The 57,671-nt window shown below is 41.9% G+C and carries 42 protein-coding genes (2 of these 42 only partly in view); 21 read left to right on the forward strand and 21 right to left on the reverse strand.

Translation table 11 applies throughout. The features are described 5' to 3' along the window. The 4 genes from aceE to ampD form a co-directional block, all read right to left on the reverse strand. A protein-coding gene (gene aceE, locus PHAL_RS0110020; protein ID WP_016708267.1) for a pyruvate dehydrogenase (acetyl-transferring), homodimeric type crosses the window boundary here: on the reverse strand, positions 1-1,723 show its 5' portion. It extends 944 nt beyond the left edge of the window; 1,723 of the gene's 2,667 nt are visible here — the first part of the coding sequence; it begins with the start codon at positions 1,721-1,723; its stop codon lies beyond the left edge, outside the window. Between the two features lie 116 nt (positions 1,724-1,839). Continuing rightward, positions 1,840-2,589, reverse strand: a complete 750-nt coding sequence (gene pdhR, locus PHAL_RS0110025) for a pyruvate dehydrogenase complex transcriptional repressor PdhR (protein ID WP_016708268.1) — start codon at positions 2,587-2,589, stop codon at positions 1,840-1,842. Between the two features lie 1,573 nt (positions 2,590-4,162). Further along, entirely contained in the window at positions 4,163-5,014 is an 852-nt protein-coding gene (ampE, locus tag PHAL_RS0110030) for a beta-lactamase regulator AmpE (protein WP_016708269.1), read from the reverse strand. A 7-nt stretch (positions 5,015-5,021) separates the two neighbouring features. Beyond that, entirely contained in the window at positions 5,022-5,588 is a 567-nt protein-coding gene (gene ampD, locus PHAL_RS0110035; protein WP_016708270.1) for a 1,6-anhydro-N-acetylmuramyl-L-alanine amidase AmpD, read from the reverse strand. 690 nt (positions 5,589-6,278) lie between these two features. On the opposite strand from ampD, the gene nadC reads away from it, so the two are divergent. The 3 genes from nadC (at position 6,279) to PHAL_RS0110055 (ending at position 8,546) form a co-directional block, all read left to right on the forward strand. Then, on the forward strand, positions 6,279-7,124 hold the full coding sequence (nadC, locus tag PHAL_RS0110045) for a carboxylating nicotinate-nucleotide diphosphorylase (RefSeq protein WP_016708272.1): 846 nt from the start codon (positions 6,279-6,281) through the stop codon (positions 7,122-7,124). A gap of 545 nt (positions 7,125-7,669) precedes the next feature. Beyond that, the gene (locus tag PHAL_RS0110050) at positions 7,670-8,098 is read left to right on the forward strand and encodes a pilin (RefSeq protein ID WP_016708273.1); all 429 of its coding nucleotides are present in this window, start codon (positions 7,670-7,672) and stop codon (positions 8,096-8,098) included. 16 nt (positions 8,099-8,114) lie between these two features. Further along, positions 8,115-8,546, forward strand: coding sequence for a pilin (locus tag PHAL_RS0110055; RefSeq protein WP_016708274.1), 432 nt, complete (start codon positions 8,115-8,117; stop codon positions 8,544-8,546). Here the strand turns inward: PHAL_RS0110055 and PHAL_RS0110060 are convergent. Beyond that, complete coding sequence (locus PHAL_RS0110060) at positions 8,527-9,135, reverse strand: hypothetical protein (RefSeq protein WP_016708275.1); 609 nt, start codon at positions 9,133-9,135, stop codon at positions 8,527-8,529. The two genes, PHAL_RS0110055 and PHAL_RS0110060, sit on opposite strands and share 20 nt — an antisense overlap. Before the next feature lie 153 nt (positions 9,136-9,288). Between PHAL_RS0110060 and PHAL_RS0110065 the strand changes: the two genes are divergently transcribed. From PHAL_RS0110065 to yacG, 5 genes are all read left to right on the forward strand, one after another. Next, complete coding sequence (locus tag PHAL_RS0110065) at positions 9,289-10,515, forward strand: type II secretion system F family protein (RefSeq protein ID WP_016708276.1); 1,227 nt, start codon at positions 9,289-9,291, stop codon at positions 10,513-10,515. Positions 10,516-11,078: 563 nt separating this feature from the next. Next, positions 11,079-11,978 (forward strand): prepilin peptidase, encoded by a 900-nt coding sequence (locus PHAL_RS0110070; RefSeq protein ID WP_016708277.1) that lies wholly within the window; start codon positions 11,079-11,081, stop codon positions 11,976-11,978. A 1-nt stretch (position 11,979) separates the two neighbouring features. Further along, positions 11,980-12,609 (forward strand): dephospho-CoA kinase, encoded by a 630-nt coding sequence (coaE, locus tag PHAL_RS0110075; protein WP_016708278.1) that lies wholly within the window; start codon positions 11,980-11,982, stop codon positions 12,607-12,609. Positions 12,610-12,800: 191 nt separating this feature from the next. After that, a complete protein-coding gene (gene pilB, locus PHAL_RS0110080) occupies positions 12,801-14,480 on the forward strand; it encodes a type IV-A pilus assembly ATPase PilB (protein WP_016708279.1) in 1,680 nt (559 codons plus the stop codon). A 60-nt stretch (positions 14,481-14,540) separates the two neighbouring features. After that, positions 14,541-14,771 carry a DNA gyrase inhibitor YacG gene (gene yacG, locus PHAL_RS0110085; protein ID WP_016708280.1) on the forward strand — a complete coding sequence of 77 codons (231 nt, stop codon included), beginning with the start codon at positions 14,541-14,543 and terminating at the stop codon, positions 14,769-14,771. Positions 14,772-15,286: 515 nt separating this feature from the next. Here the strand turns inward: yacG and PHAL_RS0110090 are convergent. The 5 genes from PHAL_RS0110090 to tkt form a co-directional block, all read right to left on the reverse strand. Beyond that, positions 15,287-16,519, reverse strand: a complete 1,233-nt coding sequence (locus tag PHAL_RS0110090) for an NRAMP family divalent metal transporter (protein ID WP_016708281.1) — start codon at positions 16,517-16,519, stop codon at positions 15,287-15,289. A gap of 134 nt (positions 16,520-16,653) precedes the next feature. After that, positions 16,654-17,010: a ribosome hibernation-promoting factor, HPF/YfiA family gene (gene hpf, locus PHAL_RS0110095; RefSeq protein ID WP_016708282.1), complete on the reverse strand. Its 357-nt coding sequence runs from the start codon at positions 17,008-17,010 to the stop codon at positions 16,654-16,656. 183 nt (positions 17,011-17,193) lie between these two features. Further along, positions 17,194-17,505 (reverse strand): pyrimidine/purine nucleoside phosphorylase, encoded by a 312-nt coding sequence (ppnP, locus tag PHAL_RS0110100; protein WP_016708283.1) that lies wholly within the window; start codon positions 17,503-17,505, stop codon positions 17,194-17,196. A gap of 269 nt (positions 17,506-17,774) precedes the next feature. Continuing rightward, on the reverse strand, positions 17,775-18,176 hold the full coding sequence (locus PHAL_RS0110105) for a PaaI family thioesterase (protein WP_016708284.1): 402 nt from the start codon (positions 18,174-18,176) through the stop codon (positions 17,775-17,777). Between the two features lie 436 nt (positions 18,177-18,612). Continuing rightward, a complete protein-coding gene (gene tkt, locus PHAL_RS0110115; RefSeq protein WP_016708286.1) occupies positions 18,613-20,604 on the reverse strand; it encodes a transketolase in 1,992 nt (663 codons plus the stop codon). A gap of 277 nt (positions 20,605-20,881) precedes the next feature. Here tkt and metK point away from each other — a divergent pair, with 277 nt between their 5' ends. Further along, the gene (metK, locus tag PHAL_RS0110120; protein WP_016708287.1) at positions 20,882-22,033 is read left to right on the forward strand and encodes a methionine adenosyltransferase; all 1,152 of its coding nucleotides are present in this window, start codon (positions 20,882-20,884) and stop codon (positions 22,031-22,033) included. 544 nt (positions 22,034-22,577) lie between these two features. On the opposite strand, the gene PHAL_RS0110125 is transcribed toward metK, so the two are convergent. The 4 genes from PHAL_RS0110125 to PHAL_RS0110140 all read right to left on the reverse strand — a co-directional run bounded on the left by PHAL_RS0110125 (position 22,578) and on the right by PHAL_RS0110140 (position 27,390). After that, the gene (locus PHAL_RS0110125; protein WP_016708288.1) at positions 22,578-22,985 is read right to left on the reverse strand and encodes a diacylglycerol kinase; all 408 of its coding nucleotides are present in this window, start codon (positions 22,983-22,985) and stop codon (positions 22,578-22,580) included. Positions 22,986-23,006: 21 nt separating this feature from the next. Next, positions 23,007-25,001: an LTA synthase family protein gene (locus PHAL_RS0110130; RefSeq protein ID WP_016708289.1), complete on the reverse strand. Its 1,995-nt coding sequence runs from the start codon at positions 24,999-25,001 to the stop codon at positions 23,007-23,009. A 174-nt stretch (positions 25,002-25,175) separates the two neighbouring features. Continuing rightward, on the reverse strand, positions 25,176-25,841 hold the full coding sequence (locus PHAL_RS0110135) for an START domain-containing protein (RefSeq protein ID WP_016708290.1): 666 nt from the start codon (positions 25,839-25,841) through the stop codon (positions 25,176-25,178). A 28-nt stretch (positions 25,842-25,869) separates the two neighbouring features. Beyond that, positions 25,870-27,390: a CYTH and CHAD domain-containing protein gene (locus PHAL_RS0110140; protein ID WP_016708291.1), complete on the reverse strand. Its 1,521-nt coding sequence runs from the start codon at positions 27,388-27,390 to the stop codon at positions 25,870-25,872. 214 nt (positions 27,391-27,604) lie between these two features. On the opposite strand from PHAL_RS0110140, the gene PHAL_RS0110145 reads away from it, so the two are divergent. Continuing rightward, a complete protein-coding gene (locus PHAL_RS0110145; RefSeq protein WP_016708292.1) occupies positions 27,605-28,204 on the forward strand; it encodes a TIGR04211 family SH3 domain-containing protein in 600 nt (199 codons plus the stop codon). A 246-nt stretch (positions 28,205-28,450) separates the two neighbouring features. On the opposite strand, the gene PHAL_RS0110150 is transcribed toward PHAL_RS0110145, so the two are convergent. Next, positions 28,451-28,933, reverse strand: a complete 483-nt coding sequence (locus PHAL_RS0110150; RefSeq protein WP_016708293.1) for a winged helix-turn-helix transcriptional regulator — start codon at positions 28,931-28,933, stop codon at positions 28,451-28,453. 170 nt (positions 28,934-29,103) lie between these two features. On the opposite strand from PHAL_RS0110150, the gene putA reads away from it, so the two are divergent. The 8 genes from putA to PHAL_RS0110190 all read left to right on the forward strand — a co-directional run bounded on the left by putA (position 29,104) and on the right by PHAL_RS0110190 (position 47,049). Continuing rightward, entirely contained in the window at positions 29,104-32,907 is a 3,804-nt protein-coding gene (gene putA / locus PHAL_RS0110155) for a bifunctional proline dehydrogenase/L-glutamate gamma-semialdehyde dehydrogenase PutA (RefSeq protein ID WP_016708294.1), read from the forward strand. 107 nt (positions 32,908-33,014) lie between these two features. Then, entirely contained in the window at positions 33,015-34,211 is a 1,197-nt protein-coding gene (locus PHAL_RS0110160) for an HD-GYP domain-containing protein (protein WP_016708295.1), read from the forward strand. A 94-nt stretch (positions 34,212-34,305) separates the two neighbouring features. Continuing rightward, on the forward strand, positions 34,306-36,846 hold the full coding sequence (locus PHAL_RS0110165; protein ID WP_016708296.1) for a TonB-dependent receptor: 2,541 nt from the start codon (positions 34,306-34,308) through the stop codon (positions 36,844-36,846). 83 nt (positions 36,847-36,929) lie between these two features. Then, positions 36,930-39,215: a beta-N-acetylhexosaminidase gene (locus PHAL_RS0110170; RefSeq protein WP_016708297.1), complete on the forward strand. Its 2,286-nt coding sequence runs from the start codon at positions 36,930-36,932 to the stop codon at positions 39,213-39,215. Between the two features lie 410 nt (positions 39,216-39,625). Further along, positions 39,626-42,370 (forward strand): family 20 glycosylhydrolase, encoded by a 2,745-nt coding sequence (locus PHAL_RS0110175; protein ID WP_016708298.1) that lies wholly within the window; start codon positions 39,626-39,628, stop codon positions 42,368-42,370. 77 nt (positions 42,371-42,447) lie between these two features. After that, a complete protein-coding gene (locus PHAL_RS0110180; RefSeq protein WP_016708299.1) occupies positions 42,448-43,026 on the forward strand; it encodes an RNA polymerase sigma factor in 579 nt (192 codons plus the stop codon). A 23-nt stretch (positions 43,027-43,049) separates the two neighbouring features. Beyond that, entirely contained in the window at positions 43,050-44,078 is a 1,029-nt protein-coding gene (locus PHAL_RS0110185) for a FecR family protein (RefSeq protein ID WP_016708300.1), read from the forward strand. Positions 44,079-44,364: 286 nt separating this feature from the next. Continuing rightward, positions 44,365-47,049 (forward strand): TonB-dependent receptor, encoded by a 2,685-nt coding sequence (locus PHAL_RS0110190; protein WP_016708301.1) that lies wholly within the window; start codon positions 44,365-44,367, stop codon positions 47,047-47,049. On the opposite strand, the gene PHAL_RS0110195 is transcribed toward PHAL_RS0110190, so the two are convergent. Both PHAL_RS0110195 and PHAL_RS0110200 read right to left on the reverse strand, forming a co-directional pair. Then, a complete protein-coding gene (locus PHAL_RS0110195) occupies positions 47,050-48,066 on the reverse strand; it encodes a general secretion pathway protein GspB (RefSeq protein WP_016708302.1) in 1,017 nt (338 codons plus the stop codon). It abuts the gene before it with no gap. 13 nt (positions 48,067-48,079) lie between these two features. Continuing rightward, a complete protein-coding gene (locus PHAL_RS0110200; RefSeq protein ID WP_016708303.1) occupies positions 48,080-48,997 on the reverse strand; it encodes an ExeA family protein in 918 nt (305 codons plus the stop codon). A 128-nt stretch (positions 48,998-49,125) separates the two neighbouring features. On the opposite strand from PHAL_RS0110200, the gene PHAL_RS22945 reads away from it, so the two are divergent. Then, the gene (locus PHAL_RS22945; protein WP_016708304.1) at positions 49,126-50,235 is read left to right on the forward strand and encodes a tRNA nucleotidyltransferase; all 1,110 of its coding nucleotides are present in this window, start codon (positions 49,126-49,128) and stop codon (positions 50,233-50,235) included. 6 nt (positions 50,236-50,241) lie between these two features. On the opposite strand, the gene PHAL_RS0110210 is transcribed toward PHAL_RS22945, so the two are convergent. The 4 genes from PHAL_RS0110210 to PHAL_RS0110225 form a co-directional block, all read right to left on the reverse strand. Continuing rightward, positions 50,242-50,754 (reverse strand): Lcl C-terminal domain-containing protein, encoded by a 513-nt coding sequence (locus PHAL_RS0110210; RefSeq protein WP_016708305.1) that lies wholly within the window; start codon positions 50,752-50,754, stop codon positions 50,242-50,244. Continuing rightward, on the reverse strand, positions 50,751-52,424 hold the full coding sequence (locus tag PHAL_RS0110215) for an Lcl C-terminal domain-containing protein (RefSeq protein WP_016708306.1): 1,674 nt from the start codon (positions 52,422-52,424) through the stop codon (positions 50,751-50,753). Before PHAL_RS0110215 ends, PHAL_RS0110210 begins: the two co-directional genes overlap by 4 nt. A 95-nt stretch (positions 52,425-52,519) precedes the next feature. Then, positions 52,520-52,852, reverse strand: coding sequence for a hypothetical protein (locus PHAL_RS0110220; protein WP_016708307.1), 333 nt, complete (start codon positions 52,850-52,852; stop codon positions 52,520-52,522). A gap of 16 nt (positions 52,853-52,868) precedes the next feature. Further along, the gene (locus tag PHAL_RS0110225) at positions 52,869-53,597 is read right to left on the reverse strand and encodes a DUF2982 domain-containing protein (protein ID WP_029216108.1); all 729 of its coding nucleotides are present in this window, start codon (positions 53,595-53,597) and stop codon (positions 52,869-52,871) included. A 245-nt stretch (positions 53,598-53,842) separates the two neighbouring features. Between PHAL_RS0110225 and PHAL_RS0110230 the strand changes: the two genes are divergently transcribed. Next, complete coding sequence (locus PHAL_RS0110230; RefSeq protein ID WP_016708309.1) at positions 53,843-54,895, forward strand: efflux RND transporter periplasmic adaptor subunit; 1,053 nt, start codon at positions 53,843-53,845, stop codon at positions 54,893-54,895. A 3-nt stretch (positions 54,896-54,898) separates the two neighbouring features. Next, positions 54,899-57,671, forward strand: partial view of an efflux RND transporter permease subunit gene (locus tag PHAL_RS0110235; RefSeq protein ID WP_016708310.1) — the 5' portion only. The gene runs 326 nt beyond the window's last position; the window shows 2,773 of its 3,099 coding nt (coding positions 1-2,773); the start codon lies at positions 54,899-54,901; its stop codon lies beyond the right edge, outside the window.

Raw genomic sequence — 57,671 nt, forward strand, 5'->3', positions numbered from 1 at the left:
CTAACTCATTGATACCTTCTTGCAATACTTGCCCTGATGTCGCTTCTTTATAGTAAGAAACAATGTCACGGTCTTGTGGTGTGTAGTTTTGGCCATGCGGGTTATAAATCCCGATTTGACGGAATAAACCTTCCATACCAAAGGTACGCGCTTCATCAGCAATAATTGGTACGATGTTTTTACCAATGCCTTTATCTTTTAATAAGATATTAAGTGCACGAACAAAGCCCATAGTGGTAGAGATATCACGCTTTTGCTCTTCCAATAATGGTTTAAATGCTTCAACTTCAGGTAATACTAACTTTTCAGTAAAGTTAGGGATACGTGTAGGTGTATAACCTTTTAATGCATCGCGACGTGCATGTAAGTATTTATACTCAGGTGAGCCTTCTTCAAGCTCTAGATAAGGAAGCTCTTTTAGCTGCTCTTCAGATACTAAATCATCTAAACCTAAACGTGAACGTAAATGAGCAACATGTGACATGTCCATTTTCTTCACTTGGTGCGCGATGTTTTTACCTTCAGCCGCTTCACCCATGCCGTAACCTTTTACTGTTTTAGCTAAGATCACAGTTGGACGGTCTTTCGTTTCTTCAGCCTTTTTAAATGCAGCGTATAGTTTTGATGGCTCATGACCACCACGCTTAAGGGCAAAGATTTCGTCATCTGTCATATCAGCAACCAGTGCGGCTGTTTCAGGGTAACGACCAAAGAAGTGCTCACGTACGTATGCGCCATCTTTCGCTTTATAAGTTTGGTAATCACCATCGATGGTTTCGTTCATCAATTGTAGTAGCTTACCCGTGGTATCTTTAGCAAGTAAGATATCCCAACCGCTACCCCAAACTACTTTAATTACGTTCCAGCCTGCACCTTTAAATAGACCTTCAAGTTCTTGAATGATCTTACCGTTACCCATTACTGGGCCATCTAGGCGTTGTAAGTTACAGTTGATTAGGTAACAAAGGTTGTCTAGCTTTTCACGAGCAGCAAATGAGATAGCGCCACGTGATTCTGGCTCATCCATTTCACCATCACCTAAAAACGCATAGACGCGTTGATTTTTGGTGTCTTTTAAGCCACGACCATCTAAGTATTTTAAGAAACGCGCTTGGTAAATAGACGCGATAGGACCAAGGCCCATAGATACTGTAGGGAACTGCCAGAATTCAGGCATTAACTTAGGGTGTGGGTATGATGGTAAACCATTGCCATCAACTTCTTGGCGGAAATTATCTAACTGGGCAGCAGATAAACGGCCTTCAACAAATGCACGCGCATAAATACCAGGCGAAATATGACCTTGGTAATAAACTAAGTCACCGCCGTCTACCTCGTTTGGCGCTTTAAAGAAGTGATTAAAGCACACTTCATAAAATGCCGCAGATGACTGGTAAGACGCCATATGGCCGCCTAAGTCGAGATCTTTTTTCGAAGCACGCAATACAATCATAATTGCGTTCCAACGAATAATAGAACGAATACGGCGTTCAAGGTTTACATCACCTGGGTAAGCAGGCTCTTGATCGACCGGGATCGTATTAACGTAGTTTGTGTTGATACCAGTTGGCATATCAACACCGTCTAAACGGGCTTGCTCTAATACTTGCTCAAGTAAAAACTGAGCACGTTCAACACCTTCTTCACGCACAACTGATTCAAGAGCTTGTAACCACTCTTGTGTTTCTAGCGCGTCTACGTCAATTTTATTGACTTCAGACATATGGAGGTTTCCTTATGTTTAAAATACGAATGTTCTTAATTAGCACTGTGGTAATAGTGTTGCCATATAAACAGTACTTGCTTAAATTATTTATCTTTTACTTAGTTTTTAATTACTTAATTTTGCTTTGTGCGTCTTAAACTACGTTCAATTCGCGAATGCTCTTTGCCGGCTTCCAATAATGCTTCTTCAATGAAAGCTAAGTGAGCATTACTGGCAAGTCGCGCTTGCTCCGGATTCCCTTCAATCACTGCATCCATTAATAAACGGCGGTGCTCAGCTAAGCGCTTACTAATATGTGGCTTCTCTAACAACACCGTTAAATTTTGTAATACATTTTGTTCAAGTAATGCCTGCATACCACGTACTAAGTGCAGTAACACCACATTATGTGATGCCTCTGCAACACTAAAGTGAAAGGCATTAATTGCTTTTGCTTTTTGTTGCAAATTATCATTCGCTAAAGCAATGCACTCAAAACTTTCTTTTACTTTATTAAAATCAGTACTCGTACCACGCAGCGCGGCATAATAAGCAGCAATACCTTCTAATGCATGACGAAATTCTAATAAATCAAACTGTGATTCAGGGTGCTTACTGATCAAATCAAAAAGCGGATCTGTTAACCCTTCTTCAAGTTGATTTTTTACATACGTCCCGCCACCTTGCCGACGCGTTACTAAGCCTTTTGCCTCTAACTTTTGAATCGCTTCACGCAATGAAGGTCGAGACACTTCAAATTGTTTTGCTAATTCCCGTTCTGGCGGCAGTTTCTCACCCGGTGCTAATGAGCCCTCAAGAATCATATTCTCAAGTTGCTGTAAAATAACATCCGATAGTTTTGCAGCTTTAATCTTTAAAGACATTAATCAACGTCCGCATTGTAGTGGGAATAAAACCTGATAAACTCAAGTTTGTGCCCATAGTCAAGACCAAAAGGTAAATTGGTCATACCAAATTTGAGCCATACGTTATCAAAAAGCAACTTTGCTGTCAATTTACCTAGATTATCTGTCGTAAATCCAGCCTAACGCATTTAGCACAAAGATTAAACAGTATGAGATACAGTCAGTGTTTGGAAAGGGTTTTAACAGAAAAAACAAATGGTCTGACCAGACAGTGGAGAGATGAGATTTTAGATTTTAGATTTTAACCATAACTTCCCTAACGCCCAGTAACTTCCTCAAACCTATTCTTATAATTACGTCTCTAAAGCGCAGCGACTCTTAACCTCTTTGTGAATAAATTTTAATTGCGCGGGGTAAACCCGCGCCTACGCATTAGTAGCAGCGAGTTTACCTCGCGACAATGAAGTTATTTTCGCGCTGGCAAGCCACTCGCCTACAAGTAATACCCACCGCGCTCCTGTAGGTCGTCATTTATGGCGACAAGAATATTTCACCACCGAGGACTAGAAGCGCTGCGCGCTACACCGAGAAGACAAAAATAAAATTAATCACTTAAAACCATTGTGCACAAAGGAAAAAACGCCACGGGCTTCGAGCTGCGGGCTTTAAGTTCACCTAGCAGCTAGTCACTTCCCTAGAACCTAGTTCCTATTTTCTATTTTCTATTTTCTATTTTCTATTTTCTATTTTCTATTTTCTATTTTCTTCTAAAGCGCAGCGCCTCATAGCCTCTTTGTGAATAAATTTTAATTGCGCGGGGTAAACCCGCGCCTACGTATTAGTAGCAGCGAGTTTACCTCGCGACAATGAAGTTATTTTCGCGCTGGCAAGCCACTCGCCTACAAGTAATACCCACCGCGCTCCTGTAGGTCGTCATTTATGGCGACAAGAATATTTCACCACCGAGGACTAGAAGCGCTGCGCGCTACACCGAGAAGACAAAAATAAAATTAATCACTTAAAACCATTGTGCACAAAGGAAAAAACGCCACGGGCTTCGAGCTGCGGGCTTTAAGTTCACCTAGCAGCTAGTCACTTCCCTAGAACCTATTTTCCTCTAAAGCGCAGCGACTCTTAACCTCTTTGTGAATAAATTTTAATTGCGCGGGGTAAACCCGCGCCTACGTGGTAGCAGCGAGTTTACCTCGCGACAATGGAATGGCATTCGCGGTGGCAAGTCACTCGCCTACAAGTAATACCCACCGCGCTCCTGTAGGTCGTCATTTATGGCGACAAGAATATTTCACCACCGAGGACTGGAGGCGCTGCGCGCTACACCGAGAAGACAAAAGTAAAATTAATCACTTAAAACCATTGTGCACAAAGGAAAAAACGCCACGGGCTTCGAGCTGCGGGCTTTAAGTTCACCTAGCAGCTAGTCACTTCCCTAGAACCTATTTTCCTCTAAAGCGCAGCGACTCTTAACCTCTTTGTGAATAAATTTTAATTGCGCGGGGTAAACCCGCGCCTACGTGGTAGCAGCGAGTTTACCTCGCGACAATCACTTCCCTAAAACCTAGCACCTGTTTCTTTACGCTAACCCGCCAAATAGGGTGAGCAAAGCAATGAGCACCAGATAAAATAAAACATTGCGTTTTACTAGCTTCATCATACAGGTTGCCTCATACGTGCAGCCAAAATGTTGTTGCTCAATTTGCTCTGCTGCAAGTGCGGTATTGGTTACCACTTTACGATTACTCACCGTAAAATCGAGTACATATTGCAACCAACACCCCGTGCCTTTATTAAAGTTACCTATTATCAAGTAACCAAAACTCGCAATTCGCGCTGGTAACCAATCAAGCCAAAATAATAAAGTATGAATTAATTTAAAACGGTTAGCGTACGCAACTTTATGATCATCGCGGACTAAATCTGCGTAAGTACGCACTAGCGCGTACAGCACCGCACCAGGTGCACCTAAAATAACAAACCAAAATATAACAGCACAATAAAAACGAAAATTAACCCACGCTAACGTTTGGCCAAATGTTTCACCACCTTTTTCGTCTTCGGTTTTCTTTTGTCCCATTTGCAATGCGTACAAGCTTGCTGCCTGTTGATCATCACGGGTTAATGCATTCAAATACGACTTATATAAAGCACGCTGTTTTGCACAACCAAAACACACTAGCAGTACTACAATATTTATAGCTAACTGCCACAGTACAAAATCAGACAAAGTGAAAATAACGGCAATAATCAATACTGGCAAAAACAACCAAATCATAAACCCAACTGGCGAATTAAATAAACCTTGCTCGCTAAGCTGTTTATTTGAACGTGTTAAATAACCTTGAGCGTAATAGCTTATTTGCCAATAGTCTGAGCGGGCACCTAAACGCTCTAAAATAAGAGCAATAATGATAGAAATTAAGATCATACTTTTTTCATTCCAAATTGGCGCTGGTTAAAGGTAGAGCAGCAAAATAATAGTTCCAATCAAAACTGTCCCCTGGGTCAGTTTTTCGCCCTGGTGCAATATGACAATGCCCTACAATACGCGAGCGCGTGATCGCGGGATATTTATTTATCAAAGCCTTAGTTAAGGATTGTAATGCATTATATTGATTTTGGGTATACGCCGTTGTGTCTGTGCCTTCAAGCTCAATACCAATACTAAAGTCATTACACTGGCTACGCTCTAAGAACTCAGAGCGCCCTGCATGCCAAGCTCGTTTACTAAATGGCACATATTGAACAATTTCACCCGTGCGCTTAATAAAGCAATGCGCGGATACTCGCAGCCCTTGCAAATCAGTAAAACTTGGGTGCGCTTGGCAATCTATGCAACCCATAAATAAATCATCAACAAACGGTGTGGCAAACTGCCCTGCAGGCAAAGAAATATTATGAATGACTAATAAAGAGATGTCTTCATCATTCGGGCGTTCATCAAAATGTGTACATGGCCGTTGAACCGCGGTATCAACGATTCCAAAAGAATTTATTTTCATAATGAGTCTGTAAACAAATGCATAATCAGATGCTAATAGATTTCCAAGCAGAATAACAGTAAAGCAATTAATGCACTTTTATTGTTCTGCACCGATAGCAGCGAGTTTATCTCGCGACTGTTCCTACATTTACATAGACAAACCAATTTCACCACCGAGAAGAGAAAGCCACGGGCTACGGGTAACGAGCTGCGGGCTTTAAGTTCACCTAGCAGCTAGTCACTTCCCTAAAACCTATTTTCCTCTAAAGCGCAGCGCCTCTTATCCTCTTTTGTGAATAAATTTTAATTGCGCGGGGTAAACCCGCGCCTACGCATTGGTAGCAGCGAGTTTACCTCGCGACAATGAAGTTATTTTCGCGGTGGCAAGCCACTCGCCTACAAGTAAAATCTGCTGTGTTTCTGTAGGTCGTCATTTATGGCGACTAACCAATTTCACCACCGAGATCAGGAGGCGCTTCGCGCTACACAGAGAAGACAAAAGATGAATCAATCACAGCAGTTGCACAATAAGAAGAACAAACACCACCGGCTTAGTGCTGGGGCTTCGAAAACACCCCAACACCTAATCACTGCCTAAAGCCAAGAACCTCTCGCCCTAGAACCTAATCAAACTTATACCTCCAGCCTTCTCTTTCACTTTCAAACCATGTAAAATTTTGCCAATTTCCTAATTATAATGAGCTTTATAATGTCTATCCCGCACAGCCTTTTAAGCCAACTGGTAAAACTTGCCCTTGATGAAGACCTTAATTACCAAAGCGCTGAACAAGGCGACATCACAGCACAATTAATTCCAGCAGACCAACAAGCCAAGGCTAAAGTGATCACCCGTGAAGACTGCATATTTTGTGGTAAAGACATTATTTTAGAAGTGTTCAAACAAGTTAACCCGAGCGTTACTGTTAACGTACTGGTTAATGATGGTGATGCAGTAAAAGCTAACGATACCCTATTTACAGCAATAGGTTCAGCACGCGCGATTTTAACTGCCGAGCGTACTGCGCTTAATTTTGTGCAAACCTTATCAGGCACAGCCACCACCACCGCACATTATGTAAAAGAACTCAGTGGCACCACAACGCAATTACTCGACACCCGTAAAACGATTCCAGGTTTACGCGCATTGCAAAAATACGCGGTAAAATGTGGTGGCGGCGCAAACCACCGGATTGGTTTATTTGATGCATTTTTAATAAAAGAAAACCACATCGCAGCGTGTGGCGGTATTGATAAAGCGGTAGCACAAGCAAAACTTAACCACCCAAATAAAGCGGTAGAAGTCGAAGTTGAATCACTTAATGAGCTAGATCAAGCCATTACCGCAGGTGCTGATATTATAATGCTTGATAACTTTAGCGTTGAACAAATTCAGCAAGCCGTTGTGCTTACGAACAAACGCGCTAAGCTTGAAGTGTCTGGCAATATGACGATAGAAACGCTTAAAGCGTATTCACAAGCTGGGGTTGACTTTATTTCCAGCGGGGCACTTACAAAAAATTTACAATCAATCGATTTATCTATGCGTTTTGAGTAATTATTCTCACACCTTAGAATTTTATATTTACCTAATCCGTTGACAATTTAAACAAAAAAGCATTAAATACGCCGAAAGGCTTATTGTGTAACAAATTGTTAAATTTAGTACCTAATGGACTAATAAACAGTGTTAACATAAGCCTCTAGGATGAATTAAACACCTCTTTAACCAATCCTAAAGAACTATTTTTTAGTGTTACTTTACTAAGTATCGCTTTTTTAGCTAGCGCCTTTAGTAAAATTAACAGCAACAAACATAACTATCGAGTGCAGAAAACGCTTTAATTTCGATAAAATGCAGCTAAAGCCCCTTTCAATAAGTAGTTTTAGTGCTAAAGTAGTTCTAACAGAGTAATTTTAATTGATACTAAAACCTAGCTGCTGTTTTAGTTAGGCGCTAATCTAAGTATTAGCTTAGGTATTAGTAATTTAATGATTTTAAAAAAACCGTAAGATAAAGTGATTACAGTAGCAATCGTGACAACCCACATTACTAACATAATTTCTTTAACTTACAAAAACACTATCCTTTAGGAGAGGAACATGGAAAAAATGACACAACAAAGTCAAAAGGGTTTTACCCTAATTGAATTAATGATTGTTATTGCAATCATCGGTATTTTGGCAGCGATTGCATTACCGCAATACCAAACTTACACTAAAAAAGCACGTTTTTCTGAGGTTGTACTTGCTGCATCTTCAGCCAAAGGTTTAGTAGACGTTTGTTTCCAAACACGTGGTGCAGGTGTTTTAGCAAATTGTGATTCAGCAGCAGAAATTGGTTTAACCGCTGGTGCGGCTGATGGTGCTCATGTTAAAGATGTTAAGATTGAAGAGAAAGCTATAATCACTGCAACAGGACAAAGTACCGTTGATGATGCGACTTATATTTTGACTCCTACAGTATCAACTAACGGTGGTACATTAACCTGGGGCCAAACAGGCGATTGTGTAGAAAAAGGCGTTTGCTAATTCTTACAAAATAAAAATGAAAAAACCATTTGGTTTCTCATTAATAGAGCTAATGATTACCATCGCCATTATGGGGATTTTGGTGTCATTAGCTCTTCCTGCCTATAACAACCACTATAAGCGTGCAAAATTCACCGAAGTAGTACTTGCAACTAATGCGTTGCAGCGCGCTGTTGAAGTGTGTTTTTATACTAAAGAAACACTTAATAATTGTGATTCATTCAGCAAAATCGGAGCTAGTAAATCGGATTATCTCGCCCCAAAGCTTATTGCTAATATTGATATTTCGAACACAGCAGGTAGTTATAAAATAACCTCAACTGCAAGCAGTGAAGCTTCATTATCAAATGCTGGTGATACTTACATTATGGTTGCGAGTATAAATGCAAATCAACTCCAATGGGATTTATCTTCCGCAAGTACTTGCATTAGCGAAGGGACTTGTTAAACGTAATTACACCACTTATTTTAGTTACATTAACAATGCCATTCTTTGTAATTACTCCGCAAATAGTTTTGCACTCAGTTTCAAAATCTGTTGGTTCAAAAAACTCATTCATTTCTATTGGTGGGATAGATTGATTAATCAACTTGTCATACAGCAGGCGGTCCTTAGTGCCGACATCAGGTTCGTTAAACAAATAAAAACCCTCGGATATATACCCTTCTCTCGCATCGCTTTTTGATATTGCAAAATAAGATGTTTGCCATTTAATAATATAAGCCAAACGTTGACTATTAATTTGCACAACCCCATAACTTAAAGAACTTAATTGCAAAAAAACAATTAGTGATAAATTAATGATATTTTCTTTTCTTGTTTTTACTGGCGATAACAGCCAAAAACACAGCATTGGCCCGAGAATTAAATCAATTGATAAAATAATTCCTGCAAGTCCAATTAAGTCAGTTAAATAGTGCCTGCCTGCATAAAACCATTGAGTATAAATATAAAAGCCAACAGCCGATAAAAAAACTAGCCCGAGTAAAAAATGTAAACCAGACCATTTTAATTTTTTAAGATAAATAGCATTCATTTTCACTATCCCAACATCCCCAAAAAAGAAGCAAATTGAATTTTACTTATTTAATCAGCTTAAGTTCATCGAATCAATTGTTTAAGCAGTTAAAGCTGGCTACTATAGAGTATAATAATTTTTTATTTCCTAAACGTAATTCGGAATAAAGCAATGGCTAAAGACACAGATAAAAAAGGACAGGACACCTTTGAATGGGTAGGTGTAAGCGCCCGTGGCAAACGTCTAGAAGGCGAAATGAATGGGATGAGTATTGCTTTAGTTAAAGCCCAGTTACGTAAGCAAGGGATCACGCCGTCTAAAGTAAAGCGCAAAGCCAAACCTTTGTTTGGTGCTCGGATGCAAAAAATTACGCCAAAAGATATTGCGCTTGTTACCCGACAAATCGCTACTATGTTGATGGCGGGTGTGCCGCTGATTCAATCAATCGAAATGATTGGCACGGGTGCTACCAATAAAAGCGTTGGCAAGCTAATGGAAACCATCGGCGATGAAGTAAAAGCCGGTGGCACTTTATCTGATGCGCTACGCAAACACCCGCGTTATTTTGATGACTTATATTGTGACTTAGTTGCCTCGGGCGAACAATCTGGTGCGCTGGATAAAATATTTGATCGTGTTGCCCTTTATAAAGAAAAATCCGAAGCGCTGAAATCAAAAATTAAAAAAGCCATGTTTTACCCTATTGCTGTATTAGTAGTGGCCTTAATTGTTACCTCCATCCTACTTATATTTGTGGTGCCGCAATTCCAAGATATTTTTAATGGTTTTGGTGCTGAACTGCCTGCATTTACCTTAATGGTGATTGGTATTTCTGAGTTTATGCAGGAATATTGGTGGATGATGCTCATCGCACTTGTCGGCTTTGGCTACGCGTATAAAGAAGCACTGCTAAAAAGCAAGAAGCTGCGTGATGCAAATGATAGAGCTATTTTAAGGCTCCCCGTTATTGGTATGATTTTAAATAAAGCGGCAGTAGCGCGTTATGCGCGTACCCTTTCGACCACCTTTGCGGCCGGTGTACCCTTGGTTGATGCGTTGGACTCTGCAGCGGGTGCTTCTGGTAACGCGGTTTATCGCTATGCTATTTTAGATATTAAAGCTGAAGTAAGCTCAGGTAATCAAATGAACTGGGCAATGCGTAACTCAAAAATATTCCCCGATATGGTGATTCAAATGGTGGCCATTGGTGAAGAGTCAGGCTCACTCGATGGCATGCTGGCCAAGGTCGCTAATATTTATGAGCAAGAAGTGGATGATGCGGTAGATGGCTTATCCAGCCTTTTAGAGCCGCTTATTATGGCGGTACTCGGCGTGTTAGTGGGTGGTTTGATCATTGCGATGTACTTACCAATATTCCAACTTGGGTCGGTTATATAAAAGCTGTAAGCTGTAAGCTGTAAGCTGTAAGCTGTAAGCTGTAAGCTGTAAGCTGTAAGCTGTAAGCTGTAAGCTGTAAGCTGTAAGCTGTAAGCTGTAATGTAGTAAGCTGTAAGCTGTAAGCTGTAAGCTGTAAGCAAAAATGTTCCCAATTTATATTAAGTAATGCAAGCCTTTTTATTTAAGTGATTAATTCAGAAAGAGGTTATAGGTGCTAGATGTCTTGCTTTTTGTGGGAACAGGCTTTAGCCGTGATTTTTAAGTTTGAGGTATATGTTAAAGCTCATCGGCGCTAAAGCGCTCCTACGATTGTAAAAGTATATAAAGTCGCGAGGAGAACTCCTGCTACCAATGCGTAGGCGCGGGTTTACCCCGCGCAATTAAAATTTATTCACAAAGAGGTTAAGCGGCGCTGCGCTTTAGAGAAGTAATAAAGGTTCTAGGGAAGTGATTAAGTCCTAGGTGTATTTATTCCACGGCTCGCAGCCCGTGGTTTTTTCTCATTTACTCTCATTCACTTCTCTTTGTGAAAATGGTTTTTAACTTAATTTTTTAGGTATGTAATGCACGAATTTTTTCTCGATATAGTTACAGTAATGCAAAGCCAGTTATGGTTTTATTTACTCACTGTTGGCTTAGTGAGCTTATGTGTTGGCAGTTTTTTAAACGTTGTTATTTATCGTTTGCCACTGATGATGCAACGCGAGTGGCAAACTGAGTGCCGTGTTTTACTCGCAGACGAACTAAAAAGTAATAAGTCAGCAAGTGCGCCAAAGCCGTTTAATTTAGTGACGCCTAACTCAACCTGTCCAAAATGCAAAACAGCCATTAAAGCATGGCAAAATATCCCAGTGATCAGTTGGTTATTACTAAAAGGCCGCTGCGCCAGCTGTAATAACCCAATATCAGTGCGCTACCCTATTATTGAAATGCTTACGGCAGTGTTAAGCCTAATAGTGGCTTATACCTTTGGCGCGACTGAACAAGCGCTGCTGTATATTTTGATTACTTGGGTATTAGTGGCACTGACATTTATAGATATTGATCACATGTTGCTGCCCGATCAACTCACATTACCATTAGTTTGGGTGGCACTGATTGCCGCAGTAATGGGTATTACTATTTCTCCAACTGATGCAATTATTGGTGCGGCATGTGGTTACCTCAGCTTGTGGAGTGTTTTTTGGCTATTTAAGCTAATAACCGGTAAAGAAGGCATGGGTTATGGCGATTTTAAATTGCTTGCTGTTTTCGGCGCACTACTTGGCTGGCAATCACTACTCACCATTATTTTACTATCGAGTGTGGTGGGCGCAATTATTGGTATCGCACTATTAAGTATTCAAGGCAAAGATAAAGCCACGCCTATTCCGTTTGGGCCTTATTTAGCCATAGCTGGTTGGGTAACCTTGTTATGGGGCTCACAAATCCAAGCGTTTTACTTTAATTGGTTAGGCTATTAATATGACTTCCCCATCACGTAAATCAATTGATAACTGGGTGCTCGGTTTAACAGGTGGTATTGGCTGCGGTAAAAGTGCGGTAAGTGCAATGTTTGAAGAGCTTGGTATTGCGGTCGTGGATGCTGATATTATTGCCCGCCAAGTTGTTGCTCCTGATAGTGCCGGATTAACTGCTATTCACGAACATTTTGGTGATGCAGTATTAAACGCCGACGGTAGTTTAAATCGGGCTCAATTGCGTAAAATAATTTTTGCTGATAACGCACAAAAAACTTGGCTTAATAGCCTACTGCACCCACTTATTCGTGAAAAAACGCTTAATGATTTAAGCACCGCTAACAGCCCTTATGTTGTACTTGTTGCCCCGCTATTGTTTGAAAATGGCCTTGAACAATTCTGTGATCGCACGTTGGTAATAGATGTACCTGTAGAAATACAAATTTCACGCACTATCGCCCGCGATAACATTGACCGACAACAAGCTCTGAGTATTATCGCCGCACAAATGTCTCGCGAAGATAAATTAACACGCGCAGATGATGTGGTTGATAATAATCAATCCTTGGCTCAAGTAGCCATTATGATACAACAATTGCATAAACAGTATTTAGCAATAGCCGAGAATAAGTAAACAGTCGCGAGCTAAACTCACTGGCCAGATATAGCCGCGGTTTTACCCCGCGCCATTAAACTAAATACCTAGATAAATAAAAACTTTTCAGCTTTTTGTTGTCAAATTACCTTAAATCGACAAGACTAATGTTATACCATTCTTTTTTCTGATAAATTGCTGGCTATGAAAGGATCTAACCAAGGTGCGCAATGAATATTAATTCACCATTACTTAGAAAGTTTATTACGCTTGGTCGTATTGACGCAGAAACAGTCAAACTAAAACAACGTGAGTATGCCTCAACAGCAGAGCTAATAGCAAAGTGCAGCGGTATTGATGGCCATGAACTTGCCGAGCAATGCATTGATTTATTCCGAGTACCTTATTTTGATTTACGTGATTTTGATGTAGAGCTGATCCCTAAAGAGTTAATTAAAGAAAAGCTGATCAAAGAACACCATATTCTGCCTTTGGTAAAAAAAGGCCGTAAGCTCTATATTGCAGCCTCTGATCCGACAGATTATGGTGCCTTTGAGAATTTTGAATTCAGTACTGGGCTCTCTTGTGAAGTTGTCGTGGTCGATTATCGTCAACTCGAAGCAAAAATAGAGCTGTTGCTTGATGCCTCAGGCAGCTTGCACTTAAGCGATGAAGAATTTAAAGAGTTTAGTGATCTCGATACTGAAAGCTCACACGAGCCGCAAAACAGCAATGACGATGAAAAAGACGATGCACCTATTATTGTCTACATTAATAAAATTTTAATGGATGCGATAAAAAAAGGCGCCTCCGATCTACACTTTGAACCCTATGAACACAAATACCGTGTACGTTTTCGTATCGATGGTATTTTACATGAGATGGCCAGCCCCCCTAACAGCCTTGCTACCCGCTTGTCAGCACGTATAAAAGTTATGGCGCGTTTAGACATTGCCGAAAAACGTAAGCCGCAAGATGGGCGTATTAAATTAAAAATTACCGAACGCAAAAGCATTGATTTTCGGGTAAGCACCCTGCCTACTTTATGGGGCGAGAAAATCGTAATGCGTATTCTTGACTCATCCAGTGCAATGCTAGGCATTGACGTACTTGGCTATGAACCTGAGCAGAAAAAGCTCTATATGGATGCGCTACAACAACCGCAAGGCATGATTTTAGTTACCGGGCCGACAGGCTCTGGTAAAACGGTATCACTTTATACGGGTTTAAATATTCTTAACCAACCAGAGCGTAATATTAGTACTGCGGAAGATCCGGTTGAAATAAACCTTGAAGGGATCAACCAAGTACAAATTAACCCACGCGCCGAGATGACCTTTGCAAACGCGCTAAAAGCCTTCTTACGTCAAGATCCTGATGTGGTAATGGTCGGTGAGATCCGTGATCTTGAAACCGCGGAAATCTCAATAAAAGCTGCGCAAACGGGTCACTTGGTAATGTCTACCTTGCATACCAACTCTGCACCAGAAACCCTAACGCGTTTACTTAACATGGGGGTGCCTGCGTATAACGTGGCCAGTTCGATTAGTTTGATCATCGCGCAGCGTTTAGCACGACGTTTATGCCCTAAATGTAAAACACCTGAAACACTGCCAAGTGAAGAGCTACTGCGCCAAGGCTTCACGCCTGAGCAAATAAGCGAACTGACTTTATTTGCTCCTAAGGGTTGCGATAGCTGTACTGAAGGCTATAAAGGCCGTGTTGGTATTTATGAGGTAATGCAAATTACTCCAGAAATAGCGCAGATCATTATGCGTGGTGGCAACTCGTTAGAAATTGCAGAGGTATCGTTAAAGTCAGGTTTTAATAATTTACGTTTATCGGGGCTTCGTAAAGCCGCAGATGGCTTAACTTCACTGGCCGAAATAAACCGCGTTACTAGTTTTTAAGAACGTAGATCCCTAAGATTTAGGCTATAGGGATCGCAAACAAATATATGAGAAAATGTTATGCCAACAGTTGTAAACTGCCCAACATGTAAAGCTCAGGTTGAGTGGTCAGAAAAAAGCCCACATCGCCCTTTTTGTTCAAAGCGCTGCCAATTAATTGATTTAGGCGAATGGTCGTTTGAAAACAACAAAATTTCCGCACCAATTACCTCCGCGGAAGATTTAAGCCAAGATATGATTGAAGATATTGAAGCCATGCTTGCCAAGAATGACGACGATTTTTTCAAGTAAGCAATTGAAAAATAGGAACTGGTTTTAGGTGTATTTATAGCCCGCAGCTCGTTACCCGTAGCCTGCTGCTTTGTTTCGTTTACCCTCATTTACTTCTCTTTGTGAAATAAGCTTTTGTAATTCGGGCTTTCGCCCGAAAAAAGAGTAAAACAGTCGCGAGGTAAACTCGCTGCTACATAACGTAGGCGCGGGTTTACCCCGCGCAATTAAACTAACGTTCTTTAAGTAATTTGTTCACAAAGAGGTTAACAGACGCTGCGCTTTAGAGGTAAATAGGAGCTAGGTTCTGGGGAAGTGACTAGCTGCTAAGGGTGTATTCGAAGCTCGTTACCCGTAGCCCGTGGCTTTCTCTTCTCTGTGTAGCGCATAGCGCCTCCTGCCCTCGGTGGTAAAATACTCTTGTCGCCATAAATGACGACCTACAGGGGTTATATTACTTGTAGGCGAGTGGCTTGCCACCGCGAAATAGTTTCAGTGTCGCGAGGTAAACTCGCTGCTACCCGCGCAAATGGCATTTACCCAAGCTGCCAAACTAAAAACACCAACGCAAAGCCAACTAAATAAATTAATCCTAGCCAACTCAAGCTGCGTATAATTTTAGAATGTTGAATACTTGGCTCTGAACGCACTAAGCTAAAATTCAACCATGCAAAAATAGGTGTCGTTATAAACGCTAAAGTCATAGCAAAAGTGAGCATTGGGCCCAGTGCTGATTTAAAAAATAAGATCACCGCCATTCCAGCAAATGCTTGTAAAATAAGCCACGTATTTAAACTGTGTTTACTTTGCTTAAACCCAAGCAATTTATGGGATTCATTCAATGTACGAGCATAACCATCAAGTACAGTAAGCGTGGTGCCAAACATACATAAAAATGCGATTACTGACACTAACGGCCGTGCCCACTCACCTATAGTCAAGGCATACATATCTATCAGTTGCTTAGCAAATGCAACGCCGCCAAGCTCTATTTGCGTACTTTGACCATATTGCACTAAAACACCAAGCGCAAAAAACACTAAGGCAAGCCCTGCCGTGAGCCAATAACCTAAATTAAAATCAAACAGCCCTTGGGCTTTAGTCACCGTTTGCTGACTTTGTTTTTCTTTTAGCCATAACGAACTAAGCGCTGATATTTCAATCGGTGCTGGCATCCAGCCCATTAACGCCACCATAAAGCCAAGCATGGCAAGTTCATAAGGTGATGGGCCAACGTAATCAACAGGCGCCATAGGGCCGTTACTAAATGCAATAGCAAGGGCAATTACCGTAGCGAGCGTTAATAGCCCCATAATCGCTTTGGCGACGTTATCGAGCGCTTTAAAGTGCCCGAGTAATAAAATGATTAAACATATCGCAAGTATCAACCAGCAGAGTAAAGTCACCGAAATACTAATGGGTAACGCGTAATGTAGTAAGCTGGCTGTTAATAATAGAACACCAGCGGTATTTACCACCGCAGCGATAATATTCAAACCAATAAAGCTATAAAAAAACCACGGCCCTTTACTTTGGTAGCCTTCAACCAAACTTTTTTTAGTCGCTAATGTGTATTCAATACCAAAACGAAAAAAAGGGTATTTAAGTACATTAACCACCACGATAAGCCAAAATAGTTGCCAACCAAAAATGGCGCCAGCTTGGGTTGATGCCACTAAATGTGACCCACCAATTGCCGCCGTGGCCATTAAAATACCGGGACCTAATGCGTTTAATCGAGTTTGCCAATTTGATACTGCTGATTGCATGTGTGTGCTTACTACATTGTTTTTATTAATAAGCAAGTTACAGCGTTTTAGTGTGGATTGAAAGTGAGAAAATTAGTGGAAGAAGAAACGGTTTGCTAGATCCTAGTTACCTAGAACCTAGCGCCTTTTATTTTTTAACGTAAATCCATTTCTTGAATAATTTCATGAGCAATTTCAGGTGTCGTGCTCACTGGTTTTTGGTGTAAATTGGCTTTAATTTGGCCTTTACGATGCTTTAATGCCGCATCGAGTTTTTTAGCCGCGTTTGCAATCGCTGGGTAAAGAACTTCGTTCTCGCCTTTAACTGATAAACGCGCGCCTTCATAAATAGTACTAATTTCTGCTTGGAGCTTGTGATGCTCTTTTGAAAGAATAATATCGAGTGCGATCAGAGATGGAAAATGGCTCGCAATTTTTGAAAATTTTTCGTTGATGTGCTCTCTAATAGAGTCAGTAACGTCAACATGGTGACCAGAAAGATTAATTTTCATAGGGTATCCTTTTTTATGTTACCTCATAACTAGTATTGGGGGCTATTTAGATTAACACAAGGCAGAAAAGCATAAATATGACATTTATTTGTTAGTAAAGCTGATTTAGATCATCCTCAGAGTATTAAATATGCAAAAGCCCACGCATGGCGGGCTTTGTAGCTTATTCACTTAATTTGTATATTAAGTATACGAACAGCAATAATCGGCAAAGTCTGCAACTTTAACTTGGAAAGTTACGTTAGCATCAACGTTAAACGACTCACCTGCTGACATTGTTTGCCACTCGCTCTCGCCAGGTAACAATACTTGCCACTGGCCGCCGTTAAGCTCCATTAATTCTTTTTTACTGGTTGCGAATTCAAATTCACCCGGCTGCATAAAGCCTAATGTTTTCGTGCTGCCATCGGCAAAAATTACCGTACGGCTTGAAACTTTACCATCAAAGTACACGTTTGCTGTTTTAACAACACTTACATTATCAAATTGAGACATCCTCACTCCTGTTTATATTTATAATTTAACTGCGTCCACATTGCCCTAAGCAGGCATATCATGCAAGTGTAGTGATGTGAAAAATACTCATGAGCTTCGGACTTCGGGCTTCGGGCTTCGGGCTTCGGGCTTCGGGCTTCGGGCTTCGGGCTTACATTGTAGGTCGTGCTTTAGCGCGTCAAGTGTTTAAGGGCTAAATAAATGGTTTAACTCTGGCTTTGTGTCATTATTGTATGGCCAAGCATAATGAGTAAGGCATACCCCACAGCTTAGATCTTGCTTATTGTCCCAAGCGCGACAGCAACGAGCTTTTCTTCACCATTTTCTTGAACGAAAACTTTACACTCACAAGTAGATTGACGTTTACCTGCATGCAATACATTTGCCTTTGCTAGCAAACGCTCGCCAATTGAAGGACGGACGTAATTTATTTTATACTCCGATGTGACACAGGCGCCCAGAACAGAGGCGCCAGCAAATGTTATGCAGTTATCAGCCATGTAACTAACCACACCACCATGAACAAAACCGTTATTTTGCTTTAGCTCTTCTTTAATTTCTAAACGTAACTCAGCATAACCTGCTTCGAACTTTTCAAGCTCCGCACCTAATAAATTACTAAATGATTGCTGCGCTAATATTTCCTTTCCAGTTTTTAATGTAACTTCCAATTGTTTACTCCTTTATTTGAACCTTGAAAATCGAATACTCAAAGAATGGTTGAAAACCCTTTGCTAAAATGAAACTAGTATTGTTGGTCGTTGTTGTGGTCAATATTTCTACTTTATATACTTTTAACAAATTAGCTAAGGTATTACTATCACTAAGCATTTGTTCAGCTTAAAGCGAAAGCGAAATCAAATAAACCTACTTAAACACCATAAAATCAGGAATGAAGCTCCAATAAAATCGGGGCTGAAGCACCCTCCTACGATTTTACTTGGCACAGCGCCTCAGCACTTTAACTGACAGCTGAAAGCTTATGGCTGACGGCTGACGGCTGACGGCTGACGGCTGACGGCTGACGGCTGAAAGCTAACATCTCTATACAAAAAAGCCCGCACTGCGTTTAACACAGTGCGGGCTTCTAAATTTTAATCGTTAAAGTTAAAACAATTCGTTTGCTTTGTTTACGATATTATCTACCGTGAAGCCAAAGTGCTCAAACAGCTCATTAGCTGGCGCTGATTCACCAAAGGTGGTCATGCCCACAACTGCGCCGTTTAGGCCAACGTACTTGTACCAGTAATCAGCAATACCTGCCTCTACTGCTACGCGGCGTGAAACTGCAGCCGGTAATACGCTTTCTTTGTAGGCAGCATCTTGTGCATCAAATACATCGGTTGATGGCATTGAGACAACACGTACTTTTTTACCTTGCTTACGAAGTTCAGCCGCTGAGTCTTGTGCTAACTGCACCTCAGAGCCTGTCGCGATAAAGATAAGCTCTGGCTCACCATCACAGCTAAGTACATAACCGCCTTTTTTCACATCGCTTAATTGCTGCGCTGAGCGAGTTTGTTGCTCAAGGCCTTGGCGAGTGAAGATAAGTGACGTTGGGCCATCTTTGCGTTCAATTGCTTGTTGCCATGCAATAGCAGATTCAACTTGGTCGCACGGGCGCCAGTTAACTAAGTTAGGCGTTAAACGCATGCTAGCAATTTGCTCTACTGGTTGGTGCGTTGGACCATCTTCACCTAAACCAATTGAATCGTGCGTATAAACAAAAATGCTTGGCACTTTCATCAACGCCGCCATACGTACTGCATTACGTGCGTATTCCATAAACATTAGGAACGTAGCACCGTAAGGTATAAAGCCTTTATGCAGTGCAATACCGTTCATGATGGCTGACATACCAAACTCACGTACACCGTAGTAGATGTAGTTACCGCTGGCATCGTTTGCTTCAAGACCTTTAGAGCCTTTCCAAATTGTTAAGTTAGAACCTGCTAAATCCGCAGAGCCGCCCATAAATTCAGGTAATAAAGGACCAAATGCATTTAATGCATCTTGTGATGCTTTACGTGAAGCTGGGTTTGCAGGGTTTGCATCAAGCTGTTCAATATACGCTTGTGATTTTTCTGCCCAATCAGCAGGTAATTCACCGCTGGTACGGCGTTTAAACTCGGCTGCTAATTCAGGATGTGCAGCTGCGTATGCGGCAAACTTTTCATCCCAGCTCGCTTCTAGTTGCTTACCTTTTTCTTTGCCATCCCACTGACTGTAAATATCAGCTGGGATGTCAAATGCTTCACCAGTCCAACCTAGGAACTCGCGTGCAGCTTTGATTTCGTCTTCACCTAGTGGTGCGCCGTGGCAATCATGGCTACCTGATTTGTTAGGAGAGCCATAACCAATCACTGTTTTACAACAAATTAGAGTTGGTTTATCAGTGATGCTACGTGCTTCTTCGATTGCTGCACGAATTGCATCTGAATCATGGCCATCAACGCCGCTTACCACATGCCAGCCGTAGGCTTTAAAGCGCGCTGGGGTATCGTCGCTAAACCAGCCTTCAACTTCACCATCAATTGAAATGCCGTTGTCATCCCAAAATGCCACTAATTTACCAAGGCCTAATGTGCCTGCAAGTGAACACGCTTCGTGAGAAATACCTTCCATAAGGCAACCATCACCTAAGAAAGCATACGTAAAGTGATCAACGATATCGTGACCTTCACGGTTAAACTGTGCTGCCAATGCTTTTTCAGCAATCGCCATACCTACCGCATTTGTGATCCCTTGACCAAGTGGACCCGTAGTGGTCTCAATACCTGGTGCATAACCATACTCTGGGTGACCTGGAGTTTTTGAATGCATTTGGCGGAAGTTTTTAATTTCCTCAATTGGCAAATCATAACCACTTAAGTGCAATAGAGAATAAATCAGCATTGAACCGTGGCCGTTTGAGAGTATAAATCGATCTCTGTCTACCCACTCTGGATTGGTTGGATTGTGGTTTAGATAGTCGCGCCATAATACTTCTGCGATATCCGCCATGCCCATAGGGGCTCCAGGGTGGCCTGATTTGGCCTGTTGTACTGCGTCCATTGATAAGACGCGAATAGCATTTGCAAGTTCTTTGCGAGACGGCATGAATTCTCCTACCTTTAACTGTATTTGCGCTGGTTGTTGTGTGTTTTTCAAGAACACCCATTCTTACTTATTGTAGGGGCTGTGTGCAATTAAAAACCCTGATTAAATTAGCTATTATGAAAATTTTTTAAGAACAAAAAGTTATTAGTAATTTTATTTAGACGTCTAGGCGTAAAAACACTATGCAACTATCGTTGTTTTCGATAAAATACGCCCCTTAATTTTTTAGCGCTCTTACCGACGTTTGTGAAGCGCAATATTTGTGAGCAGAAAGACAATGGCAAAACATTTATTTACTTCTGAATCAGTTTCTGAAGGTCATCCGGATAAAATCGCGGATCAAATCTCTGACGCGGTACTTGATGCCATCTTAGAGCAAGATTCTCATGCACGTGTTGCGTGTGAAACTTACGTGAAGACCGGTATGGTTATGGTTGGTGGTGAAATCACTACTAGCGCCTGGGTTGATATTGAAGAAATCACCCGTAAAACGGTACGTGAAATTGGTTACACACATTCAGACATGGGTTTTGATGCTGATTCGTGTGCAATCTTAAATACAATCGGTAAGCAGTCTCCAGACATCAACCAAGGTGTTGACCGTACTAGCCCTGAAGAACAAGGCGCTGGTGACCAAGGTTTAATGTTTGGTTATGCGTGTAACGAAACTAAAGTATTAATGCCTGCACCTATCACTTACTCTCACCGTTTAGTACAACGCCAAGCGCAAGTACGTAAAAGCGGCGAGCTTGAGTGGTTACGCCCAGATGCAAAATCACAGGTTACTTTTGCATATGAAAACGGCAAACCAGTCGGCATTGATGCAGTTGTTCTTTCTACTCAACACTGTGATTCAATCTCACAAAATGATCTAGTAGAAGCAGTGATGGAAACCATCATCAAGCCTGTATTACCTGCAGAGCTAATTTCTAAAGCAACTAAGTTCTTTATTAACCCAACGGGTCGTTTTGTTATCGGTGGCCCTATGGGTGACTGTGGTCTTACTGGTCGTAAAATCATCGTTGATACCTACGGCGGTATGGCTCGTCACGGTGGCGGTGCTTTCTCTGGTAAAGATCCATCAAAAGTTGACCGCTCAGCTGCATACGCTGCGCGTTACGTTGCGAAAAACGTGGTTGCTGCTGGTCTTGCTGATAAATGTGAGCTACAAGTATCTTACGCAATTGGTGTTGCGGAGCCTACGTCAATCAGTGTTGAAACGTTTGGTACAAGTAAATTAGAAGAAGGTCGTTTAATCGAACTTATTCGTGAACACTTTGACTTACGCCCTTACGGCCTAATTCAAATGCTTGATCTTGAGCGCCCAATTTATCAACCAACCGCTGCTTACGGGCACTTTGGTCGTGATGAATTCCCATGGGAACGCACAGACAAAGCAGACGCACTTCGCGCAGCAGCTGGCCTTTAATTCCAGCCTTTGTGTGAATGTAAAAAAAGCGCCAATCGGCGCTTTTTTTTATACCTGCTGATTATACTGTTATAAACTTTAGGTTATTTGTCGCGAGGTAAACTCGCTGCTAGATAACGTAGGCGCGAGTTTATCCCCGCAATTAAATTAATGTGCTTTAAGTAATTTATTCACAAAGAGATTATGAGGCGCTGTGATTTAGAGTAAAATAGGGGCTAGGTTTTAGGGAAGTGACTAGCTGCTAAGGGTGTATTCGAAGCTCGTTACCCTTAGCCCGTGGCTTTCTCTTTTCAATGCTGCGCCTCGGTGGTGAAATAGACTTGTCGCCATAAATGGCGACCTACACAGCAGATGTTACTTGTATGCGAGTTGCTTGCCACCGCGAAGGTAAAAGTTATTGTCGCGAGGTAAACTCGCTGCTACACGCGTAGCCGTGGGTTTATCCCCACATAACGTAGGCGCGAGTTTATCCCCGCAATTAAACCTAGATGCTAGCGTGTATTCTGAACCCGTCGCCCGAAGCCCGTAGCGCTTTACCTAACGCCTAACTTATCAATGTAAGTATTTTTTCATACCCAGCTACACCCCACACTATCATCAATATCAACAGCGCTAAACTAACCGCTGCTGAAGCAATATCTTTCGCACGTCCTGAAAGCACATGGTATTCAACGCCAACGCGATCTGTTAATGCTTCAATAGCTGAGTTGAGGAGTTCAACCACTAATAAAAATAAAAAGCTAACAACCAGCATTACCCAATGTTGCAGTGATTGCGCAAGCCAAAATGATAATGGGAGTAACACTAGCCCTAAAGCGAGCTCTGTGCGAAAAGCTGATTCTTCCTGAAAAGCCGCTTTAAACCCTTTAATTGAGCATTGAGTGGCTTTAAAAAGACGACCTAAGCCTATGCCATTTGGTTTATTAACTAGGTTAATGTTTGGTTTGTTCATGTTTAGTATCTTAACAGCTCATCAGAAATTATTTGTGCCTTGAGTTAGCAAATGCCACGCTTGCGCCATGTATTGATTATACGCATGCTCTGTTGCAGCATCGATCACTTTAAACGATTGTGTTTGCGTTGGCATTAGCTGTATTTTATCGAGCGAGTTTACAGCATAGTACTCATATAATGCATTTAAATCACCACGCCATAATTGCTTATTATTACGTACAGTTTGAAAACCAAAAACAGTCCGTTCAGCGGGCGCTGTTAATAGTGACTGTCCGACACTATAAAATTCCGTACTAGCTGGTGCTATTAAATTCAACAAGGTTGGCGCGATATCCATATGACTAGCTATTTGTTGAGAGTTCACCATATTTGAGTTCACTCCGTTGCCATAAATAATTAAAGGCACATGAGTCAATTCGTATAAATTAGGCCGAGGATGTAAATAGCGCCGGCTGTAATGGTCACCCGTAATAATAAATAACGCATCGGGGTAGCGTTGTTGCATATTACGTACAAATGCGCCTAACATTTTATCGCTATACCATAAGTGCCCAAGCACATAAGGATCAAGTACTTGTGTTTCTAATTCTTGAATTTCTGCAGGGTAATCAGCGGCAGTTTTAAACGGGTAATCATACTGATTTAGATCTAAGTTAAAAGGTCCATGATAACTGCCGCTCATGATCACATTAAAGCTTTTTGGCTGTGTTTTCGCAGCAACCAAATCAAATAACTGAGCATCATCAATCCCCCAAACCCCGGCACTCCCCTTACCGCCAGCATCTGTAGCAGAGTACACCTTATCGGCACCTTGAGAGAGGACATATTGGCCAACATTCTGCCATGACAATAAACCGCCATAAAAAAATTGACTGGTATAACCTAACTGTTCCAACTGATTGAATAATGACAATTTACTAGCTGGTTGCTGTGGCCCTATAAGGCTCATATTGACCCCTGCATAAGGGATCCCAGATAAAATACTCGATAACGAGTTCATAGTGCTACTGGCTGCTGGTAACACGTTATCTAAATAAATCCCCTTGCTAGCGAGGTTTTTTAGCTCGTTGGTTAAGTTAAGTGAAGCATATTTTTGTTGTAACGGCCATGAATCGTAACTTTCCATCACAATAAAAAATATTTGTGACGGGGCTGCCAACAGCGGCTCACTGCTGTGTTGCTTTAACTCTACTAACCCGTCTGGAGCAATTGTGGTATTACTTTTTAAGTATGGATTTTCACCGTCTAAGCCATGACTTTGTAGCTCATTATAATCCTTAATAGCATACACAAAACTGCGAAATGGATTTATAACTAAACTATTTACAAACGGATCAAGGGTAACGGCAGACCACTTTCGCGAAGCTGGGCGTGACTCGAACGAACCGCGAATAGCACAGACAAATAACACTATGATCAAAACAATTAAAAATGTTCGTTTCCACTTACAATCAGTAAAAATACGCTCTAAAAAACCATAAGGTTGCCGATCAATTAACTGGCATAACTTAAATGCAACCACTAACAATACTAATAAACTCAGGACACTGCCCCATGGCTGATATTGCTTTATTGCAGTTAAAGCAATTGCTTGCTGATCGTCATGTAGCCCTTCAAACATAAAGTAATTGAATTGACTGCCGTATTCAGCAATATATGTGATGCTGGTTATACAAAGTAAAATAGCAACCACAAAGAAAAGCTTGGCGGTCAATACACGCACCGCTCTGACCCAATGCCACAGTCGCAGTGGTTGTAAAATACAATTGAGTAGAAAAGGAATACTAAAGCAGACGCCACTGGCGGCGGAGTCAAATGCAAACCCCGTTTTTAAGGTATTTAAAATTGTATCAACATCTAATGGGGCAGTGATCCGGTTATGAAAATAAACCAAAAAGAACACCCGAAAGCTCATAAATAGCAAAACACCCATAAACCAAAGTGTCGCTATGCGCCAGCTTTCGTTAACAAATGCAAACCATCTGCTTGATTTAAATACCGATGATACCAACACCTTTGCTGTCCTTAAAATAGAATATTCCCAAAAAGGGAACGTTACCTATTTTAGTTACGCAAACAATGCTGACTTTGTAATATTTTGTAAAAAAGTTCAAACAAAACACTTAAATTACATAACGTTAACAAATCAACCCGATTCCTATTTTTACGTGTTGTTGGGTTATTTCTATTACTGCTGATGAGTACAGTCGCCAAGCTGTGTTATTTGCTCATTTGGTTGGAAAGTTTTATCAAGTAAACGTTGCTTTAACGCAAGTAAAGTGTGTAATGCACTTTTGAGCCCAATTTTATTACTGAGCCAATGAGGAAGCGCCCCGCCTGGGTCCGCGTATACAACATGACGAATAGTCAATTGCGTCAGCCCTTGATTACGAACTTCAGTTAATAACCAACTTGCCTTAAGGTCAGTGATGCGGATCACTTCCTCGCGCTTATCAAGGAAATCTGGAAAAGCAGCAATCGTTAACTCAGTTTGTGTGTCACTAACACGTCGGTAGCATGAGTAGCTCACCATATCGCGATCTGTAACCGGCCATGGTGAATCAAATTGGGTATAAACGATGTTTTCTGAGGGACTTAAACGCTTTAATACTTGTACATTAGCTACATTTTCAATCCATAAGGGAGCACTTTCGGTATCGCTTAGCAACGCCATAAAATCACTCGCTGTGACCCCTTCGATAGTAATCTCAGCCTGCACTTCAAAAATACCATTTGCATGTTTTTTATAGTGCACGCTCGCCCCATCATACTGCTTCCAAAGCTGCCACTGGGCAGGCTGTGCCCCAAGCTGGACGCTAAAAAGCAGCACTAATAATAGCATTTGCTGTCGCATACATACTCCCTTATGCGCTGAACAATCCTTATTGCCAATAAGGCGGTATTTTATATGACGCTAAACGACTTTGCTCCATTGCATTAACCAAGAACTCTGATTTTTTTTCTAGCCAGCTTTGGATTTTTGCAAGCTCTTCATCATCCTGCCCAGCGCATAGCTGTTTTAGGTACTCTAGTGTACTCAGCTCATACATACCGTGTGAAATATCTAACCACGGGATGCGAAACTCACTACGTTCATCTTTTTCAAATAACGCCCCTAAACAGTTACCACTGAGTAAGCTATTTTCAAGACGGGTACGTAAATCCAAATAATCTTTTGATGTTAATGTTTTTTGCTCTGGCAGCAATTGGTGAAGGTCTTGCCAGTCTTTTTCAAAGAGACGATTGGCGATCTCTGCAACCGGTTGCTCGGCAGCTTGAAATTGCACTTGCCCCCAACTTTTACGCCATTGCTTGTCCACCAGCCAAGTAGTTAAAGACAGTAGTAAACGGTTATAACGAGCACTATGGAACAAACTATTAATATCATCAATGCTCGGTTGTAGTTCTTTTAAGTCATTGATAACTTGAGTTAACTCTGGCGCACTATTTATTTTCTTATAGTAAGCATGGCGCTTAGAAGTGTAAGTTTTAAGTTGAATCGCATTTTCAACCCAGGCTAACTCACTGAGTAACCACTTAAGCTCTGTACGTAATGCCTCCGTGGTGCTTTTATCAACAATGTCATCAAACAACCAAAATGTATGGCGAATCAAACTAATGCCATCAGTTACACGTTTGAGGGTTTTTAAACTAGGTTTGTCAAAGTAGCATTGCTCGTGCTTTTGTACAAAACGAATACCAAAGTCAATGGCAGCTATGAGCGCTTGCTCCTGCGTCGCATTTTTAGGCAATGAAACAAAGCCTATTGATTTACTTGGCTTGAGCGGTTTATTGTCTGCTAAGCGATAGCCACGAGCCGCCTTAGAGTATAGACCTAATCGAATATTACTTTGGCTAACCAGTTTATCCGCTAAAGAAAACAATTCATCGCGGCTGCCTTCTATAAGTTCTATTTCTAGTTCACAGATAGGTTCCATCAAACCTGATGCTGAGACTTCACCTTTATCTTGTACAACTTCAATTTTGGCACCATTTTCTGTTTCAATCAGCCAAGTACGACGGATAAAGTTTGTACTAAAAATAGGATAAAGATTCGCAGCAATCGCGCTCACTTGCATACCATGAGGCCAGATACTAGCATCAAAGGCTGCAATATTTGGACGGTTACTCTCAAGTGGTAAGTTATATTCAGGTCGTTGATGTAACCCCCCTACAACGTCTCCTGCAAGCTTAATTGTCTGCTCGCATTGGTTATCCGCACAACGGGTTCGAAAACCAATATCAAGCGCTCTTAATTCACGACTTGGCGTGTCAAAGTACGCATTTTGCAAACTACGAGAAGGCTTGTTGGTAACGGTTTTTGCAAATTGAGTTATTAATGCGGGGATCAGTGGAATTACGGCGTCTGACACCAAAAACTTCAGTTCTATCTCAGTATCCATTAGGCTTGAGGATTACCTTTAAAATAAATGAGAGCTCAAAATAAACAAAGCTGCCCGACATTGCAAATTTTTTAGCTGATTTGAATCTATAAACAGTAGCAGTGATTACAATATCAACCTTGCTATTGGCGCGTTAAATCCATACTATCTCAAGACTTAACTATGAATAATACGATTGCTGTCCCACAGACGGTTACATTAACAGGGTAGATTGATGTTAAAACATTCTTTATTAACTTTGCTATTTGCAGCGGCCACATTTTTAAGCCACGCTGAAGAAACTAATTCAGCTAGCGATGCAAACACCGCATATATAGTCGATAACCTATATACATTTATGCATTCAGGTGCGAGTAAAAATTACCGTATTATTGGCTCTGTTGATGCTGGCACTAAGTTGACGCAATTATCAGCTGAAGAAAATGGCTTTATCAAAGTGCTTGATGACAAAGAACGTGAAGGTTGGGTTGAGGCTAAATTTGTAACTAAATCTGCAGGTATTCATCAACAGTATCGTACTCTAAGTGCTGAGATGACATCTATGCAAGAGCAACTGCGCCAAGCACAAATTGAATTACCGCAACTACAAGAGCAAAACCAGACATTAACTGATCAAAATACCGCGTTGTCGGAACAAATTACTAAATTAAAAAATACCTTAGACGCAGAGCGTACACAAAAACAACAAGCAGGCGCTAAAGAAAAACGTCAACTATTAACTTATGGTGGCGCGATTGCATTTATTGGTTTGTTCTTAGGTATTATTTTGACCATCGTATTATCACGTCGTAAACGCTACGACGGCTGGGCGTAATAAATAATCACGATATGTGATACACAAAAAGCACCTTTTGGTGCTTTTTTTGTGCGCGGGGTAAATCACGCCCCTGTAGGTCGTCATTTATGGCGACAATAGCTATTTTACCACTGAAGGCGCGCTGCACAGAGGAACTCAACTAAAAGCATCACTATCTCTTATTTCTTCTCGGTCTTCTCGGTGGTGAATTAATCATGCGCGGGGTAAACCCGCGCCTACGCATTGGTAGCTGTGAGTTTAAATTTAAGTATCCAGCCTCAAGCCTGTATCTTGTTTTATCTTTTCTATCACCATATAAGTATGGTGTGTACCAACTCCTGGTATATCAACTAAGTCCCCTAACACTTGGCGATATTCGTCCATGTCGCAAACACGAATTTTTAATAAATAATCATAACCACCTGCGACCATGTCACATTCAACCACTTGTTTAATTCTTAAAATATGTTCACGGAATACTTTAAACACAGCAGTATTTGAAGTCACTAGTGACACTTGTACGTGCGCGACTAAGCTCTGATTAAGCTTGGCTTCGCTAAGCTTAGCAAAGTAGCCTTCAATATAGCCTTCTTGCTCAAGTCGTTTTACTCGGTCAAGACAAGGGCTGGGGCTTAAATTAACCTGCTTTGCGAGGTTAACATTAGAAATTCTGCCGTTTTTTTGCAGAACGTCTAAAATTGCTAAATCAATGCGATCTAGCAGGCGTAATCTATTGGAACTTGTCATAACAGAATTTTATGCGGATAAGTTTAAGGTATGCCCTGTAAATTATCGTAAAACGCCAAATTTAACCAGCATATTCTGCTGGATTTTAATTAGAATGCACGCATTACAGACATGATAATCGAGTAGCTACTTTAGTTTAGCTACAAGACTCCACACATCAGAGGTTACTTATGTTATTCAACGGCGATTTGACAACAACGTGTCCAATTCGACAAAAAATCCGTGACTTTTACCGCATTGATGAGAATGCCGTAATTGATCATATTTTACCACTGGCCGAAGTAGGCGTTAAAGCCCGTAGCCGTGCATGGGAACGTGCGCGTCAAATAGTTCATAACATTCGTCGTGATCAAGATGGTCAAAGCGGTGTTGATGCACTACTCAATGAGTTTTCACTCTCTAGTGAAGAAGGTGTGGTACTAATGTGTTTGGCTGAAGCCCTGCTACGTGTGCCAGATAAAGCCACTCAAGATACCCTCATTCGCGATAAGCTTGCTAAAGGCGATTGGAGCTCTCACTTAGGTAGCAGTGACTCTTTATTTGTAAACGCTTCTTCTTGGGGCTTATTAGTAACCGGTAAAATGGTTAGCTACACAGACAAAACCAAAGAGCAGCAATTTGGTGTCTTGAAAAAGACCATTGGTCGTTTAGGTGAGCCGGTAATTCGTAAGTCAGTAAACTTTGCTATGAAGATCATGGGTAAACAGTTTGTAATGGGTCGCACCATTGACGAAGCGATTGAACGCGCTGCTGAAAAAGAGCAAAAAGGTTATGTATATTCATACGATATGCTAGGCGAAGGCGCTCGCACCATGAAAGATGCCGAGCGTTACTTCAATAGCTATATGAATGCGATTCATGCAATTGGCAAAGCAGCTAATGGCCGTGGTCCAATTAAAAGCCCTGGTATTTCAGTTAAACTCTCTGCTATTCACCCGCGTTACGAATTCACTCATCGTGAACGCGTCATGGCTGAAATTGTGCCTAAGCTAAAAGAGCTGGCATTAGTTGCAAAAAGCTATGACATCGGCTTTACCGTTGATGCCGAAGAAGCTGACCGTTTAGATATCTCACTTGATGTAATTGAAGCGGTATTTAGCGATGATGACCTAGCAGGTTGGAATGGCTTTGGTTTAGCCGTTCAAGCCTATCAAAAACGTGCTATTTTCGTTATTGAGTGGTTAACTAACCTTGCTAGCCGTGTTGATCGCAAACTCATGGTGCGCCTAGTAAAAGGTGCGTACTGGGATACAGAAATCAAAACCACACAACAAGATGGCTTAGATCACTACCCAGTATTTACCCGTAAAGCCACAACGGATGTATCTTACAAAGCGTGTGCAATCAAATTACTTGAAGCGCGCGATGTACTATACCCACAATTTGCCACGCACAATGCTTACACTGCGGCCACTATTTTAGAAGTCGCAAAAGGTGACAATCAAGGGTTTGAATTCCAACGTCTACACGGTATGGGTGAATCATTATTCGACCAAATCGTCACTGAAGAAAAAATTCAGTGTCGTGTATATGCCCCAGTGGGTCAACACGAAGACTTATTGGCATACTTAGTGCGTCGTTTACTTGAGAACGGTGCAAACTCATCGTTTGTAAATGCGATTGTTGATACCACTAAGCCGGTAGAATCATTATTACCTGATCCGGTAGAAACACTGCAAGGCTTACGTAATAAGTACAATACCCAAATCAAGATGCCTATTGATCTATACGGCGCAGAACGTGCTAATTCAAAAGGTATGGACTTAACTGATATCAATGCTATTACGCCGTTTAAGGAAAACCTTGATAACTGGTTTGCTGAGCATCGCATTAGCGAAAACGATGTTCCTGAAGGTTCAATTGCAGTAAAAAACCCTGCAAACCATAAAGAAATCATCGGCCATGTTAAATTACAAAACAGTGACGACATGCTAGCGCTATTAGCAAATGCTGAAGCAGCTTTTGAGTCTTGGTCACAAACGCCAGTGAAAGAACGTGCTAACTTACTTCGCCGCATCGCTGACATTTTAGAGCGTCATCACGATGAGCTTGTCGCAATCTGTATCAAAGAAGCTGGTAAAGTAGCCCAAGACGGTATTGACGAAGTACGTGAAGCCGTTGATTTTTGTCGTTACTACGCAGCTCGTGCCGAAGAACTAAGTGAAGATGAGCGCTTTGAAGCCCGTGGTGTGATCTTATGTATCAGCCCGTGGAACTTCCCACTAGCTATCTTCTTAGGTCAAGTGGCTGCTGCAATCGTCACCGGTAATACGGTTATCGCTAAACCTGCCGAGCAAACCAGCTATATTGCACTTCGCACTATTGAGCTAATGTTATCAGTAGGTTTGCCTGAACATGTGGTACAGCCTGTTATCGCTCGTGGTAGTGAAGTGGGTAAAACCATCGTTCCTGATGAGCGTATTCAAGCTGTGATGTTCACCGGTTCAACAGAAACGGGCACATTAATTTCACAAACTTTAGCTGCTCGTAACGATATCCAAGTACCATTGATCGCCGAAACCGGTGGTCAAAACTGTATGATCGTCGATTCAACTGCGCTCCCTGAGCAAGTTGTTGACGACGTAATTAGTTCCGGTTTCCAAAGTGCCGGTCAACGTTGTTCTGCGCTTCGCGTATTATTTTTACAAGAAGACATTGCTGATGGCGTAATTGATATGATCAAAGGCGCGCTAAAAGAGTTACACGTTGGCGATCCATCATTACTATCTACTGATATTGGTCCGGTGATCGATGAAAAAGCCCAGAAGAACTTAAACGAACACGTTGAGTACTTAAAAGGCAACGCAACGCTGCATTATGAGTGTAAAATTCCTGATAACAGTGAAAATGGTGCGTACTTCTTTGCGCCACGCTTATATGAAATCAAAGACTTGTCAGTGCTTAAGCGCGAAGTATTTGGCCCATGCGTACACATTATTCGTTTTAAAGGCTCAGAACTTGATAGCGTAATTGACCAAGTTAACAATACTGGCTTTGGTTTAACTATGGGTATCCACTCTCGCATCGAAGAGCGTTGTGAATACCTAGCGAAAATGTCTCGTGCTGGTAACGTCTACGTTAACCGCAATATGATTGGTGCAATCGTTGGTGTGCAACCATTTGGTGGCCGTGGCCTATCAGGCACAGGTCCTAAAGCCGGTGGCCCTAACTATTTAACTCGTTTAGTTAAAGAAAAAGCATCGCCAGAAAACGTGCAAATGACTAACTTAACCCCAGACGAACTCGACACTCACCACTATTCAGGTGCTGCCGAGCAAGTTGAAAAGTTAATGACTAACTCAATGCGCGACGAAAAGATCTGGCGTGCAACACCACTGAATGACCGTGTGTCTGCAGTACGTCAGTTGCTTGCTAAAGTAGCAACGGTAGATATCATTGATGAGCTAGCTGACGATTTAGCGTTAACGCTTGCTGATGCACGCGCACAGCTTAACCGTCTTGAAAAACACATGCGTAAATTTACTACGCTGCCGGGGCCTACGGGTGAATCAAACACTCTACACCTTGAAGCGCGTGGTTGTGTGGTATGTTACGCCGATAAGAGCACCTCGTTTAACTTCTGGGCTATTTCGATCATCACCGCACTTGCTGCGGGTAATACCGTGATCACTGTAGCATCAGAGTTGTTCTATGACGAAGCTGTCGCGTTTAAAGATAAATTTATCTCAACGGGTATTGCTGAAGGTGTATTCCAAGTAGCTAAACCAAATCAGTTACAAGCTATTTTGGCGCACCCTCATTTAGCAGGAGCCGTGGTTGCCGCTCGTTCTTCTCGCTTAGGCTACTTCAGCCAACAGCTAGCACAACGTAAAGGCGCTATCTTGCCAGTGATCAGTTCTGAGTACTACGACACCTTAATTAAGCGTCTAGTAACAGAAAAGACCATTAGTATCGATACCACCGCATCTGGTGGTAACACATCACTAATGACACTCGTTGAAGACGACGAATAAAGAGTCTTAAACAACAAAAGGGCGCTATTTAGCGCCCTTTTTGCTACTTATCTATCAAAAAATTTGCTAGTTTTATAACTCTGTAATTTTTTATTGAAGTAGATACATTGAAAATAATCCCAATCAATCAACTTGTGCCTGGTATGTTTGTACACAGCGTAACGAAACAAACGGGTAAAATAAAAATTAAAAAGCAAGGTTGGGTCAAAACACCAATTGGCGTGCAGCAACTAATCAAAGCCGGTATTCTAGAAATAGAAATTGATCCTGATAAAACCATCATTTCGCAAAGTGCACCGGTTACCACTGATGATGTAAAAGTTGAACCAATAAAACCACGTGATCCATGGCAAACAACACACAGTGTTGAGCAAGAAATGGATAAAGCTTTAAAACTCTACACCGAAGCTAAGCAATTACAGAGTAAGGCATTTACCGAGATAAAATCAGGTAACAGTATAGATATTGCACCATTTAAAGAGCTTGCCAGTGGCTTTATTGATTCTGTATTTCGCAATCAAGACGCCCTAGCCTGCATAACCCGAATGCGCGAAAAAGACACCTATTTGCTTGAGCACTCAATTAATGTATCTATTCTGATCAGTATTTTTGCCAAACACTTAGGCTTTGACAAAGCGTTGATCGAAGAACTTGCCACCGGCGCGCTATTACATGATATTGGTAAAATTCAAATCCCTGACAACATTCTTAATAAGCCAGGCAAGCTCACCGAAGATGAATATAAAATCATTCAAGATCATGCACTGTTTAGTAAACAAATTTTAGAACAATCAGGTCTCAAAGGTATTGCCGTCGATATCGCAGGCTATCATCATGAGCGATTAGACGGCACAGGTTATCCATTTGGCAAACAAGCAAGTGAGATTAGCCAATATGTTCGTATGGCTTCCATTGTTGATGTGTATGACGCACTTACTGCAGAACGTGTTTATAAAGCAGGTATGGAACCAATAAAAGCCTTTAAAATACTCAAAGACGGATGTCCCGATAGTTTTGATGGCGAGTTATTAACTAAGTTTATTCAATGCATTGGTATCCATCCGGTAGGAACGTTAGTTAAGCTCTCCAGTCAAAAGGTCGGCTTAGTGAGTAAAAGTAACCCTAGCAGCCCACTCAAACCCGTTGTAAAAACCTTTTATAACGCAAAACACGCCCGTTACACTGAGGTAGCTGATATTGATTTAGCGCATAATCGCACGCAAGATAGTTTAGAAGCGGCGGTAAAACCTGCAGATTTTAATATTGATTTAATTAAATTTTTTAAACATTCAATCTTACCGTAAAGAGTTTTTATAAAAAACTATTCCCAAATATCACCCTTCGTTCGTTTATAGATTTACAAAGCCAATAATCCATAACAACAACGAAGGGAATACGATGAACAACAACAGAACTTATAATAAACACCTCATTGCGTTGGCAGTAAGCAGTGCATTATTCAGTATTAATACCGTTGCAGTAGAACAAAGTGCTGAGCAAAACTCTCAACAGAGAGCTGAACAAAATGCTAAACAGAAAAAACTACTCGATCTTGAGCGCATAGTCGTTACAGGCAGTGGTGGCCGCGGACAAACAAAATTAGAATCATCAGTCTCAATCACCACCTTAGATGCAGAGCAACTAGCTCGAGAAGCCCCGCTTGGTACTGCTGATTTACTTGAAGCCGTGCCGGGTTTTTGGGTTGAAGACTCAGGTGGTGAAACCAATAACAATGTAGCGCCGCGCGGCCTTAGAGGCGGCGAAGGGTTTCGTTATATTGGCGTTGAAGAAGACGGCTTACCTGTGGTGTACGATGGCGTGTGGGTAGATTTTTATCAACGCCAAGATATTACTATCGAACATATGGAAGCCGTACGCGGTGGCACATCAGGTTTACTGACCACTAACGGCCCTGCGGCACTGGTTAACTTTATTACCCGCAAACCTGATGACGTTGAAGAAGCCACTATAAAGCTCACAACTGCCGATTATGGTATGTACCGCAGCGAATTTTTTTACGGCACACCAATTAGTGATAATTGGAAAATGTCGGTAGGTGGTTTTTACCGCCGTTCAGACGGAGTAAGAGACACCGAATTTACTGCCGATCACGGTGGTCAGCTTAGGCTCAATTTAGTACGCGAGTTTGATAAAGGGCAACTCACTTTATCTGCTAAGCACTTAAACGATCACACCACCTTCTTTGTGCCAATTCCATTGCAAGATCAAAACAATCCAAAAGGCATTCCGGGGGTTGATCCGCAACATGGTACGTTAATTGGTAATGGTCAGCGCTTACTTAACTATTTACAAGAAGATGGCAGTTACCAAACGCGCGACCTTAAAGACGGCCAACACACTAAATTTAGTACCTTAGGCTACAACCTTGATTGGGAACTAAATGATCGCTGGTTACTTAATACCGCGGGGCGTTACTCAAAGTTTGAAAACGACATGTATATTTTGCTTAACTTTGACAACTCAACTTTAGTTAATGCCAATGACCGGCTTGGCCAACAAGATGTACTGGCAATGCTTGACCAGTTTGCTGATGATGGCGCTGTAGCGGCGCAGTATCGTTATGTAGATAGCGGCGAAATGCTCAATGATGTAAGTAATTTAAATGGTAATGGCTTAGTCACTACCAGCTATCCGCTGTATTCTCGCTACGATGCCGAGCAATTCGTTAATAAGCTTAATTTTACCTACGAAGGCGATAAACATACTTTCACTATGGGTTGGTTATTTGCTTATGTCGATGCTGATTCATTACCTGTTGATAAATGGGAATCGCAATTTTTAACCGAAGTTAAAGATAACGCGCGCTTACTCGATATTGTTGCCGTAGATGATAACCAACAAGTGGTTGGTCAGCTCACCGACAACGGTTCAACCGGCTATGCACCGGGCTGGGGGCAAGCGACAGCATTTGGTACTAGCACCTCAAATTCACTATTTATTAATGAGCAATATCAAGCAACTGACAACTTACGACTGGATGGCGGTATTCGCGTTGAATGGCTAGAGCTTGATAGCACAGCATCTGGCACTGAGTTTGCAAAACCTGTTGATGGCGCGTTTGATGCCAATGGCAATGATGTAGATAACAACCTAGCGAATAACTACGTTGATACCACCTCAACAAAATACTTATCAAAAAAACGTGATGAAACAGAAACCGCCTGGACAGTGGGCTTTAATTACACCTTTGGGGACGATGTTTCCATGTTTGGCCGCTACGCAGACGCATTCGAAATGCCGCGTTTAATGAGTTACGGACAAAACATTCATGCCGGAATTGATGCCGATTTTAATGACAGTGTAAACCTAACTTTTAGCGAACTCGGCGCCCGTTATTCTGGCGATACCTTAGGCGCGTCGGTCACCTTGTTTCGAACTAAATTTAACGACTTAGTAGAGCGTAATTTTACTGGCAGTAATGGTGAAGTCGCCAACCAAACCATTGACACTATCACCGACGGGGTCGAATTTGAGACCGTTTGGCAAGCACTTGATTCATTACAACTTGAATTAACCGGTGTGGTACAAGACCCGAAAATGGAAGGTTTTACCGGTGTGTTCTCACACTGGAACGGCAAGCAAGTTAAACGCACGCCAAAAGTGCAATTACGCCTTACTCCCACTTACTATTTTGACGATGGTGATGTGTATTTAACTGTGCATCATTTAGGTGAGCGCTACTCTGATGGCGAAAACAAATTTGAACTACCCGCTTACACCACCGTTGACATGGGTATCAATTATCGCTTCAATGACAGCGTTGCCTTACATGTTAAAGCCACCAACCTCAGCGATGAACTTGGCTTAACCGAGGGGAATCCGCGAGCAATTAACGATGTTCAAGCAGGCTATGACTATTACTACGCCAGACCCATTTTAGGGCGCACTATCAGCGCATCTTTAACCCTTAATTTTTAAAGTCCCCTTGCTAATTTGCGCTATGCCCAGTGCTGATTAGTTTAACCAAGCCCGCAATTGCGGGCTTTTCTCAGGAAGTTACAATGCCTCAACGCTATTTTGGTATATACCTACAAAGCAGCCTACTCTCACTGCTATTACTTATTACTCCCTACTTTGCTATTGCAAAAATAACCCCAAAACCAACCAGCAGCCACTATAGCCAAGGCCATTTTGCTTTGTCTTACGATACTGAAATTCATTATAACCACAATGAAGCCAAAGCGGTCGCGCAGCAGTTTGCTGATTTTCTGCGCCCACCAACAGGCTACCAATTACCCGTAACGCAAGCGAATAACACCGTTAAAAATAGCGTGTTCTTTAAGCTTGTTGAGCAACCAGTTAGCGCTGAAGGCTACCAATTGATTGTCGAAAAAGAATTTATTGAAGTCAAAGCAAGTACTGCACAAGGGCTATTTTGGGCGATGCAGTCGCTACGCCAGCTATTGCCCGCAGCAATAGAATCACGAATGCCAATCAATCGCCAAAGCTGGCTTATTCCACAAGTTAAAATTGACGATGAACCACGCTTTAGTTATCGCGGCATGCATTTAGATGTGAGCCGTCACTTCTTTGATGTGGCCTTTATTAAACGTTACATTGACTGGCTAGCTATGCATAAACTTAATGTTTTTCAGTGGCATTTAACCGACGATCAAGGCTGGCGCATTGCAATAGATGCCTATCCAAAACTTACCACTATCGGCGCCACTCGCCCGCATACTGTAGTAGGCCATACTTATGATTATAAACCGCTGTTTGATAACCAAGCAGTAGCTGGTTTTTATACTAAAGCCCAAGTTAAAGAAGTGCTTGAATATGCCAAAGCACGTTATATTGAAGTCATTCCAGAGATTGATATTCCAGGCCATAGCACCGCTATTCTTGCCGCTTACCCTGAACTTTCATGTCACCAACAACCCGTTAATGTACAAGCCCAATTTGGTATTTTTGAAGATGTGCTATGCCCACGAGAGGATGTTTTTGAGTTTCTCGCGGTGGTTTATCAAGAGGTAGCTGAGCTATTCCCGAGCCAATATATTCATATCGGCGGCGATGAAGTGATTAAAAAGCAGTGGCTGGCAAGTGCTGAGGTGAAAAAGTTAATGCAGCAGCATAACCTTAAAACCCCCGAGCAAGTACAAAGCTACTTTATTAAACGGGTCGCGAAAATAGTGCAAGCGCTTGATAAAAAAGTAATCGGCTGGGATGAAATTCTTGAGGGCGGTGTTGCAGATGATGCCTTGATCATGTCATGGCGTGGCACTGAAGGGGGTATTCAAGCTGCAAAAATGGGCCATCAAGTGATCATGAGTCCGTATCAATATATTTATTTTGATGCCTATCAATCACGCAATCTCGACGAACCTAAAGCGATTCATGGCTTAACAGGGTTGCAAGATGTCTATCAGTATGACCCTCAACCGAATGATTTAAACGCTGAGCAACAAGCTTACATTATTGGCGCACAAGGCGCTTTATGGACTGAGTACATTAAAACCCCTCGTCACGCCGAGTATATGCTGTTTCCTCGTTTGAGTGCACTGGCCGAAACCCTCTGGTCTAGTAAAGACAATAAGTCCTGGTCTGACTATAGCCAAAACCGCTTGCCAAAATTATTTAAGCGTTATCAGCAAATGCATATCAACACTGCGAATAGCGCCTATAAACCGACTATAAGCAGCACCATTGATGATACTGGTTTACATGCAGCAGTCACCACAGAGATTGCCGATATACCCATTTATTACACCTTAGATGGCACAGAGCCGACTCTCGCATCAATACGCTATAACAAGCCAATATTGATAACAAAAGAGACACAACTGCGCGCTAAAAGCTATGCAGCGGCAATTGGTCAATTAGTTGGCGATGCGCGCCTCACTCTTAGCCCGCACTTAGCGCTAACTAAAAAAATCACTCTCAGTCACCCGGCGGCTGAAAGCTCTGCCGCCAAATTACAAGATGGCCAGTTTGCCTATGACCAATTTTACAGCAGTGACGATTATGCGATTTTTTACGACACTGATTTAGAGGCGATAATCGACTTGGCAGAGCCCACGTTGGTGACCCAAGTTAAACTGGGTTACAACAGTGGACGCCATCGCCAGCTTCATCCACCCGTAAAAATTCAGGTTCTGGGCTCAAATGATCAACACACTTGGCAGAGCTTAGCCGAAGACACTAACCCGCAAGGGCCTGTCTCTGCCTTGTCATTTACTAAAGTGAAAGTGCGTTACTTAAAAGTCATTGCGATAAATAGTAAGCAATCTGATGACCCACAAATCCCTAAGCTGCCGCTTTACATTGATGAAATTGCCGTAAACTAAAACCGCCCAAAGTTCTAGGGCGTGTTTATCTTTCGAGGTTGAATTTGCAGCAGTATGTTTGGTTTTTAGGCAAGGCAGAGCCTATGTAGTGTGGTTGTTCCCCATAAATAGGCGATAACGCAGCATAAATGCCAAACATGCACTGCCCGAAGGGTTCTGCCTAGGGGCGATTAACTCTTTGTTACTCGGTTTTTACTTAGCCCACTAGGTTACAAACCTCGCGCCGCGATTAAATCGCACCTAGGTTGAACAAATTTTAATCCTGAAAGGTCAACACGCCCTAATACTAAATGCGTATTTAGGGCTTTTTTTATTTTTTCGTTCCCAAACAGCTGCCTAAAAGCGTTTATAACATTAGAGTCAACTAGCAGTAAGCGCTCTACATACAATAACAATGCTCAGGAGCCATTATGTTTGTGAAAAAACAAAGATTTACCAGCACACTTTCAGTATTAGCCTTACTCACAGCGAGTCAATTTAGTAACGCCCAACCAAATCCAGATAACTTAGCATTAAATTGGCAAGTTATTGATCATGGCATTGGTGAGAATATATTTATGGGTAGCTTAACCATTACTAACAATGGCTTAGAGCCGCTTGGTGAAACTGGCTGGGCGCTATATTTTAGCTCAGTGCGGCCACCAGCCAGTGTATTACCAAGTTCAGACTCGAATGGTGAATTGGCTCGCCAACATATTGCGGCACAACATTTAAGTCTCGACAATGCAGACACAGCAAAAAGCGGGGATTATTTTGTCTTAAAACCCATAGCAGGATTTACGCCTATCCAACCAGGTGAGTCTCGTGAAATTGAAATTATCGCCCAGTATTGGCAAATGCTAAAAAATGATTCTCCTTCTGGGTTTCATATTAGCTATGATAACCAAACACCTCAGGCGGTATTAGTGGATGTTTATATGGATCCAACCGATCCAAAACAAACCACACAAACAGCTAACGATAATATGCCGGTGCAAACCAGTGCATTACGATTTAGCGAAAACAGTGCGCCGCTTGCCAGTTTATCGTTACAAAACCAACTTGTCCCTCAGCCGCATTCAGTCGTAACCACTGACAATGAATTTTTAACCTTAATGAGCCAGTTAACCACAATTACTGCGCCAGCAGCGCTTACAAAAGAAGCTGCTTACTTGCAAACGGCATTAAGCGATTTACTCAGTGGCAGCTTTGCAATTAATGCCAGCCAACAAAATGGCCCCAACCAAATCACCCTACTGATTGATAGCAACCTCGACACAAATCAAGACGGCCAAGCCGACGGCAGTGGTTATAAACTCGAGATTGATGCTTTTACTGGTATTAAAATTACTGGCAGTGATGCACAAGGGGTGTTTTATGGCATTCAAACATTACGCCAAATGATCCCAACCTCTGTGTATAAAAATGCACAAAACTCTACAACCTTGGCCGACAATGCCGTATTACCCGCAAGCGTTATTCTCGATGCACCACGCTTTGCCTATCGCGGTATGATGCTGGATGTAGCTCGCAATTTTCAATCCAAAGAAACGGTATTCAAACTACTTGATTTAATGGCTTTTTATAAATTAAACAAGTTCGAAATTAACCTTGCCAATGATGAAGGCTGGCGACTTGAGATCCCTGGTATTCCTGAACTCACCGACTTTGGCGCCAAGCGTGGTTATGATCTTAATGAAGAAAACATGTTGCATACGTTTATGGGCGCAGCCAATGAATTTGCAGCCGGAGATGGTATCGAAAATAAACCCACTAATCGCACTGAGGCTAACTTAGGCGTTGCGCCGAGTTTTCAAGGTTTTGAAGTTGCACAGCAAAACTATTTGGGTAAAGGTTGGGGATATTATACCGTTAATGACTTCAAAGAGATTTTACAATATGCCGCTGACCGACATATTGATGTGATCATCGAATATGACTTCCCTGCTCATGCTAGAGCCGCTATTAAAGCAATGGAGTATCGTTATAATAAATATAAAGACAGCAACTTAGCAGAAGCCAATAAATATCGCCTGATCGATCCTCTTGATCAATCCAAATACTATACTCCACAATTTTATACCGATAACTTTGTTAATCCAGCGCTTGAAAGCACCTTTACATTTTTGAACCATATTATCAGTGAAACCCGCGCAATTTACGACGCAGTCCCTGATGCAACACTCACTCGTTTACATGGCGGCGGTGATGAACTGCCTCATTTAGGCCCCAACGAATGGTGGGCACAATCTCCTGCGGTACAACAAAATCCAAACACAGCGGGCAAAACCGATACTGAATTGTTTGATTACTTTTTCTTACGCTGGAAACAAATCGTCAATCAACATGGTTTTGATATGGCAACTTGGGGCGATGTGCTGTCACATAATGGCACGGGTAACGTAGATTATGGTGCTATCTACCCTATTTTTTGGAACAACGTATGGGGCTGGGGCAATGAACACCAAGCCTATAAGTTTGCCAATCAGGGTTATCAAGTCGTGCTCTCTCATGCCACTAATATGTATTTAGACTTAGCCTACAATAAACACCCTGATGAGATTGGCTATCATTGGGCTGGTTATACAGACACGAAAAAAACCTTTGAGTATCGCCCGTTTAATATTTACGCCAACGCTGAAACTGACAAACTAGGCAATCCTGTTCCTTGGAACCCAGATTGGGTATTACTTAATGAAACCGGTAAACAAAATATCCAAGGGATTCAGGCGCAGCTTTTTGGTGAAAATCAAAAATCCCCAGAAATTTTAGATTATATGACTTTCCCTAAGTTACTCGGTGCAGCCGAACGAGCTTGGGTACAAAAGATGCCAGCCGAAGGGGCTGCCATGGAGCAAGCTTGGCAAACCTTCACCAACACTTTAGGACAATATGCTCTACCACTATTGGACTATTACCAAGTGGTCGACATTAATGCTCAAATGCCTGAACAAATTGGCGTTAATTACCGGATACCACTACCAGGTGGCAATATTGAAAACGGCCAGCTCATAGTGAATACACGCTTTGTTGGCATGAAAACAGAGTATTCAACAGATCAAGGTGCAACATGGCAAAGCTATCAAGCTCCCGTATCACTGACTACAACAGCAAGCGTACAGCTGAGAACGGTAAGTGATTCAGGCAAAGTAAGCCGCGTCGCAACAATTAACTAGCTAAGCAAGCTGCCCGAGAGTTGTACCAGTGGAACAACTCTCGCGGCACTATAAAAGGAAGAATAGGATGCGTAGCCATGCCACCTTTATTGTCATTTAAACGAAAAAAAGCCGCCAACGAGGCTCCCACAATGCAACAAGCCGATGCCCAGCGCCGTAAGCAGGTTGAACAGTTGTTTTTACAACAACAGCAAAAGTTGGTGCGTCATATCATGGCCAAAGGGCTTGATCAGCGCGAAGCTGAAGACATAGCGCAAGAGGCATTCGTAAAGCTATTGGGTTTAGAAGATACTCAAGTGAGTAATTATATTGCGGCTTATTTATATAAAATAGCGACCAACTTAACTATTGATAAACTACGTAGAAAAGCCCGCAGTCCATTTGCAGATCACACTCACGATAACGAACAAATGCCACAGCCTGGCGACAGTGCCAATCCTGAGAAAAATCATCATAACCAAGAATTACTTAAAGAAATGGAAAAATCACTCGCAAGTTTACCAGACAAATGCAGACTAGCTTTTTTACTGTATAAAATTCGTGGTCAAAGTTATGAAGAAATCGCTTTGACCTTACAAATATCTCCCAGTATGGTACGAAAATATGTATTACGTGCAGTTCGTCATTGCTATCAACAGTTACAACATGAGCTTTGATCATGAGTTTTAAGGATATTAGCATGAACCCATCACCTGACGATTTAGCGATTATTGAAGAGCAAGCCGCTGACTGGTTGCTGTTATTAGAAGAACAAAAGTTATCCGTAAGCAACAGTCAACACTACCCCATTGAGTTGCAAGATTGGCTAGCGCAAAGCGATTTGCATCGTGAGATTTTTCAAAAAATGCAGCAACTATGGCAAGTCTCCACACAATTAGATAGCGATTACGTAGCGCAGCAACTTGGCCAATTACCAGCAACAAACGATATCAATAAACGTGCTGAAAAACGCTCTCGACTCGGCTACTTTGCACTTGCTGCGGCGTTTTTCTTATTAAGTTTTACCGTGTTCATTAATGTTGAACAACCCAGTAATAAAGCGGTTACGGTCGCCAATAACAGCGCTGCAATGACCAACGTTCAGAATCAGTTTTTTCGCACCACAATTAACGAACATCGTACTATCACCCTAGCCGATAACAGCCGAGTAGATTTAGGGGCAAATAGTCAATTAGCGGTGCGTTATAGCAATAGTTCGCGAGAATTAACCTTGTATCAAGGAGAGGCACTATTTTCAGTCGCCAAAGACAAGCAACGGCCCTTTATTGTGCGCCACCAGCAAAGCCAAGTAGAAGCATTAGGCACGGTGTTTAATGTGCGTGCAAACCCTGATTCTATTCGCGTTGATGTACTTGAGGGCATAGTATCGCTCGCGCAGCAACAGGTTATAAAGTTAAGCCAAGGACAAGCCGCGCAAGTAACTCAATCCGGCACTATTACCCGCAGCAAAGCACAAGGAGAAAACCTTATTATGGATTGGCAGCAAGGTCGGTTAGTGTATCAAAATGCCCGCTTAGGGGATGTACTCAATGATGTTGCTCGTTATAGTGAAATAAAAATAACTCTTCGTAGTCAGCAGCTTAGTCAATATACCTACAATGGTAGTTTGTTCACTTCTGAAATAGACTCCTGGCTGCATAGCCTTGATAAAATTTACCCAATTACTGTGACTAAACAAGGTAAAGAATATACGTTAACAGTTAACTAAATAACCTGAACTCTGGTTAAGAGATGTACTAATGTATTGATATTAAATCACAAATATATTTATTAGTCTCCAATCGGAGACTTTTAGCGATAACAAGGCGAATTTACGCGTCAATAGCTGGCCTATTGCAAGTAAATTCAACGCAGTTAGCGTTGAAAGTAGCCGCTGGAGATAGATTTATTATCCAGAGTTCAGGTTAAATAGTAAGTTAGCTAAAAGTGGCATGGTATACGCGAGCTAAAAATGGTACAAAGTTTGGACAATAATAAAAATATTGAATCAAACCATGTTATTAAGCTTATTAACCAAGCAATTACCTTGGTTAATATTATTTAGTAGCTATGTACATGCTACCGACAACTATCACTTTAATTTACCTGAGGCTACCTTGCAGCAGCGTATTCTCGATGTTGCCGCGCAAAGTGGCTGGCAACTCAGCGCCGCTGAATTAGCAGAGCAAACACTTATTCCTCCATTACAAGGACGCTTTACGCTTGAGCAATTACTGGCTAAAACCTTTGCCAATAGCCAATATCAATTTAGCTTAGACCCCAGTCAACAGCGTATCTTTGTAACTCCAATAGCAGCTAACAAACAGCAAGATTTTGAGCGCATCATAGTCACTGGCGTTAGCGGTAAAACCCGAAATATTTTAAACTCCTCCATTTCAGTTACCCAATTGTCAACACAGCAACTGGAACAACATACTCCATACTCCACCGCTGAAATTCTTAAAAATGTCACGGGCTTTTGGGTAGAAGATTCCGGTGGTGAAACCAATAATAATGTCTCTCCGCGTGGTCTAAGAGGCGGTGAAGGGTTTCGTTTTATTAGTTTAATGGAAGATGGACTACCAATAACCTACGACGGTGTTTGGAGTGACTTTTTTTTACGCCCCGATTTAACCCACCAAACCATTGAAGCGGTAAGAGGCGGTAGTAGTGGTATATTCACCCTCAATGGCCCCGCAGCTATGGTGAACTATATTGGCCGTCGCGGCTCAGAGACACCATTTAACTTAGTAAAACTTAGCCAAGCGGTAAATTATAACTACACACGCCTTGATGGCGTCTTTAGTGGCCCCATTAATGATCAGCTATTTTATACCTTAGGGGGCTTTTATAGAAGCTCAAATGGCATTCGAGAACCTGGCTTTAACAGTGACTTAGGCGGCCAATTCAGCGCCCGACTAAGTTGGTTAACTGATGAGCTTGAACTGGATTTTAGCTATAAACATTTAAACGATAAAACCAGCTTTTATGCCCCAATAGTGATGCAAAATCAAGGTACTATCAAGCAGCTGAAGAGCCTACCCTATGACTTTGGCACGTTACTTAGCGATGATCTAAAGTTATTAAATTTTCACACCCCAGAAGGCACACGCCAGCACGATTTGGAAGATGCTCAGCAGAGCTTAATGAACAGCTACACAATACAATTTAAAGGGGGGTTGTCAGAACAATTACAACTTAATAATATTGCCCGCTACGCGAATTTGAGTAATCGCCTTTATACGTTAATGAACCTAGGCAACGAGAGCATCATTGATGCCAATAGCCGCTTACTATTTGATGATGTAACGCAGTTTAAAAGCACTGTTACAGACGCCAAATTACCAGAAGAATTACAAGCTAAGTACCAACGCAGTACAGATAAAACGTTAATTAATGACCCTAGCCTACTCAATGGCAATGGGCTGATCACTTCAAGCTACCCGTTATATTCAAGTTATAAACAACAACAGTTTATAAATCATCTCAGCGTAAATTACCTAACAGAGCAGTGGTCAATCAGCTTAGGGCATATTTACGCACACAGTGATTTTAGCTCCCTGCCGTTGGACCAATGGCTTGGACAATTACTTACCGATGTTAAACACCAACCTGAACGGCTTGATATTGTGCTCGTGGATCAGCAAGATAAGGTTGTCGCTAATTTCACTGAGCAGGGCTTTTTAGCATACGCAGGGCCGGTGTATTTAACAGGCCAAGGACAATCGCGATCGCACTCAGTTTACGCCAGTTTAGACTGGCAAGTAACCGATAATTTAAGGTTTGATTTCGCCCTGCGTAATGAGCAGCTCACGTTAAGTAGTCGCAGCCAACAAGGGCTGCTATCAACTACGCACAATACAAAAAACTATTACTCACATTACACACCTGCCAACTCACTAACGGACTCATTTAATGATAATGCACTCAGTATTGGCGCCAACTACCAACTTAGTGAGCAACTCGCGGTGTTTACCCGTTATGCAGATGCCTTTGAAATGCCGCGGCTGATTAATTATGGCAATGCTCGTGGCTGGGCTACAAACGATGAACAACGCGCGCAGCAAAACTTTGGCCTGCCAATAAGCTTAACTCTGAGTGAGGTTGGTTTGCGCTATCAAGCGCCACACTGGCAATTTAGCGGCACTGTATTTGATACCAACTTTGATCCTCTACCTTTTACCGTATATCGAGGCGCTGCAAGCACTCAGCAAGCGATATCAATTAATACCCAAACCCAAGGGTTAGAATTTGAGTATAACTATCAATTTAATCAGGCTTGGCAGTTTGCTGCGATAGGCGTGTGGCAAGATGCCGGGTTTTATGGCATTCCAAAACAGTTACCACAAAGCGAATTTAATGGAAATCAAATAACGCGCACTCCAGAATTACAACTGCGTTTAACTCCACAATACCAAGCCGGTGCGGTAACAGCAGCTGTGACCTGGTTTTATGTTGGAGAGCGTTATTCTGATATTGCCAACCAATTTGCATTACCAGCTTATCAAACTTGGGATTTATTTGCAGAGTATGTAATGACAGAGCAGCTTAGCGCGCAACTGGAAGTGAAAAATTTTACCAATACATTAGGCTTAACGGAAGGTAATCCAAGGGATGACTTAAGCCATCAAGAGCCATTATTTTATGGCCGACCAATTTTTGGCCGCACCATAAAAGTGGCTCTCAGTTATCAGTTTTAGCTACTGCGGCCAATCTTGCAGCGCTTTTAAACTAAATTCGTAATCATCAAAACTCAGTACTGTTTGCTCTGGGGTGATCTCCAACACTCTTAAATCACCAATGCTATCACCTTCATATAATTCGCGGTTATTAAGCTTTACCCAACGCTTATCTGGCGACGATGAATAAATATGAGCTTGGTATTTTATTTCTGGGATTATCGCAAGTAACGCATCCGGCAACAACTCAATTGGCTCAGCGTAAGATGAGTTTTTAGTGCCTTGAGTGATTTGGTGCGGCCTTGTATCTTGAGTGTCTTCAATGGCACGAGCAAAGGCATCTTTTAATGCTGTTGGTACGGTTTCTAATTCTTCATCATTTGCAGCAGGTTTTGCCTGCTCGCGAGCAGGCTCCCCCATAGGTTTACCTAATACCTTGTATTTACTCATGTCGATATTGCTAGCGCTATTATTAATAGTCGGCTGCATTTGCATGGTATTCGGATTGTATTGCGGCGGCGCTGCATATACTTGCTGATAGCCATTAGGCGTTTGCACTAACATAGGCTGACCTTGCGGATACGTAGGCATATTATTTACTGGCACTTGCACCCACTGATATTGCCCTGCAGCTTGTTGATATTGCTGCGGCTGAACAAACTGCTGCTGCGGTACAGGCTGTGTGCTGGCCACTGGCGCTGGATTAGTTTGCGTTGGATTAGCTACTACTTGTGCTACTTGCTCAAGCTCCTTTTTAGCTGGTGTAGCGGCTTGTTCATCCGCAGGCAGCGTAGATTGCGGCTCAACAGAGATGGTTACTTGCTCTGGCGTAGTTAAATGATTTGTTTGCAGCCATTTACCAATTGAAAACCCCGCCATCAAGGTCAGTAAAAAAGCAACCAACAAACCAAGTGAAATAGCAATAAAACGATAACGTTGTAACTCTTGTTGCTGTTTTAACTGCTCAGCATTTCTGTCATGTGCTGACGCTTCGTCATGCTGTTCTGATTGTTTTAAGGCATCTAATAAGTACGACATATACGACCATTAATTAAAGAATAAACGACAAACCAATACCCATCGAGAGCACGGCTAAAAAAGCCAACGGATAAAGCCAGTTAAACGACGACTGCGGCTTTATGCTAACCGCGCTTAACGCACTTGGCGGTAATGCTTCTTGTGCTGAGCGCATCACTATATCACTATCAATCATAGTTAGCTGCTGAGAAAAAGCGCCCATTAAACAGCGTTCACATAATAAATTAACTAAACGTGGTATACCTGCCGTAACTAAATGAATTGTTTTTAACGCATCATTAGAAAACAATCCGCGATCACACCCTGCAACATATAAACGGTGTTTAACGTAGGCAAAGGTTTGCCCTTCAGTCAACGGCAATAAATGATAACGCGCGGTGATCCGCTGCGCGAGCTGACGTAACTCATTGCGTTTCAGTAAGGCTTGCAATTCAGGCTGACCCACTAACACGATTTGTAGCAACTTTTTATGATTAGTTTCAATGTTAGTTAATAGCCGCAGCTGTTCTAGCACATCGGGAGCCAGTAACTGGGCTTCGTCAATAATTAAAATAGTATGGCCACCGGCTTGGTGATTCGCTTCTAGGTGCTTTTTTATAGCATCCGTTAACGTTTTTAAAGTGGCGTTTTGCTCATCATAAGCGATGTTAAATTCATCGCAAATACTCGCTAGCAACTCCAGCTGTGACAAAGCTGGATTATGGATCAAAGCCACTTGAGTATTTTCTGGCAATTGTTCTTGCAAGCTACGAGTAAGCGTTGTTTTCCCTGTGCCTACTTCACCTGTAAGCAATACAAAGCCGCCCGCTTCACCCAATCCATAAGTTAGGTGCGCCAAAGCTTCTTTATGACGCTCACTTAAAAATAAATACTGTGGGTTTGGCGCGATTGAAAATGGTTTTTCCGACAAGCCGAAGTAGCTTAAATACACCCTAAATTTCCTTACTGATTAAATCACCGCCTATAATGGCAAAAAAACAGCGCAAGTGAAAACCTTGTTAGCGTTTTATTAGTTAAATAACGTAAAATAGTTTGCACAGTTAATATTCAGGGTGAGTTATGCAAGTTTATTTGGTTGGTGGCGCGGTTCGTGATGAATTGCTTGGACGAGTAATAAAAGAGCGTGACTACGTAGTGGTTGGTGCAACACCCGAACAAATGCTAAAGCAAGGCTATCAACAAGTTGGTAAAGACTTTCCGGTATTTCTGCACCCCAAAAGCAAAGAAGAGTACGCCCTCGCCCGCACTGAACGCAAACAAGGACAGGGTTATACCGGTTTTGTCTGTGAGTTCTCAGCAGATGTCACGCTCGAAGAAGACTTACGCCGCCGCGATTTAACGGTCAATGCCATCGCTAAAGCCGACGATGGTAGTTTGATCGATCCCTACGGGGGTAAGCAAGATTTAGACAAGCGTATTCTACGCCATGTATCAGACGCTTTTAGTGAAGATCCGCTGCGTATCTTACGTGTTGCGCGATTTGCCGCCCGCTATCATTATTTAGGCTTTATTATAGCCGATGAAACTCAACAATTATTAACGCAAATGATCAACCGTGGCGAGCTTAAGACACTCACCGCAGAACGTATTTGGTTAGAGTGTGAAAAGTCACTCGCTGATGGAGCATTTGCAGAGTTTTTAAATATTTTAGCGCAGCTGGGGGCTCTCAGTGCGATCAGCCCAGCTTTGGCTAATAACTGGAACGACGAGTTATATCAACAACTAACAATTCGTTACGCCTATGCCCAAAATCACCATATCACAGATCAGGCATTATTGTTCGCACAAGCCACCAGCTCGTTAACCGCCGATGACATCAAAGCCATGGGTCAAACTATTCGCCTTCCTAATGATGTACGCGACTTGGCATTACAACTCAATGCTCACCAAGCAACTTTAACAAGCTCTACAATTACCGCAGAGCAATTACTTGCTTGTTGTAATCAACTCGATTTGTGGCGTCGTCCAGAGCGGTTTGATGCCGTGCTCAGCGCCATTACAATTAACCAAGCTGCACCACTTACCAATCAACAACAGTTATTGGCAGCAACCAAGGAAGCTAGGGCAATCAATCCACAACAATTTATTGCTCAAGGGATAAAAGGCGCGCAAATAAAAACCGCGCTAGAACAAGCGCGGTTAGAAGTGTTTCAGCAGTATTTAGCTTAAACAAAATTACTTTTCATAACGGACTAAACGCAAATAAATGAATGCTTCTTTATCGTGCAAGCTGTTTAGTCCTCTGTCAAAGGTATATACCCAAGCCGCTGTTTTATCTGCTATAGCCGAAGTACTGGTCCAATAGTTTTCACTTAAACTGCCCAAGAACACTTCTTCATTAATACTCGGTGTCACGCAGCTGTGCTCTAAAATACTGGCAAGCTCCTTATTATTAGGTACTTGCCAATCTTTATAAGCGCCAGTGCGATCATTTACCGCCGCTCTTAATGCTTCTTGCCAATTAACTTTCACAACACTGTTTAAACAACTATTAGTTGTAACATCATAGCTTTGTCCATAGCTACAAGTTTGCCACATGAGTCCGGTAACGCTATCGCTCACGGTGCCATCAGTGTGTTGTGTAAACCGCGTGCTAGGTGTCGTGTCGGCTATGCTTTCGTAGCACGTTTGCCCCGTCACGGCCATAGGACTCAATAATAATAACCCCGCTATTAATTGATGTTTCATTGCGATGCTCCTGCGGTTCTAACTAGACGGACAAAGGCTGTATTACTTTTAGGATAAGCTAGATCATTACCATCACTCATATCAAACACATACGCTTGCGATAAGCTTGTACCATCAACGGCAGTTTGCGATGTCCAATAAATGAGCCCATCCGCAAGTAAGTTGCTATTTGGAGTATTAGGGAAATAGTTCTCATCAAGCAATATTGATTGTCCATGCTTTCCATAGTTAAGTAACGTTAATAGCTCTGTGTAAGTAGGCACGCGCCAGTTAGTACCGCCACAGTAATCAAGAGCATTCACTTCATTAACGTACACTTGTAAATTACAGTTGCTATTACTTGGGCAGGTGCTGTTTGGCGTGCCAAGACTACTGCCTGATTGCACTCCCTCTTCATTGGTTAAGTACCAAGTATAGTGATTTTGCCCTTCGCGCAGTTGCGTGTTAGGTAACACGTTTGTGTTAGGGCTTTTTACTTCCCAAATCAACCCTGTAACATTATCGCGAATACAGCTGAAATTAGAGGCATTATCTAATAACTCATCGGCAAACTGGTTAAGTTTTGTAAAGTCAAAAGCTTGTTCACCTTTACCCACTTTTTCAATATGTGTACCAACCCCACTATCGCGGCCTACATAAGCATCTTGGCGCGGAAAGTCAGGACTTGTGCAGGCTATTTCTTGGGTATTGTTATAGCACTTGGTCATCCCAGTATCATTGATCAGCCCCAGAGGCTTAGAGTTAACCACAATATCAACACTATCTTTTTCAGTTCGCCCTTTGTAGTCAGTTACGGTTACTTCAAAAGTATGGGTGTTCACCGCTTCAGTTGCTGGTGCGATGAAAGAAGTGACACATTGCTGTTGGTTATCCAGCACCGCACTACCTGCTGTTTGCTGCCAATAACATTTATATGTGTTAGTCACAGTTTGCGAATCGGTGGCATCCAATGTCACCTTCTCCAGTTCAATCACACTCTGATCACTGCCCGCGTTAGCAATAATTACTTCTGTGGTTTTGTTTAAAGTATGAGAATATTCGGTGCTTGATTCTCCTCCTTCATCGTCTACCACAGTAATTAACCATGTGATCAAGGTATTCGTATCGAGTAAAGGATGCGAAAAACTAATTGTCGCATTGCTATTACTATCCACTGCAAGTGTTGGCCCTGCAATTTGTTGCCAGTTATAACTATTAATTTGGCCATTCTCATCAGGGTCTATCGAACCTGCTGCACTCAGGGTGATCGTATCTTGATAATCAGAAGGGAGTGTTGCTGGCGCTGTTTGCGTAACAATGACTTGCGGTATTTGATTATTTGATTCTATTGCAATAAGTAAGTCATCACTTACTAACTGACCATCGGTAGTCTGATAACTGACTCGCAGTAATAGTTCGCTGTCCGCTTTAATATCAGGAGCGGTAATCGTTTGCAGTGCACCATCAAGCGGGAAATCTTCTATAATAGGACCACTGATCCTTTGCCAAGTAAATGTACCGTCGGCTGGCGATCCTTTAGCTTCTATTGTAAATTCACTTTTTTCAATAATTTGCTGGTCATTTCCTGCAAATACTGATGCGGCGACAACAGGATTGTCGTTCCCCCCTCCACCGCCACCACATGCGGCTAATAAAGTGAAAAGTGGAGCAACTATTAAGGGAGATTTCATGCACTGCTTCCTCATTAAAATCGAAATTACATAGCGCTAAAGACTATGCCAATTTATTTATGAAGCAATTACAGTGCCAGTAGAGAAGAAGAAAACTATAAATAACTCTCTTGATGAATACGAACAAATAACTTTGTCCCTACTTTACTGTAATCAATCTTATATTCACGGCCATCCAGCGCCTGAATAAACAGTAAACGCTTTTCTTCACCAAAAATATCAACACTCGTGATATACACCACTTCTAAATAACGTTCTTTAGCTTCACGACGGTTTTTTGGCAGCTCTTCTTTAAATGGCTCTAAACCATGTTGAGTGACTTTAATTTTGGGGTGAATTTCAGAATTCACGATCACTAAATCGAGTTTTTTATCTTTGTGGATAATGGTATTTCTGCCACTTTTAATAAAAGATCTATCTTGGCTCATCGCTTCATCCTACTTACTAACGTTTATTGTCAAACGTCTTTCTCTCTAATTGAGATTGTATAAATACTACTGGATTACTCCGCCATGCATTTAAACTACGGCTAAAGTCCCAAATACTGCTATCTAATGCACTTGCAGGTAACAACAAATCATATCCGGTTAATTGTTGCAAATGTCGCATTCGGTTAGCAAACATGGCAATCAAGCCATCAAAGCTACACCCATGCACTGAAGTGTAATGATTATCTTCAATTAGCCATTCTGATGGGCAATTGCCATTTTTGCAATGTTTTTGAACTACTTGCATAAATAAGTGCCTTTGCTCAATCAATAATTTACCCGCGATCCTTGGCGCTAATTGTGATAAAAACTCATCGGTATTGTAAAGTTTAATACCTACCGCATTTAACTCAAGTTGTTCAAACTCTTGTTCGACTTTAGGGATCCCACTGTGTTGGAAGTTTTTTTGCTTAACACTCCAATAACCATATTTATGCTGATATATAAGCTCTTGTTCTGTAATAACTAAACTATAAAATGGCTCTTGAGTTTTTAAAAAGCCAACAAAAATTGCCGCCAAGCATAAACTCACCAAAAAAATTTCCAAAAGACTAATTTCACCAGGGCGTAGTAAATTAACCAGCATTATAAATATAAGCCCGATAGCCCCAACGGTTAAAATTTCTATACCGTTACGTGCACCTTGCGCGCGCAACTTCAACACACTCTGTTTGCATTTAACCATAACGATAAAAAACAATATAAAAAACGTACATAATTATAGCCCAAATAATCAATTTACGTATTTTCAAACAACGTGAACATGTGTTCGTCAACTTCATAACTCTCTCATTTATAATTACAAAACAGGAACAAATTGATAAATAATTTAACTTTTACGCCTAACCGACAAATTTATGAGATACGCGACAGCTATTTCACGCTGTTATTTTGTACACTAGAGGCAATTAATTTTCCGGTACTCTTAAAATGTATTCAAAGCAATCTGGCAAAGCGCTATTTCCATTTATCATTACCCTGCTTTTAGGGCTATGTGTTTATCTTTACTTGCCAAGTAGTCAAGGTGAACAATCAGACTTTACTGCAAGTGCAACTCAAGTAACGGCTCATACGGTGGCAAGCGAAGAAAATGCTGTCCTCATTGAGGCTATCGGCAGTGCGCGTGCGAATCAAGCAATTTATATTAAAAGCGCACAAAATGACTATGTTACTGATATCTATTTTAAAGATGGCGACTTAGTCAGTAAAGGCCAAAAGCTAGTGCAGTTACAATCACTGCAAGAAGAATTAACCGTAAAAGAATTGGCTATCAACTTGCGTGAAGAAAAACGTCAACTGGAACGTTTAACAGAGCTTTCTCGCTCACAGGCAACCGCAAAGTCACTGTTAGAAGAACAACTTTCTCGTGTTGATGCAACCGAAGCACAACTTGAGAATGCCAAAACAAAACTAACTGAAATGACGATTACAGCCCCTTTTTCAGGTATTTTAGGTAAGCGTCAAATTTCAATTGGTGCTTATGTAAATAATAGCACCATAATTACTAGCCTAGATGATATCAGCATAATCAAAGTCGACTTTAAAGTACCGGAGAAATACTTAGCGCAATTAAACGTGGGCATGAAAGTTATGACCCAAAATGACGCTTATCCAGAAAAAACGTTTACCGGTAAAGTCACCCATGTAAGCGCACGTATTGATGCGATTACTCGCAGTGTTGAAGTAACCGCGAGTTTTGCTAATAAAAGCGGCTTATTACGCCCGGGTATGCTGCTGAACACCGCTTTACAACTAAGCTCAAACCAAGCCATGATGGTGCCAGAAAAAGCGGTTATACCACAGCAGGATAAACATTATGTGTTCCAAATTGAAGATGGTATAGCCACCAAAGTAGAAGTTCATGTTGCAGGTCGCCATAACGGGTGGGTAGCTATTGACTCAGGAATTAGTAATGGTCAGCTCGTTGTTACAGAAGGAATTATTAAAATTCGTTCTGGTAGCAAAGTTACTGTAAAGGGGTAGACCGTGAAAATTACTGATACAAGTGTTAAACGCCCGGTTTTTGCGATCGTAATAAACTTATTGCTGCTAACCTTTGGTTTAGTCGCATTTTCCATGTTACCGCTGCGTGAATATCCTGATATTGAATCACCCATTGTCAGTGTGAGCACTGAATACACAGGTGCGTCAGCCGAGATAATTGAAACTAAAATAACCCAAGTACTTGAAAACCGTATCTCTGGTATTGAGGGCATTAAGAGTATTAATTCATCGAGTCGTAATGGCCGCTCTAATATCACGATTGAGTTTAATATAAACCGTGATATTGATGCTGCATCAAACGATGTACGCGAACGTGTCGCCCGTGCTCTTGACAGCTTACCTGAACAAGTACGCCCACCCGAAGTGTCAAAATCAAACAGCGATGAAAGCCCTATAGCATGGTTTTTACTTAACAGTGACACCATGAACTCGCTACAGCTTTCTGATTATGCACAGCGCTTTATTGTAGACCGCTTAGCTGTTGTTGATGGTGTATCGAATGTTCGTGTTGGTGGTGAACGCAAGTACGCGATGAAAATCTGGCTCAACCGCCAAGCGATGGCGGCGCGTGGCATTACCAGTAGCGATATCGAAAACACCCTGCGTACAGAAAACGTAGAATTACCAGCGGGTGAAATTGAATCTATCGACCGTGATTTTACTGTGCGAACTGCCCGTAGCTATAAAGAGCAACGTGACTTTCAAAACCTTGTCATTAAACGAGGCGACGATGGTTATTTGGTACGCCTTGGTGAAGTAGCCGACGTACACCTTGAAGCCGCTGATGATGAAAGCTTATTCCGTGGTAATGGCCGTAACATGGTAGGCCTAGGTATTGTAAAACAAGCAAAAGCTAATACGTTAACCGTGGTTGATAACGCCCGCGCTGAACTTGAAAAAATCAAACGTAACTTGCCAGAAGGCACGACCATTCAAGACAGCTATGATTCATCTATCTTTATTAAAGAATCAATAAACGAAGTGTACAGTACACTGGCGATTTCTATGGCCTTAGTGGTGCTAATTATTTTCTTATTCTTAGGAAATATTCGCGCAACGTTGATCCCCGCAGTAACAGTACCTGTTGCGCTAGTAGGCAGCTTTATGTTCTTACTGGCAATGGGCTATTCAATTAACTTATTAACCTTACTTGCCTTAGTATTAGCGATTGGTTTAGTGGTTGATGATGCGATTGTAATGCTAGAGAACATCCACCGCCGCATTGAGTTAGGCGAGCCTGCATTATTGGCAGCGTATCGCGGTGCTCGAGAAGTTGGTTTTGCGATTGTTGCCACTACGCTTGTATTGATCTCAGTATTTGTACCCTTAGTATTTATGGATGGTCGTATTGGTGCTTTATTTACTGAGTTTGCTATGGCCGTAAGTGCGGCAGTATTCTTCTCAAGTATTACCGCATTAACACTGTCTCCTGCGCTGTGTTCATTAGTCCTTAAACCCTCTTCAAAAGAAGGCAAGTTCAGTCAGTGGATGGACCGTACTTTTGACAAGATTGAACAAAGCTATAAGAACGCATTGCGCTTAAATATGACTCGCTCAGGTGGCTTAGCAATTACCTTACTACTGGCGGGTTTTGTTAGTTATGCATTATTTCAGCAAACACCTTCAGAGCTGACCCCTAAAGAAGATCGCGGAACCTTCTTCCTAATGATGAGTGGCCCAGAAGGTGCTAGTTACGAAAATAACGCCGCAAATATGGCTAAAATAGAAGAACGCTTAATGCCCTACTCTGAGTCTGGCGAGCTAAGCCGCGTATTAGTGCGTGTGCCTGGCTGGGGCGGCACAGGCGGTGTTGCTATTGTAGGCATGGCCGACTGGGATGAACGTAAACGCTCAACCTGGCAAGTCATGGATGAGATCAGTGGCAAAATGGCCGAAGTTACCGATGTACGCACATTCGCTATTATGCGCAGCGGTATTGGCGGTGGTGGTTCTTCTCGCCCTATCGAGTTTGTTCTACAAGGTAACGATTATGACCAACTTGCCGATTGGCGCGACCGTATCATTAAACGCGCAGAAGAAAACCCAGGTCTGGTGCGAATCGATCATGATTACAAAGAAACTTTCCCACAATTTTTGATCAGTATAGATAAAAATAAAGCGGCTGATTTAGGTGTATCAGTCTCTGATGTAGGCCGCACCCTTGAAACAATGCTGGGTCAGCGCCGAGTAACCACGTTTATCGACCGCGGTGAAGAATACGATGTGATCTTAAAAGGCACTAAAGCTGACTTTGCAGATCCAACCGATATTTCAAATATCTACTTAAAATCACGCAGTGGTGAACTAGTGCCATTAGATAGTTTGATCAGCCTAAAAGAAGAAGCCACTGCATCACGTTTGAACCGTTATAACCGTATGCGCGCGATTACACTCAGTGCCAACCTTGCTGATGGTTATACACTCGAAGAAGCACTTAACTTTTTAAATGAGGTAGCCGCGCAAGAGAATGATATCGATGGTGCGGTTGATTACAAAGGTGAGTCACAATTATTCTACGAAGGTGCTTCAGCAATGACCTACGTATTTGTTTTAGCTCTTACTGTTACCTTCTTAGTATTAGCTGCGCAGTTTGAGAGCTTTGTACACCCATTTGTTATTATGTTAACAGTACCTCTGGGATTGATGGGGGCGATGTTTGGATTGTGGTCTACAGGGCTTACTTTAAACATTTACAGCCAAATTGGTATTGTCATGTTAATTGGCCTCAGCGCTAAAAATGGTATTTTGATTGTTG

The organism is Pseudoalteromonas haloplanktis ATCC 14393 (assembly GCF_000238355.1).
GTDB classification, from domain to species: domain Bacteria; phylum Pseudomonadota; class Gammaproteobacteria; order Enterobacterales; family Alteromonadaceae; genus Pseudoalteromonas; species Pseudoalteromonas haloplanktis.

What these genes read in the sequence shown, in the direction of transcription:
- PHAL_RS0110175 (WP_016708298.1), top strand. Translation starts at nt 39,626, where the DNA reads ATGTTTGTGAAAAAACAAAGATTTACCAGCACACTTTCAGTATTAGCC.
- PHAL_RS0110125 (WP_016708288.1), bottom strand. Translation starts at nt 22,985, where the DNA reads ATGAACAAACCAAACATTAACCTAGTTAATAAACCAAATGGCATAGGC.
- PHAL_RS0110150 (WP_016708293.1), bottom strand. Translation starts at nt 28,933, where the DNA reads ATGACAAGTTCCAATAGATTACGCCTGCTAGATCGCATTGATTTAGCA.
- PHAL_RS0110170 (WP_016708297.1), top strand. Translation starts at nt 36,930, where the DNA reads ATGCCTCAACGCTATTTTGGTATATACCTACAAAGCAGCCTACTCTCA.
- PHAL_RS0110055 (WP_016708274.1), top strand. Translation starts at nt 8,115, where the DNA reads ATGAAAAAACCATTTGGTTTCTCATTAATAGAGCTAATGATTACCATC.
- metK (WP_016708287.1), top strand. Translation starts at nt 20,882, where the DNA reads ATGGCAAAACATTTATTTACTTCTGAATCAGTTTCTGAAGGTCATCCG.
- PHAL_RS0110145 (WP_016708292.1), top strand. Translation starts at nt 27,605, where the DNA reads ATGTTAAAACATTCTTTATTAACTTTGCTATTTGCAGCGGCCACATTT.
- PHAL_RS0110225 (WP_029216108.1), bottom strand. Translation starts at nt 53,597, where the DNA reads ATGGTTAAATGCAAACAGAGTGTGTTGAAGTTGCGCGCGCAAGGTGCA.
- tkt (WP_016708286.1), bottom strand. Translation starts at nt 20,604, where the DNA reads ATGCCGTCTCGCAAAGAACTTGCAAATGCTATTCGCGTCTTATCAATG.
- ampD (WP_016708270.1), bottom strand. Translation starts at nt 5,588, where the DNA reads ATGAAAATAAATTCTTTTGGAATCGTTGATACCGCGGTTCAACGGCCA.
- pilB (WP_016708279.1), top strand. Translation starts at nt 12,801, where the DNA reads ATGAATATTAATTCACCATTACTTAGAAAGTTTATTACGCTTGGTCGT.
- yacG (WP_016708280.1), top strand. Translation starts at nt 14,541, where the DNA reads ATGCCAACAGTTGTAAACTGCCCAACATGTAAAGCTCAGGTTGAGTGG.
- nadC (WP_016708272.1), top strand. Translation starts at nt 6,279, where the DNA reads ATGTCTATCCCGCACAGCCTTTTAAGCCAACTGGTAAAACTTGCCCTT.
- PHAL_RS0110140 (WP_016708291.1), bottom strand. Translation starts at nt 27,390, where the DNA reads ATGGATACTGAGATAGAACTGAAGTTTTTGGTGTCAGACGCCGTAATT.
- pdhR (WP_016708268.1), bottom strand. Translation starts at nt 2,589, where the DNA reads ATGTCTTTAAAGATTAAAGCTGCAAAACTATCGGATGTTATTTTACAG.
- hpf (WP_016708282.1), bottom strand. Translation starts at nt 17,010, where the DNA reads ATGAAAATTAATCTTTCTGGTCACCATGTTGACGTTACTGACTCTATT.
- PHAL_RS0110135 (WP_016708290.1), bottom strand. Translation starts at nt 25,841, where the DNA reads ATGCGACAGCAAATGCTATTATTAGTGCTGCTTTTTAGCGTCCAGCTT.
- PHAL_RS0110190 (WP_016708301.1), top strand. Translation starts at nt 44,365, where the DNA reads ATGTTATTAAGCTTATTAACCAAGCAATTACCTTGGTTAATATTATTT.
- PHAL_RS0110185 (WP_016708300.1), top strand. Translation starts at nt 43,050, where the DNA reads ATGAACCCATCACCTGACGATTTAGCGATTATTGAAGAGCAAGCCGCT.
- PHAL_RS0110090 (WP_016708281.1), bottom strand. Translation starts at nt 16,519, where the DNA reads ATGCAATCAGCAGTATCAAATTGGCAAACTCGATTAAACGCATTAGGT.
- PHAL_RS0110050 (WP_016708273.1), top strand. Translation starts at nt 7,670, where the DNA reads ATGGAAAAAATGACACAACAAAGTCAAAAGGGTTTTACCCTAATTGAA.
- PHAL_RS0110230 (WP_016708309.1), top strand. Translation starts at nt 53,843, where the DNA reads ATGTATTCAAAGCAATCTGGCAAAGCGCTATTTCCATTTATCATTACC.
- PHAL_RS0110220 (WP_016708307.1), bottom strand. Translation starts at nt 52,852, where the DNA reads ATGAGCCAAGATAGATCTTTTATTAAAAGTGGCAGAAATACCATTATC.
- coaE (WP_016708278.1), top strand. Translation starts at nt 11,980, where the DNA reads ATGACTTCCCCATCACGTAAATCAATTGATAACTGGGTGCTCGGTTTA.
- PHAL_RS0110165 (WP_016708296.1), top strand. Translation starts at nt 34,306, where the DNA reads ATGAACAACAACAGAACTTATAATAAACACCTCATTGCGTTGGCAGTA.
- PHAL_RS0110065 (WP_016708276.1), top strand. Translation starts at nt 9,289, where the DNA reads ATGGCTAAAGACACAGATAAAAAAGGACAGGACACCTTTGAATGGGTA.
- PHAL_RS0110210 (WP_016708305.1), bottom strand. Translation starts at nt 50,754, where the DNA reads ATGAAACATCAATTAATAGCGGGGTTATTATTATTGAGTCCTATGGCC.
- PHAL_RS0110215 (WP_016708306.1), bottom strand. Translation starts at nt 52,424, where the DNA reads ATGAAATCTCCCTTAATAGTTGCTCCACTTTTCACTTTATTAGCCGCA.
- PHAL_RS0110060 (WP_016708275.1), bottom strand. Translation starts at nt 9,135, where the DNA reads ATGAATGCTATTTATCTTAAAAAATTAAAATGGTCTGGTTTACATTTT.
- PHAL_RS22945 (WP_016708304.1), top strand. Translation starts at nt 49,126, where the DNA reads ATGCAAGTTTATTTGGTTGGTGGCGCGGTTCGTGATGAATTGCTTGGA.
- putA (WP_016708294.1), top strand. Translation starts at nt 29,104, where the DNA reads ATGTTATTCAACGGCGATTTGACAACAACGTGTCCAATTCGACAAAAA.
- PHAL_RS0110070 (WP_016708277.1), top strand. Translation starts at nt 11,079, where the DNA reads ATGCACGAATTTTTTCTCGATATAGTTACAGTAATGCAAAGCCAGTTA.
- ppnP (WP_016708283.1), bottom strand. Translation starts at nt 17,505, where the DNA reads ATGTCTCAATTTGATAATGTAAGTGTTGTTAAAACAGCAAACGTGTAC.
- ampE (WP_016708269.1), bottom strand. Translation starts at nt 5,014, where the DNA reads ATGATCTTAATTTCTATCATTATTGCTCTTATTTTAGAGCGTTTAGGT.
- PHAL_RS0110195 (WP_016708302.1), bottom strand. Translation starts at nt 48,066, where the DNA reads ATGTCGTACTTATTAGATGCCTTAAAACAATCAGAACAGCATGACGAA.
- PHAL_RS0110180 (WP_016708299.1), top strand. Translation starts at nt 42,448, where the DNA reads ATGCCACCTTTATTGTCATTTAAACGAAAAAAAGCCGCCAACGAGGCT.